Origin of the sequence: Paenibacillus sp. DCT19 (genome assembly GCF_003268635.1) — a bacterium.
Taxonomy (GTDB): domain Bacteria; phylum Bacillota; class Bacilli; order Paenibacillales; family Paenibacillaceae; genus Paenibacillus.
The window spans coordinates 875,172-932,842 of sequence record NZ_CP029639.1; the positions used below are offsets into that span (position 1 = coordinate 875,172).

A 57,671-nucleotide genomic window follows, 5' to 3' on the forward strand; every position below is an offset into this window, starting at 1 on the left:
TGCCTGAGCTACAGTGGAAATTCGGGTATGGTGCGGTGCTGTTATTGATGTTTGTGCTAGGCGGAAGCATGGTGGCGTGGTTTGTGAAGCGCGGATGGTTCAAGTGAGAACGTGGAACTCCGAACATTACATCAGAATAGGCCACAGGGCAAAATCTCAGGCAGTGTTAATGCTCAGGAGACAGGTTTCCAGGTGGCCTTTATGATTCTTCTATATAAGTTCAACTAAAGAAGGTTTACACTCCCACTCCGATGACAGAATAACCTTCCGATCGCTGTTATCCCCAGATTTTTTGATTCCCTTTCAAAGGGCAAATCCGGTGATAAAGGCGAACGCTCCGCTTCTTCATGTTATTTCTGTCCTCTCCGTTCTCGTGTAAAAAGTTTAGTTGAACTTATATATACAAGGGAAATAGAATGTATCCACATGTGAATAAGTTTTCGGCAGCAAATAAGATGTGCATAACTTTTGAGTTTGTCGCTGCAGCTATGGTTGTAGCTCTACACTTCCACTACAAAAGAAGCGGTGGCTGTCACTACCCCGTTCACAATAATGGTTAGCGTATGTAGACCGGCATAATATTTTCGCGTTGTAATCACCTTGAACGATTGCTTCGTAGCCACTCGGGTTCTTCCTGGCGAATAGACTTTGTCGGAGCATTTGAATCGTTTGGGTGCGTGTTTGCCATTGGCCTTCATATAGCCCATCTCGTATTCAACCCGCAGCATCTGTGCTTCACCGCTCTCATTCACCACATCGAACGAAAAATGAAGTTCCTCGCCAATGGCTACGGTCTCCTGTGCAAGCGTTAGATGTTCAATATGAATGGCGTCCTGTTCAAGGTAACCGAATAAACGCAGTGCTTGAGCATGTCCTTGCTTGAGTAGGGAACGGCATGCGTGACGTACAATCCAGTCGGTATGTTCATGTTGCCCATACCAAGTGGATGCGAGACCCAGAACCAGATCGGGATGATCCTTAGAGATATCATTGAGATGGTTCGCCACACTTTTACGTACATAAAGTGACTCGTCCTGTTTCAATGCATGAAGAATAGGGAGTGCTGGTGACGGATCGCTAATTAAACTTCGCAGCTTCGAGCCCCAAGGTAGACGCGGACGGCTGCCTTCGCTTGCTAATCTACGAATATGCTCGTTCGAATTGCCTGTCCATTCCATCAGGTGCTTCATCGTTTCAATGGGATAACGCTCAATAAACGGGCGTACCGCAAACTCCGAACTGGAATATGGTGTGAAGACAGTTAAGTACTTCATGGATAATTCGTAGTGCTCTGGCTCAAGTCCATTGACTTCGATGTAATCGGGTACGAATAAATATTCGACGCCGCGCATGTCCGGTGCAGCCTGCTCAATAATTTGTAACGCATCCTCATAGCGATCTGGAAGTACTTCGGTTAACGCGAGGGTAATCCGGCGGATTCTTGCTTTGAATTCTAAAGTGTCCCAGCCTTCGGCAAATACAAGAGCGCGAAAATGCTGGGTGTCCAGCGTGGGATGGAATTGTTGAAGTAGTTTACCTGTTCGTTCTATTAATTCAGGTGTGTATTTATCTTTGAAGAGTTCCATTGATCTGCCTCCTTGTTTCTTATGTAATGGCTAAGTTCGTTATTGATTAAGTCCGATATGCCCGACTAACTAAAATGTGTGCATTGGTTAGGTTAACATCTATAGTATACCTTAATTTAGCATAATAAGAACATAAGTTCTTAATAAAAAAGGTGAAAATGAAGGCACCTTCCTTCTTCAAGGAGGTGCCAGAGCGAGAGCTAACGTTTACTACTTTTGGGACGACGTTTGGTGGGAGTTGTTTTACGACGAACCGTTTTGCTGCGACGACGAGGAGTAGTAGCGGTTTTTTTGCGACGCTTACGTGGCCGCGGGGATGAATATTCCTCATAATCAGCATCTGCCTCGCTGTTATTGCTTTTCCCTTTGCCAAACGGCAGAATTCCCATCACCAGCTTCATCATAGGTGCCATTTGCTGAATACCGCCGACAACTTTTTGCATTTTACCGATGCCGCTCATGATGCCATCAATTCCACCGAAACGGTCGATCATTCCTTTTAATTCACCGATGTTGGCAAGTGAGAATCCAGAGCTACCCGAAGATGCAGGCTCTTGAACCGGAATTGGGGCACTAACGGGGCACCTCCGGCATAAAAATTGGGGGCAGGTGCGCCTTGCCCATAAGGAACCAGTCCAGATGCCTCCACCTCAGCGAAGTTTGGATAATAGGGTTCCACGCCAGGATACATGGATTGAACCGGAGCCTCATTTAACGAACGTTGGATAACCCCTGGCGGTGCATAGGCTGAAGTGTAAGCCTGCCGTTGCCGATGCGAATGGGAATACGGACGTTGTCGTGGCGTAGGCGGGCGGTGATAATAATGCTGTGGCATAAACAATCACGTTCCTTCTATGTTGGATTTCGGAATTGCGTTCCCTCAGCTTGATTTTAAAAGAACATAACAAGGCCGAGATGGAACTCCCTTTTGCTATACTGTATGTCATTCGCGGAGAGACGGCGTAGGCGGGTATCCCGGAAAACGGGATATTTGCGGATTTGGGCGCAGGGCATCAGATGGGATTCTATAACGCACTCCGTAGTTCGGACACAAAATTGTAACATTTAGGATGATTAAAACCCTACATATTTAATCGGGAATATACAGGCAAAAAACTGGATATATCGCGGGATTATCACCTGTTGTACACAGTGGGAGGACAATAGTCCTTTTGAAAACGGTAACATGTATTTTTATTCTGCACTGCGTGAAATCGTTAACGCTTGAAATACCAACTCAGGATGCGTACAATGGGGTTACACAGTAACCGCTAGGGGATGATGATAAAATGCAGCTGAAAAAGCTAAATGATAAAAGTATTGAGCAATTATTTGAAGCCATCTTAACGTTAAAAGATATTGAAGAATGTTATGTGTTCTTTGATGATCTATGCACAGTAAATGAGATTCAATCGATGTCTCAACGTTTGGAAGTTGCACGTATGCTTGGTAAAGGCAACACGTATAATCAGATTGAAGCAGAGACAGGCGCAAGCACTGCGACGATTTCCCGTGTTAAACGCTGCCTGAACTATGGTAACGATGGATATAAAATGACTCTAGAACGTCTGGGACGCTAATGATGAAGAAACCGGGTGTACTTATCATTAGTCACGGCTCTCAGGAGCAGACCTGGGTAGACTCCGTCGATGACGCGATCGCTCAGTTAAACCTACCTGAGGCTATGCCTGTTGAAGCCGGTTTTCTTGAACTTGTGGAAGGACGCCTGATCCAGGACGGTATCGACCGACTGGAAGAACAAGGTGTTACCGATCTCTTAGTTGTACCTCTATTCGTATCTTCAGGCAGTACGCATGTGGATGAGATAGAGTATGCCATTGGGGCCAAAGACGCGCCAGAACGCGAAACTGATCTTGCACCGTTCCACGTCACAGCCAAGGTGCACTTCGGATATCCGGTAGACAACGACCCTGATATTGCGGTCATGGTGTGGGATAAAGTGAAGTCTCTGTCACAAGAGCCTGAGCATGAAACGATTCTGCTCGTGGGTCATGGAAGTATTCATAATGGATTCCGTCAGCGATGGGAAGCAGGTATTGCTTCACTTGCGGAACGGGTTCGTGAGATTAGTGGTGTAGCACACACCGATTATGCTTTGCTTAACCCGGAGAGCGTGTACGATAAGGCGAAGTATTGGAGTGAAGAGCGGGGGAGCCGAGTCATTGTGGCGCCGCTGTTTTTGAGTGCTGGCTATTTCACCATGAACGTGATTCCGGAGCGCCTGAAGGATCTGAATTATGCATATAGCGGTGAGACGTTGCTACCACATTCACTCTTAGGTCAGTGGCTGGAGCGGCAGATTCGTATTTTGTTAGACCGATGTCATGCGACTGAGGTGTAAAGCTTTCTTTTGAAGATTGACTGGAACTGATCTATGAGAGCGTATCACTGGCAGTGATGGGATTGAAGGTGGAGTAAGCTCTTTGTTTCGATCCATCAAAATGATCTTAAAGAACCGTCGAACACCGGCTTTAGGTGTGTTGGCGGTTTTTTTTTGTCCAGAATAGCATAGCACAGCTCATAGTATCGTATGATGGCAATAGACAACCACAGATGAGGCTTGCTGAAAACGAGAATACAGACTACAATAATACCAATTAAATAAATTGGAATAAGGAGATATGACAATGCGAGAAGTTCCTATGCGCTATGTGAAAGCGAATCAGATTGGAATTGTGCTATTTGTTGTGCTCTCGTTTGTATTCAAGCAGCCGTTGATCCTTGGTGCATTATGGATCATTCAAGTGGTTGGGCTAGCTTCCGGTGGGAAGCTGAATTTATTTGTACAGATTGGAAAGGCCGTACTTCCTGGCAAAGGTTCAGAGACCCAGGCGGTGGAACTGCAACGGTTCAATAATATTCTCGCTGTTATTTTCCTGACCTTGGCGCTATTGTCGTTTGCTCTAAGCTGGACCGTGGCTGGTTATATATTCTCGGTAATGCTACTTCTTGCTGCTAGTGCTGCATTGCTGGGATATTGTGTAGGATGCACGATCTACTTCTGGTATAAACAGCTCCGTGCGGGTAGAAAGATCGGTTTCTAAATCTATATATGTAAGAAAGTGCGACTTCCTGAATAGGGGGTCGTTTTTTGTTGTGACATTCCAATTATTTAGATGACTTATTAAAGTATGAGGTTTGTTACGATACATCGATGTAGTAAGCATTTTGATCCAAATCATGTGAAGCAGTACGGTTTGTTAAAGCTGTCGTAGGTTAAATTTTGCTCAAGCGGGTAGAATGGTAGTTTATAAAATCTGTTTTGGAGAACATCATGTGTTATGTAAAATGAACCATTTTCATCGAGGGCTAGGTTGGTTGCATTCTATAGGCTAGGACAAGTTCACAATTGATGATATGATGTAATATAAAGGCTCAGGGAATGAGACGGAATTCCTTGAGCATAGATATAGGATAACAACATTGTTAAGGCATGATTAACGGATAGGATGAGTTGGGTAAATTTTGGATAGCGCAAGATGCTTACAATGAAAGCTAATGAGAATGAGATCGTACAGACTCATGCATAATGTGGAATAGGTGGCGTATGAGATGAAAAAAGCTCGTTTAATATACAATCCGACCTCAGGCCGGGAAGAAATGAAAAAACGTCTGGCTGATGTGCTGCAGCGTTTGGATCAAGGCGGAATTGAAGCTTCGGTACATGCAACAACGGGTGAGGGAGATGCGACTCGTGAAGCAGAACTCGCCATTGAACGTGGATACGATATGATTATTGCTGCTGGCGGCGACGGGACGCTGTATGAAGTTATCAACGGTATGGCTGAGCGTGAGAATCGTCCACCATTAGGCGTGTTCCCACTTGGAACGACGAATGATTTTGCGCGTGCACTGGGGATTCCAAGGCAATGGGAGGATTACGTGGATCTGGTTATTAACCAGCAGCTTCGACCTCTGGACCTTGGGAAGGTGAACGATAAATATTTTATCAACATCGCAGGTGGAGGTTCATTGACTGAGCTGACCTACGAAGTGCCGAGTCGTCTGAAAACGATGATTGGGCAACTGGCCTATTATATGAAGGGCATTGAGAAAATGGCGAGCCTGTCTCCGCAGGAACTAATTATCCGTGCGGCAGGTCAGGAGGATATTCATGATGAATTCATGTTATTCCTTATCGCGAATACAAACTCCGTTGGGGGCTTCGAGAAGCTTGCCCCAGGTGCAACAATTGATGATGGACTGTTCGATGTCATCGGTGTGCGCAAATGTAATCTGGCTGACATGATCCGCCTCGTAACGCTTGCACTGCGTGGTGAACACCTGAACGATAAGAAGGTTGTTCATTTCCAAACGGATTATATGGAAGTGACTTCGCCAGGCTATGTGCAATTGAATTTGGATGGAGAGCTGGGTGGTACGCTTCCGGCAACGTTCAAGAATCTACGTCACCACCTGATGCTGTATCGTTGATTCAAGCGGGAGCTGGAAGTAGAAGTGTTTGTCATATGGGGAATCAGCAACTAGAAGTGGTGTAATGCGCTGAGGTCACCACCTGAGGTGCTACAAGATCGGGAAGCGATAACCAAAAGTGGTGCAAGATGCGAAATCTGTAATCGGAAGTGCTATGAGAAGAGGAAACGGCAATCAGAGCGCTGTAAGAGACGGAAGTTGTGATTAGGGGTGCTACGAGAGCGAGGAAGCTGGCAACTGAGGCGAATGATGCAACTAGAAGTGCTACAAGACCAGAAAGATACACCGAAGGCGAATGATGCAACTAGAAGTGCTACAAGACCAGAAAGAGACATCGAAGGCGAAGTTGTAACTAAACGTGCTACGATACTTGGAAGCTCTAACCAGAAATGATGTTTGACGCGGAAGTTGCAATTTGGAAGTGGTATAAGGTTGGCAAGCGACAAACAGATTGGCGAAAATAGCGGAAGATGTAGTCGGATGTGCTACGATACTGGGGTCGCTGCAACCAAAAATGCTACAAGATGCGGAAGTGGAACATAAATCGGCAGACACTGGAGACACGTCTGGATTTGGAGAAAAGTTCTTAACACCCTTGTCATGAAGCGAGGAACCGTGTGCTGGGAGCTGCAAGTGGTGCGAAAATAGTTCTTCGTTGAGCTACATGCTACGTGGATGAGTCGATAGACTGAGTCGTTGATCGTAGAGCTTTTCCAGTTGCGGCGGTTGCCAAGATCACGTATAATCTCATGGGGTTCGTGCTAACGAACTCAGGAAGCCTTATTTTGGCGAAATGAGTAGAATTAGAATTCTAACGAATCTCAGCATCGCTATATAGACTGAAATGACCCAAAAAGATATGGAAACACGATTGTTGAATGAAATAACGTCTCTGAAGTTCGTTAGAATTTTGGAACGTTATTTTTGATGTGAATAAGGTGTCTTAGATTCGTTAGAGTTGATTATATATTAAGAAGAAAGAAGTGAATGTACGTTGTCTAATACGAACCGCAGCGGTCGTGGAAAAAACCGCCGGAATTCGGCTGCCTCTCAGGGGCAAGGGAACGCATCAGCGTCCCGTCAGTCGAGTCAATCATCTCGTCCATCTACACGTCAGCAAGGGAAAGGGGTGCGGCCACAAGGTGCATCTCTTTCTACCGTTCGTCCGCAGGGGCGTGCGCGTGAAGCCGTGTCAATCGAAGGATTACCAGTTAGCAAAAATGAAGAGACGGTCATCGACATTATTGGCATGAACCATGATGGTGAGGGTGTGGGACGTGCCAATGGATATACCCTTTTCGTACAAGGGGCACTTCCGGGTGAGACCGTACGTGTGCGCGTAATGAAAACCAAGAAACAGTATGGCTATGCCAAACTTCTGGAGATCGTAAAGGCTAGCCCGGATCGGGTATCCGCGCCTTGTCCAATCTACGATCAGTGTGGCGGCTGCCAGATCCAGCATATGAGTTATGCCGGACAGCTTGCGTGGAAACGCCAGCTTGTAGTGGATAATTTGCAGCGGATCGGTAAGCTGAATGTGATAGTGGAGGATGCAGAGACGCTGGCATCCAACTCGCAGGATGATTTTACAGTTGATGCGGCGAAGCTGGAGGGACGGTTAGAACAGGATGCGAATCAGACAACTGGACAGGCTACTTCGGATGCCAACAGCAATGAAAGCAACCGCATCCGTCTGCGGCTAGAAGGTGTCGCGAATGAAGAAGACACAGCGCAGGGGATTCGTGTACTTCCTACGATGGGCATGACCGAGCCTTGGCGTTACCGCAATAAGGCACAGGTGCCGATTGGTGTAACCGAAGGTGGACTAGTGGGTGGATTTTATGCCAAAGGTAGTCACCGTATTATCGACATGGAGACATGCCTCATCCAGCATGAGCACAACGACGAAGTGGTTGCCAAGGTGAAGGAGATCGGCAGTCATTTTGGAATTAGTGCGTATAACGAAGAGACAGGCCGTGGACTGTTGCGTCATGTCGTTGTGAAAAAAGCGTTCCGTACAGGTGAGATGATGCTCGTGCTCGTTACCAATGGTCGGGATATTCCGTACAAGGATGAGTGGATTGGCAGTATCCGTGAAGCGATCCCGCAAGTGGCGAGCATCTGCCAGAACGTGAACAAGAAACAAACGAACGTGATCTTCGGGGATGAAACCCGTGTCCTATGGGGCGTGATGTAATCTATGATTTTATAGGCGATGTGCAATTTGCCATCTCAGCTCGTTCATTCTACCAGGTAAACCCGGTTCAGACGGAAGTGCTGTATGGCAAAACGGTGGAGTATGCTGGACTCAGCGGCAAAGAAACCGTTATTGATGCCTATTGCGGCATCGGTACAATCTCTCTTTTCCTCGCACAGCATGCAGATCAGGTGTATGGCGTTGAGATTGTGCCTGAAGCTATCGAGGATGCTCGTAGCAATGCGTTGTTGAACGAAATGAAGAACGTGAAGTTCGAAGTCGGTGCATCTGAGGATGTCATTCCACGTTGGAAAGAGCAAGGTATCGAAGCCGATGTCATCGTTGTTGATCCACCGCGTAAGGGCTGTGACCCACGTTTGCTCAATACCATTCTGGAGATGAAGCCAGAGCGCGTGGTGTACGTGAGTTGTAACCCAAGTACGTTGGCACGCGACCTGCGTGTGCTGGAGGATGGCGGATATCGGACGGTAGAGGTTACGCCGGTGGACATGTTCCCACATACGGTGCATGTGGAGGTAGTAATAGGAATGCAACGCAAAGATACCTAGAAATCCTTTGTTTTCAACACTTTGCGCCGTTTACGACTTTTACGAAGGATGGCTCTGATTTCAAAAATAAGGTTCTAAAGGAAAGAATTGAGGTTTCGGTCGTGCTGGATCTTGGTTTTGACGTCGAGTGTGTAGACATGTAGTAAAGTGTGTGGAGCGTCTTTAATTAGGCGCTCTTTTTTAGTTATATGGAGTGATAATTTTTGTTTATGGACACAGCTAAAAATCATATGTAATTCTCGCAAAAGTGTGAGTTTTCTTGTTTTATAGAGGTTTTTGTCAATAAAACACGAATACTACTTTATCCAATGATTTTGTAAGAATATTCTAATGGAGGGAGAGGGGAAATGAAAAGGAGAAGGTTGCAAGAGACGTGGCATAACTGAAGATACATACTTAATTATTTAATTGTTTCCTATGGTGATGTTAACGGTAGTATAGATTCTGTATTGACAAATAGTTTATTGAAAAGTTTCTACTATAAGTGATTTTGGGGGAATACTTATGAATGCTCAGGACGAAATTTACTTTAACCAATTATCGAAGCATAGGGCGGGTCTTGCTAATGCGCTTGATGATCCTGCTCTGCGTGGAGTTAAAAACAGTGTTGTCGAGAAGTATTCTGATCAGGCCCATTTTATTTACGAGTTACTCCAAAACGCAGATGATGCAAAAGCGACATTTGCACGTTTTGTACTGTGCAGGGATAAACTAATTTTTGCTCATAACGGATCTCGGAGATTTTCTATATCTGATCCGGCAACTGAAGAAGTGGATTCAGTATATAATGCTTTAGGAGATATTAATGCAATAACGTCGATAGCTAACTCAAGTAAACGGGATCAGAGTGAAGCCTCAATTGGTAAATTCGGTGTAGGTTTCAAATCCGTGTTTCAGTATACTTCAACACCACATATTTATGACCCTAACTTCTATTTTAAAATAGAGCGCTTTATTGTTCCGAAAATAATTAGTACAGATTATTATGATAGAAAAGAAAGCGAAACATTATTTGTTTTTCCATTTGACCATTCGGAAAGAAGTGCTGAGGAGGCATATGAGGATATTTTTGATAAGCTTCGCTCACTAGAGTACCCTCTATTATTTCTATCGCATCTTAAGGATATTGAATTTGAACTTCCGAATGTTTTAGGATTATACGGAAAAAACATAATACAAACGCAACACTTTGATGACACAGTTGCGGAACGCGTTTGCCTTACACAAAATGATGGAGAAGAAATCTATGACAATAATTTGTGGCTGTTTTCACGTGAACATGATCACGGACACACCTACTCGGTTGGCTTTTTTCTTGATGAAAAAGAGAATCTGATTGCAAAACAACATCCAGCCTTTTGTTTTTTCTTGACAAAGGAATCAACAGGGTTGAACTTTATCATTAATGCTCCTTTTCTGCTTACTGATAGCCGTGAGGGAATTCGAGCAGGTGTGCAGCATAATAAAGATTTAGTTAAACTGTTGGGGGATTTAGCAGCGGATAGTTTGGTTTATCTCAAAGATGTTGTTCTGGGCAATGGTCACTCGCTTATTAATGACGAGATATTTGAGATTATTCCGTACAATGGAAATATATTTAGTGATGTAAATGATAAAAGGAAAATATCATTCCAGCCATTCTATACTGCTATTTTGGAAAAGATGAGTAGTGAGGAGCTATTGCTTTCTTCGGATGGTTTTGTATCAAAGGAAAATGCTTATTGGGCCTTTGTGCCTCAAATCGCAGAATTATTTACAAATGCTCAGTTGGCAGAATTAAGTGGAAACGAAAAGGCAAAATGGGTGTTTACATCGTTTGGCAGGCAGGATACACTCCGTAAAAATAAGGAACTTACTGAGTATATTGATTTAATAACACATAATTGGCTTGACGAAGACAACATTATTAGTGGATGGAGACATGAGAGAAGCAAAACCTTAGTTGGTGGTATTAACAATGCCTATATTGAGGCACAGTCGGTTATGTGGTTACATTTATTTTATCGATGGGTTGCTGAAACAAGTGGGCGAACGAAACTGGTAAGGACTAAGCCCATATTCCTTAATCAAGATAGAAAGGCTGTTGCTGCTTTTGATGCAACCGGACACAATGTGTTGTTTTTGCCTACAGATACAGCAGGATATAATACTGTATTTCCAGATTTATTGGAAAATGAAGATACAACTAAATTTCTAGCACATCTTGGGATAGAAAAGCCTTCTTTACGAGATGAAATTTACAATCATATTCTTCCACTGTATAGAGATAGTATTAAAGCGATTAATACAGGGCCACACTTTTTGAAATTTTTTGAATACTATCGATCTTGTACACAAAAAGAGATTAATGAATTTATTAAGCTAATTAAAGACTGCGAGTTTATTAAATATCGTTCTAGTGATAATGACACTGTTTATCGAGGAAAGGCGAGCCTTCTTTATTTTCCAAACCAATTGTTAAAAATATGGTTTCAGGCTAAGCCAAATACAAAATTCATAAAGTTTGAAGAGTATGTGCAACTTGTTGGTGAGGATAGCAAAGAAGAATTAATCAGTTTTTTAACTGACCTTGGTGTAAAGGATGAACCAAGGGTTTTAACCCGTGTATTAAGTAACCAAGAGGCTAATCAAATTCGTTCTGATTGGCCATATTCTAGTAGAGACACAAGATGGAGCGAAAAGTATATTGATGGAATGAAAGAGGTAGTAGAGTATTTAGTTCTAAACCAAGATGCTAGTTTATCAGTCATGATATGGAATCGATTATTGAAGTATGTTGAATATGGTTATTATCATAATAGTTTACGGAGTGTAATGCGTGGAAAATATGAATATTTTTACCGTACTTCGCTAATGTTAGAGTTTGATTCGAGTGAAGCCTTGAGGCTCCGTACAGAACCGTGGCTCATGAATGGAAAGGGTGAATTTGTATCAGCAGGTGAATTAACACTTCACACACTATCAGAACAATACGACAGGTCAAAAGACGAAGTAGTGGAGCTTATCCAGTACTTGGGGATTGAGAAAAATACTGTAGCAGACGAAGATAACCTAACAGATGAGCAACGAGAAAAAATTGAACGAGCCGAAGCTTTTTTTGATATTCCACTTGAAGAACTTAAACGTTTTGCTGAACAATATCGTAATAACAAAAAAAATGCACCTTTTCATCTTTCGGAAGGTGATAAGCCTCAAGCACCAGCGAAGGAGTCACCTTCTTCAAAAGATGATGTTTTGAATATGTTAGAAGATATTATTAAGAATTTCACTCCCGATTCAACAGGAGTACATGAAAAAGTCGCTTCCAATAATAATGAGGAGAAAGTAGATTCTGACGAGGATGACTACACAAAGCCATCTATAAATTACGGTGAAAAAATCAAGCAAGCAAAACTACGGAGTGCAAGTGAAATAGAAAAAATTGCAGTTCTTGATGAGCTAACACAAAAAGCAATGAATGCTAAAAAATATTCTTTTGGCTGGTTTAATGCTCTGCTTGAACTTGAATCTTTAAATAGTGGCGAGAATAATGCTAACAGTAGGGAAATTTCTATAACTTTCTCCAAGGTGGAGTTGGATGAAGGGACATCAAGAACTCTTATTTTAAAGCATCCAAACCGTTATATACCTCAATCTATGGAAGACCTTGCAGATATCCCACTTGAATTACATTTTGCTAATCTTCCGACGGTAAAAGTTGCAGTTGAGGTAGTTAGCGTTAAATCATACACGCTAAGAGCGAAATTGCGGACCAATGCGCAGATTGAAGGAGTAGATCTGAATCTCGTTAGAGAAGCAAAAATTGAAGCTAGAAATCCTGTTTTCTTAATAGAAGAGTTGCGGAAAGGGTTCACAAAACTGGATTTCAATGATGATTATGATATGCAAAGCAATCTTTGTGATAATATCGAATTTGTTTTTGGTCCACCTGGAACTGGAAAAACAACACATTTGGCTAGAGAAGTTATTCTGCCATTAATGAAAAAGCCTAATGAATTAAAGGTTCTTGTGTTGGCTCCGACCAATAAAGCAGGAGATGTTCTTACACGACGTCTTATGGATTGTATGGGATCTGATCTTAGTTATACTGACTGGTTAGTACGCTTTGGAGCTACCAACGACAGTGTTATTGAGCAGAGTGGTGTGTTTCGTGACAAGACAACTGATATTCGATCTTTCCCGAGAAATGTCACGGTTACAACAATTGCTCGTTTCCCGTATGACTACTTCTTACCCGATACAAGCACACGACTTCATTTAAATGCTCTTAAATGGGACTACATTATAATTGATGAAGCATCAATGATTTCGCTCGCCAATATCATTTTTCCACTTTACAAAAAAACACCGGAGCGATTTATTATTGCGGGAGACCCTTTTCAGATTGAGCCTATTACTACCAGTGATATTTGGAAAAATGAAAATATATATACTATGGTCCAACTTAACTCGTTTACTGAACCTAAAACCATTCCTCATACTTACCCTATTGAGCTTTTGACTACTCAATATAGAAGTATTCCTGAAATTGGAGAGGTGTTCAGTAAGTTTGCTTATGGTGGAGTACTAAAGCACAATCGAAGTTCAAAAAGTAAGCGCTCGTTGCCTGTTGAGAAATTTATTGATTTTAAGCCTTTAAACATTATTAAGTTCCCAGTCAGTAAACATGAAAGTATCTATCGACCAAAGCGATTACAGAGCAGAAGTAACTATCAGATATACTCAGCATTATTCTCTTTTGAGTTTATAAAACACTTATCTTCAGCTATCCAATCTGATGAAACATTTCGTATTGGTTTAATTGCCCCTTATCGGGCACAGTCAGATTTAATTGATAGGCTATTATCTTCAACTACACTACCAAAAAACGTAGATGTCCAAGTTGGAACGATACACGGTTTCCAAGGAGATGAATGTGATATTATTATCGCATTATTTAATCCTCCTCCATCAATTTCATCTTCCAAGGAAATGTTTCTAAACAAACTAAACATTATAAACGTATCAATCAGCCGTGCAAAGGATTATTTTTTTGTAATAATGCCAGATGATGTAACTGAAAACGTGGGTAATCTCACATTGATTAAGAAGGTTGAGAATTTAATTAAAGAACAGTCTTGCTGGCAGGAACATCACTCTTCTTCAATTGAAGAGTTGGTCTTTGGGAGCAGTACCCACATTGAGGATAACTCATTTTCAACAAGTCATCAGTTGGTAAATGTCTATGGAAAGCCAGAAAAACGTTATGAAGTAAGGAGCGAAGATAATGCTGTTGACGTTCAGATTCATGAGCAGGATTAAAGAGTAACTATTAGTTATTACCAAAGACAAAGAATTATATAAATTATCCAAGAGAGTATCCTTCATCGGATACTCTCTTTTCATATAGATATTCTTTAAAGCCGATTGCCCTGAATTTCAGCGCAGTCGGCTTTTTTACGTTGAAGGGAGGACATGAGATGACCAAGGTAGTCTCCCTGGCTAATCAAAAGGGCGGTGTGGGCAAAACAACAACGGCTGTAAATTTGGGAATCGGCTTGGCTAAGGAAGGTAAGAGGGTGCTACTAGTGGATGCAGATGCGCAAGGAAATTTAACAGATTCCTTGGGCTATCGGGAACCAGATAGCATTTCTGTTTCGTTAGCCACTCTGCTTGTCAAAACGATGATGGAGGATTCTTACGATTCACATGAAGGTATTTTACACTATCAGGAAGGCGTTGCACTCATGCCAGGCAATATTGAGCTGTCGGCGGTTGAGGTGTCCATTGTGAATACGATGAGCCGTGAAACGATTCTGCGCTCATATATCGACCAGGTAAAGTCAGATTACGATTATGTTCTTATTGATTGCATGCCAAGCCTGGGGATGCTGACAATCAATGCCTTGGCAGCGGCAGATAGTGTAATTATTCCGGTACAGGCGCATTATTTTCCAGCCAAGGGAATGGCTCAGCTTTTGCAAACCATTGCTCGTGTGCGTCGTCAAATTAATCCGAAGCTGCCGCTGGATGGCGTGCTGCTTACGATGGTGATATTACGCATGTCGGCATTTATGCCAGGCAATGGAAAGGTCGTCGATGCTTCCTCTAGCCGCGGACAGGTGGTTTCAAGTCCATTGTAATAAGAAGTTTTTAAAAAAGTTTAACTTGTATATTAGAAATAATAGTGGGAAGCATTTATAATCAAATCAACATTTTGCGAGTATGTCCTGCTCTTTGAAAACTGCAGCTAATCCTTTCATTTGAACAATTGTTTTTATAGATTAAAGTACAGAAAAAATATTCTGAAAATGCGATCAACCTAAGTGTGAGCAAGTACACAGAAATTATTTATACTTTTAATACTCTGAAAAGTCCACAATGTATAATAACGAAACAATATAACTAGCCCGGCAAAACTTGTACCGGGCTAACGATTCACAATGTGATATGTGCTAAGAATTTCATCTGAAAATAATTATTAGTAGCTTGAGGTATGGAAATTTACTTATCATTGTACTTTTTACTTAAACGAGAATACTTCAGTTTGGGTTGTGCCTATTTTTGTAGAAGATTAAGCTATAATATAAGTTTTAGCGGGAGAAATCATACCATTGTTCCATAGTGCCAGTACTACATCCATTTGGAAATTATGCGACTTTTGATTTCCTTGCATAATAGCCCTCCACAACTGAAGTGATTTGTATGAAGCGTACTCTTCATTTTCTGTGAGCAGTTGAACAGCTTCAATCGCATGATCTTTGTTAATTGTTTCTTTGAGAGGCTTTTTGATATGTATCTGATGAACACCTTTTACTAAGCCTGCTTCACAAAGCCCTAAAAAAGCACTTTTGGGACATGCCTTGGTTTTAGTTGTGAAAAATTCTGTGGTGGCTTGTTTCCATGCATCTTCCGTATAAAGAACGTCACCTGATTGAATGAGTTCCACTGCTCGAATTGCAGATTTTCCATAATTATTCAAAAAATAACCTCCATCTTCAACCATTCTATAAAAGTTAAATATCTCATTGTAATTATTCGACTTAAAGTAAAAAATACCTCCCTTAATAAATATTTCTTAGCAGATTTAGTCGAAATTTGTAGTATGATTTAGTTTAGCAAGGGTAGCTCGGAACCAAAAGTGGTGTTATAATTAATAATGCATTGCATAGAAGAGGTGATGTCAAATTAAATACTTAACAATTGTAGCTTATTTAGTAGCTATTGTTTCATCAAACGTTGTGACGGCAGGAGTAGCCCCGTTTTTTATCGGTCCCTTCATCATTCCAGCGGGGACTTTTATTATTGGGGCAACATTTATTTTCCGTGATTTTGTGCAAAATTTTGTGGGTCGGCGTAAGACTTACTTGCTTATTTTAATAGCAATGATTTTGTCAGCATTAACATCGTATCTACTTGGAGATACACTCTGGATTGTATTTGCTTCAATTATTACATTTGCGGTATCTGAGACCACAGATACAGAAATCTATTCTCGTCTTAAATTACCTTTTCATTTAAGGGTAGCGTATAGTGGAATTGTCGGTGGAGTCTTAGATAGTATTATTTTCGTTGTTATTGGTTTATCACCATTGGGCGCTAATATTCTTCCATGGAATGCTGTGTTCTTAGCTATCGTTGGTCAAATTATTGTTAAGACATTAGTTCAATTAGTTGCTGCAATTATTGTTAAACAAATTTTCTTTAAGCAAGGAAAAGTTATTTGAAAATAGGGCGTTCTCGCCCTATTTTATATTGTGTTAAAGGATGGGATGTTTTTGTCAAACCGTATTCTTGTTGTGACTTCTTGTACTGGAGAGAAGTTACATAAACCTATAAATCAGCTTGTATTTGACGATTTTCATAATAAAGAAGTATTGAGAAGAAGAGAAGAAGAATTATTGGAATTTAAAGAACGTGCTGATGAAATGTACACTGGTAGTCAACATCTTGCGCTAATGAGTGGTATTAAAGAATACCGTCAACAAGGGGGAGACATTGATCTTTGCATTATTTCAGCGGGTTACGGCCTCTTGAATGAAGATGAACAAATTGTTCCTTATGAAGTAACTTTTAATTCGATGGATTCACAGTCTATAAAAAGATGGGCGCGGGAACTCAAAATTACTCAGGCACTCCAAACAAAAATTGCAGAATATGATCTTATTTTTTTCTTGCTCGGAGATAAATACTTACAAGCTGTGGAATGGCCACTGAAGCTTGATAGCAATCAAAAAGCTATCTTTTTCGCGGGAGCATCCAGTCGTGCTAGAATTTTAAATTGGGATGGTTATCATGTACTAACTATTGGTGAAAAAGAAGCTAAAACCTTTAGATATGGATTAATCGGAATTAAAGGCTATCTTTTTGCACAATTATTAAGAAATGTTATTACAACAGATATTGATCAGAAATGGAGCACCATAATAGATCATCCAGATCAAACTAGATCATTTATTTTAGATTCCATTGCTTCAACTAAACAACTAGAGTTATTTAATGAAACATCGGATAGTGAAGATCTATTAAGGTTTTATAGTGAAATGTTCCCTGTTCCGGATGAATTGGTTGCTATAAATTGTATTGAGGAGCCAAGATTTTATCTTCCAGAGAATGATGACAGGGTAGATCCTAAATATGATTTTATGACTGATTTCTCAGAAAAAAACAGAAATCCATTGGAAAATGATGTGTATGCTCACCAGATATTCGATAGACCACAGTTTGATGGGTTACTTGTCTCTAAAGTAAACATTGATAGTGCTACCAAACAAAAAAATCAGATGATTGAAGAAATGGGTTTGCACGATTTTTATAAACTACCTAGAGAGTATCCTATAATGGGTGATTGCGGTGCTTTTAGTTATATTGATAAAGATGTACCACCGTATACAACCGAAGAAATTATGGATTACTATCATACATTAGGTTTAGATTATGGTGTATCTATTGATCATCTGATAGTTGGCCCATTTCAAAAAGATGAAAACATTCGAAATCAGCGTTATCAATTGACCCTTACGATGGCGGAAGAGTTTTTACGTATGTATAGAGAAAGAAAAGAAATAATGAATTATCAGTTTCATCCGATAGGTATAGTCCAAGGATGGGACCCGCCTTCTTTCCGAAGAGCGGTTGAGCATCTTATTGGATTAGGTTACGATTATGTTGCCTTAGGTGGTTTAGCCAGAGAACAATCAGAAAAAATATATGAAATTTTAAAAGAAATAGCACCTATTATTCCAAGTCCCACGTTTCGAATGCACTTATTTGGTGTTGCACGAGATGTGAGAACAATGGAGGCATTTCATAAGTTGGGTGTGACATCTTTTGACTCTTCTTCACCATTGAGAAGAGCATGGTTAGGAACCGGGCATAATTACCACACCTTAAATGGAAAACACTACACAGCGATAAGAATTCCGGAGGCAAAGGAAACATCTGGACGAGTGAAAAAAATGTTGCAAAATAGTGATGAAATAGGTTTTGCTGAGTATAAAAGACTCGAACAAGAGGCTCTGGGTGCTCTTAGGGAGTTCAGTGCAGGCACAAGAGAGTTAGATTCAACGCTTGAAGCCATACTGGAATATGACAAAATACTTGGTGAAAAGCGTGAAGTTCATGAGGACATGTATAGAGAGGTTCTATCTGAACGACCGTGGGAGCAATGTAATTGTAATATATGCAGGGAAATTGGAATTGATGTAATTGTATTCAGGGGCAACAATAGGAACAGACGAAGAGGCTTCCATAATACCCATGTATATTACAGTCAAATTCAGGAATTAAAGAAACGGTGGAATAAATAGTACGCAAATATGCCTTAGTGTGGTACACTAAGGCATATTTGCGTTGGGGGAAATTCCATGCTCTTTACTTTTGAAAACGTAAGCAATTTAACGAGAAAGCACAATGAGGTTTATTTTACTGTCTTGTCCCTAGGTCTAATCAAAGATTGGGGATTTCCAGTAGTTCAGTCTGATGTAGTTGGCGAAGATGTCGTTCTAGTCAACTATGATACTGTTGTAAGTTTAATTGATAACAAACTACAAGTGAAAAATCCACAATTTACATACAAACTGCCGAATGGTAGTAAGAATGATGAATATGTTGTTCTCATTGTATCTGAAGTACAACAGTTTCCGAGTTACTGTGTTCATCAACTAATGGCTTATCAACGCTTTGAAAGGTTAATAGAGAGAGGAGAAAAAATAAGTAGTAACTCCACTAAATTAATGACCATCAGATCGTTGCATGGCATTTTTGAGGATTTTTTAAACTATCGGATTGAGCGTAGTCTATATCCTCAATTAGCCAAAGATTTAATCAGGTACGTTGATTCCTTAATGAATGATTATCCTGAATTAGGATACCTCTCTGTAGTACAAAGGAAACAATTTCGAAAAAAATCTATTGGTGATTCCTCAATAGCGTGGTATTGCTATATTAGGTATTTCATTGAACAATGGATTACTGGTTCTCAAATTTTGCCGCGGCCATTGTTATTAAATGAATTTCAATATGAAAATTGGACTGGAAACTTCTTTGACAGAGATAATCCTGTCTTACATGTAAATAATGGTCGATTTAAATTTAATGATGAACAACGCGGATTAATATATGAAATATGGAGACAATGGATAAAAGAAGCCTGAGGGCTTCTTTTTTTTATATTTTTAGAGTAGTTATACGAAGAAAAATATGCTAAAATCCTAATTATCACGTATAATCACGTATAAGAGGAGGGCGAGATGTGGATTTTTATATTGGTTGGTCACATAGTGATGCAATTTTTTGTGACTACTTTCCTACGTGTCCGGTGTTAATAAGTGCAATTCCAGACAATAGAGGAGGAGTAAAGAAGTATAGAAACAAACCCCAAAAGTTAATAATAGATTGTGGATCAGTTTTCTATGTTAAACAAAAAAGTAGGCCGCCGCTAAAAGATGTTTTTAATATTCAACAATCAATCTTGGAAGATTGTGATTCAACGGCGAATATTCAATTGGTTCATTTTGACGAACCTCTGCTGAATAAGAGTTCTTTATCTGAACGTTATATGGCTATTGAAAGAACGCTATTTAATGCCTACGAATATTTAAATCTCTTTAATAGGTATAAGGTTCCTAAATTTGTGGAACCAATGGGAGTAATACAAGGTTATGACCAAGCTAGTATAGAGTTTTCAGCCTATGAGTTAATTAAGATGGGATATACAAATTTCGGGATCGGGTCCTTGTTATTTAAACATCAGACTGAACAGATTGAAATGATTAGGAGAGCTGTAGATGTTGTTGGAGCTGCCAACCTTCACGTCTTTGGAGTAACGGGGATTCCTCAACTTCATGCGATGGTTGATATTGGAGTAAAGTCATTTGATTCAACTCGACCAACAATGGCCGCTGCATTCTTTCAGGTATTTTACAGTAGACCATTTAGAACTTTTTTTCTGCCTGAATCCAGAGCAAAACCCACAAGCCCTCGATTGGAAAATCCACTTCATTGTGAGTGTCCTGTATGTGAAATTAATGCAAAACAGATTTTTATTCCTTCACCAAGAGAATATATGAAGTTAAGATCAGTCCATAATTATTATCATTTATCCAGAACATTTAAAGATATTTTAGAAAATAAGCAGAGGAGGTACAAAAATGTTGTTCCAGATGTGTTACGGACCAGAAATTGAAGTAATTTATGAGGAACTAAGATCTAAGCCTGGAATGGATACAAATGAACTGAAAACAAAATTCCAGTATAGGGAAGAGGGGGATATTACCTCTTTAATCGAGTGTGCCTTGACGATATTAGAAGATTTGCAATTTATATATAAAGACAAAACACAATTTTATGTGTCACAAAATCAAGTTTGGACTAACAAAGAAGTTTTTCTAAGGTTAAGGGAAATCTCAAATTCTACTAATATACCTAGCGATGCTCTTGATCATATATTTGCGTCTATTTTTGAACAGTTGTTTGTAAAGCCAGATAGACTATTTGTAAGCAATATTCATTACCAAGTTAATAGTCAGTTAATGAAGACAGTAGTTGGTCATGAAAAAATAAATGCATGGAAGCGAATGATGGAATGTTGGGGATTGGGAAGACGTGTCTACTCTGGTTTTTACGCCCTTCCACAACTCTCATTAATGAAAAGTATCATTGAAAGAAGTGAGACATGGGAAGGTGGGTTACATCTATTTTGTGAAAAATTTGTTCATCCAGTTATTCCGTGCTTGACATCAGAAGGGAAAATATACAAGGGAATTATTTTTTCATTAATGGGATTAGCTGAGGCAGGGGAAATAGAATTGAGTTATGTGCAAGATCTTCCCTATAAATCTTATGGGCCAAAAAATACACTGAACTGGATTAAAGTCGAGGGGAGATGTGACACTAATGCTTCCTTGTCTCAACAAAAATTCGCTTAAACTTTTAGCAGGTACTGCAGATGAACGATATGACCAATCACCTGAATACTTCAGAAAAACGCACTTTCCGCAAGTAATGCATAGGTATAATGATAGTCAGTTAGTCGCTGAAGTTACAGAAGATGAACTGCTGGATGAACTTCAAGAAACTGATGCTAGCGGTAACAGAGTTTATTTAGTTTTTGGTTCCACAGGATCGGGAAAATCGGAACTGCTTCGTTGGTTAAAAGATAAGTGGTTAGTGGAAGTACCAGGTAGACCCGTGATACGAATTTCACGAACAGAGCTAAATCCTCAGATCTTAATTAAAAAATGTTTAGACACACTGAATTTATCCTTGGATGTTTGTATTGATGAAGACAGGTGGGGGATTTTGCTTAAAAAGCCTATAACGCTTGTTAACCAAATGATTTGGACAACATTAGCAGAAGCTATGGAGTCCGATGAGGAGATCGTTCCAAGCGCACTATTATTAAGGCCAGTGATTGAGCAAAATATTATTGATTTTACATCACAAGTCAAACGAGGAAAAATTAAAAATCCACTAGAGGTACTGCATCGGGAACAGTTTGAAACCTTGCTCGCCAATACAACCCTTCATATCCCATTAGAATACGCAGCATTTCGACAAAATCTCTCGCGGCAGTTAGACCATTTTCTTTTTGAAGGACAAGATATCGGAACCCTTTTTAAACAAATATCTTTGCAGATAAAAAACAGAGGAATCCGTCCTTTGTTATTGATTGATGATTTAGTTCAATCAGTAAATATTTACGCAACCAGTATCCTTGATCAACTTATTACATTGGAAGAAGGAAACTGGGATGTGGTCATTGGCTTAACACCTGGTGCAGTTCAGGATACAGAGAAGGGGTTTAGTCTCACACAAAGAATACAGAATCTTGATACGATTAATGATCGTGTAAAAAAGTTATGGCTATCGGATGAGTCGGGGAAAGACTTTTTCAATCTTGATCGTAAGCAGGTAGTACCATATATGGCAAATTATCTTACCCAACTGAAAGCGACACAGGGGTTCAGTTGCTCTCTCCAATGTCCGCATTTCAAACAATGCTCTGCTTTTCTGCCAGAGGAAAGCAACAATGTTAATTGTCTTGAAGTTCAGTTACTCCCATTCAATAGTCATATGCTAAGACGCACATTCGATGCTATCCCTGTAGGAAAAGGTAAATTACGTTACATGATATTGAATAGCAAGGAAATCCTACGTTTCTTTCTAAAAGGTAAAAAGCATATTAGTAGAGTTCTTCCACTTATACGCAGGGAAATGTTTGCGGATCATGAAGATATGTTTATTAAAACACTATCTGAGTGGTATGCGTCTGAAGATGCAAGTCAAGTGATAATTTCTGAACCTTTGTTAAAGCACTTTGGTTATAGCGAAAACCAAATATCTATTAAGTTAAACAAGATAGCAGCAGGTAATACAAGGGAAGAACAACCGCTTCATATAGAGAATAAAAATGATAATGCTGTCTTCAATGAAAAAGAGGTAGTCAGAGATTGGGTAGAAGGAAAAGAAGTAAACGATGAACTATTATTACCTGTTAGATCAGGAGTGGCCGCTCTGGTACATGATGTGATAAAGGGGGTACATATGAACCGCTCATTCACCTCTCGAACCTCCTCAGTTATTCAATGGAATGAAGTTGTAAATCGAACGCGATATCCTATTAAACTAGACAAAAATGATGATGAGTTCTTTATAAATGTAAATCGTGATTATGTTGGCATTCAAATATCCAACTTTCAAACGATGAAGTATTCAGAAAAATCAAATATATTTCAAAAAATCTCAAATGAGTATGAAATCTCAAAGTGGATATATCAGGGAGAAAGTATTCATAAATTATGGATTGAATCTCTTGAACAGGCTCTTGGGTTGAAGTTACCTGTATTTGTGTATGGAATGAGGAATTGGGCGCAACAAGCTAGAATATATAGTGAATCTTTATGGATTTTCGATGCGAAAGAAAAATCTCCCTTCAATAAAGACTTAATGTCATTACTTGATGAGTGTTATTCAGATTGGTATTTGTTACGTGAAAATTTTTATGAGACACCAAATGATGAGGTATTAACGGATGAAGAATTCGATCAATGGTTATTAAATTTTGTACCTTCTAAAAAGTTGGAAAGCTATATAATAGGCAATCTAACCTTGAAGGATTTCCTATCAAATTTAAAACAAAGCTATAGTGGTTATCTTGAGTTGCTTCATCAAAGCTTTAGGCAATCGATTGAAAAAAGACTAATGATGATACCATTTCTAATAGGTTCTAGTAGAGCAGAATGGATTAAACTTGCAGACCAAATCTATATTTTTAACGAAAAGAAATCTCTTCGACAACAAGATCTTGTGAACTATACGCTGCTTGAACAACAATTAGAACAACCAGAGTTAGTCATCCAATTTAATAGGTTCTTTGCTTTAAACAATGAAGTTGATCAGTTATTAAAACAATTTGACCATGATTTAATGGATGTAGTTGACTTCCTTATTGAGTGTGGTATGCATATGAATCATGAAGAAGTCGGAGAAGAAATTGTTGATAATAGTAAGTTCTCTTTGCCTGAATTAGAGGAGAGAAAAAGGATAATTCTAGCTAATATGCAAAAGGTATCAGATCTAAAAAACTGTCTTGCTTTAACTCCACGTACTATAGTTAATTATTTGTTCAATATTCAAGTCCAATTAGAAATTCTAAAGCCAATTAAGGAACTTCAGTTGAAAATGATTGCATGTGTTGAACTATTATTGGAGGGTTCACAGATTGAATCTAAACTCAATTCCGTAATTGATGAGTGGCAGTCGATGGACTTTTATGAATTAAAAGAACTGGTTGAAAGAAAACTTCAACATGAGCAAATCCAGATAAACCTTCTTGAAGTCATTCGAAATGATCTTGAATATGAAGACGTTGGGAATATCTATCATCTGCTAGAAATAATAAATCACAATTCTCAAATCAGGCCTTCTATAAAAAGACATATTAGATTGCTCATTGAGAATGGTTATAGTACCCTTCCACCAGTTCAGGGTAAGCGTTTATTAGAAGAGATTAAAGAGAAGTTTCCTAATCTGTTTGAAGTTGTAGAGATAAGATTAGTTGTGGGCAACGATAAATAGTCAACTTTCGATAAAATAGTACATCTGTTATCATTAAGGGAGAATGGTGAGAAAGTGGGTAAGATTATGAAACAAAAAAACAGAAAAGCCGTTGTAGTTTTTAGTGGCGGTCAAGATAGTACAACTTGTTTGTTTTGGGCAATGAAGCACTTTGACGAAGTTGAAGCAATCACCTTTAGTTATGGACAAAGGCATGCTTTAGAAATTGAATGTGCTAAACAAATCGCTGATGAACTGGGAGTAAAGTGGACGCTACTTGATATGAGCCTGCTCGGTCAACTAACTCAGAATGCTCTGACGCGGAATGATCTCGAGATTGTTCATAATGATGGTGAACTTCCGAGCACATTTGTGGAAGGGCGAAATCATTTGTTTTTAAGTTTCGCCGCCGTGTTTGCTAAAGGAGTAGATGCTAGACATATTGTAACGGGCGTCTGCGAGACAGATTTTAGTGGGTACCCTGACTGCCGGGATGATTTTGTCAAATCCCTAAATGTGACGTTAAATTTAGCGATGGATCATAATTTTATCATCCATACTCCGTTAATGTGGATTGATAAAGCAGAGACGTGGGAAATGGCAGATCAATTAGGGGCGTTTGAATTTGTACGCCAAAAGACTTTGACTTGTTACAACGGTATTATCGGTGATGGATGTGGTACTTGTCCTGCTTGCCAGTTGAGAAAAGCGGGTTTGGATAAAATTTTGCAAGGAAAAAATTCGGAGCAAAAGTTATGAATAAAATACCAGGGCAATTCGTCATTGTAGATGCATTGCAAAAGTTTAAAGAGGATATTACTCATGAACAGTTGAAATATCATCAGCGCAGAGTATTAGTCAGTAAAGAATTTACTTTTGACGCGGCGCATCACTTACATGCATATGAGGGTAAATGTAAAAATCTACATGGTCACACCTATAAAGTTGTATTTGGAGTGAGTGGATATACAAATGAAATTGGAATGACGATAGATTTTGGAATGATAAAAACAATTTGGCGTGAGCAAATAGAGCCATATTTAGACCACAGATATCTAAATGAGACGTTGCCGTTAATGAATACGACTGCTGAAAATATGGTCGTTTGGCTTTATGAGCAGATGGAAGCAGCCCTAAGTACTGATAAATACTCATCAAAAGACGTGGATGCAAGAACTGAATTTGTCCGGTTATTCGAAACTCCAACCAGCTATGCCGAAGCAAGACGGGAGTGGATGGCAGATTGACTCACATGGAAAAGCCCATCCCGGTTCTAGAAATATTTGGTCCAACTGTTCAGGGAGAAGGTCTGGTTATTGGACAAAAAACAATGTTTGTTCGAACGGCCGGCTGTGACTATTCCTGTTCATGGTGTGATTCCTCCTTTACATGGGACGGTTCTGCAAAGAATGAAATTAAACAATTATCTGCCCAAATGATTTGGGATGAATTAATCAATCTTGGTGGAAATACTTTCGAGCATGTAACCATCTCTGGTGGTAATCCAGCACTCTTAAAGAATATTGGATACCTAGTGGATTTGCTTCACGATCAAGGAATTCGAGTTGGGTTGGAAACGCAAGGAAGCAGATGGCAAGAGTGGATGGCAGATATTGATGACTTGACGATATCTCCGAAACCACCAAGTTCAGGAATGATAACTGATTGGGATAAATTAGACGAGGTTATGGAGAACTTAAAAAATAGTTCAAATGAAATATGTATTAAAGTAGTTGTTTTTGATGAAGATGATCTTCAGTATGCAGTACGTGTTCATAAACGATACCCTCACATGAGGTTGGTTTTGCAGGTAGGTAATAGCGATGTAACAACAGCAGATAGAGAAGGATTGGCGTCTGCTTTATTAGAGAAGTATGAATGGTTGATTAATCAAGTCATGGCTTCCTCAGATTTGAGACAAGTTAAAGTTCTCCCGCAATTACACACTTTGTTGTGGGGTAATAAGCGTGGGGTTTAAAGAGAAGATAAAGAACATTCCTAATGGGAGTGTTCTTTTTTTTCTCAAAAAAGTTTTCAGGGTGACGCTAAAAGAGTAGTTCTATCTTCCTATGAGCGTAAATTATGGTAATATGTAAAAAAGATGAAGCTTGCAAAAATTTAAAGAGTAGGAGGGCTTTAATGCCTTACTTATGTACGTATGAAAATTCTCGACCATCTGATGCATTAATTAAACAAGAGTTGATTGCGGGTAGATCCTATTTATATGTCACTGCAACAAAAGCACTAGCTTATGAACGTAGAGGTCTAATTAAGGATACACAAATCTGGGACGATAAAAGGTGTGTCTTGTTTAATGATTTTCTTAAAGGATCTTTGAAACAAGAAGGTATTAAGTTTGCGACACGCGGAGAGGAAAAAACCTTTTTAAAAAGAGCTTTAGAAGAAGTAGCTGCTGACAATACGTTGTTACTTGATTTGTTTCTTAAGGACACAAGTTCTTTTTTGCGTGTTTTTTATGATTTAGCAGCCCAAGGGATTGATCTGCGTTACAAATCTCTTCCGCAGGAAAAAATAGATTTGCTTGTAAATCCAGAATTGGGTAGGCATTTGATCGCAATACATAATTCATTTCATAATGAAATGGAAGCAAAAAATCGAGAGCTATTTGAAACTGCTGCTAGGAAGTTTCTGCTTAATACTTTTGCTCCAGAATCAGTTGTGATAATGGAGGGATTTACATTTTTTACTGAGCTACAGAAGCTTTTTGTTCAAACTTGTTTGAACAAAGAAATTCAACTATATTTTGTTGCTCCCTTAAATCCTAATCAACCTAAAGGGTTTGAAATAATAAGCAACACCTATAGTTCTGTTCCGAATATTACAAATAAGGTTCTGGAGACTGAACCTAATAGTAAAAAAGAAGATTTAAACTTTTTGCAGTTAAATCTATTTTCTGATAATACATTGAAATACACAGGGGATACTTCAAATATTATCATAAAAAAATATCCAAATCGTGACAGAGAAATGTTAGCTTGTATTGACCAACTGCAAGTTTGGTTCGCAGACAAAACGTACAAACCTGATGATGTAGTAATTGTTATGAGAAGATCTAAAGAATTTATTGATCGTTTTAGAGACCACTTAGCGATGAACCCTCTATTAATTTATCCGGACAGTTCTTCAGAACCAATTCCGGTTACATTATCAATTCAACCTCGATTGTTGTTACTCACACCAGTTGGCCGTTTTGTGTTGACTTTGTACCGTATATGGGAAGATGGAAATTTAAAGTTGACAATGGACGAACTGGAGACAATTTTGGCTTCGGGTTGGCTTGGGCCGCGGTTGCAAGATTCAGCATCGTTGTTTCGCTCTGTAAAACATCAATATTTTAGTAATTGTGAAACTCAGGAACAGTGGAATTCGGTCTTGGAGCAACTTATTCTGAAACATAAAACACAATATAAAAGATTACCTTTACATTTAATTGAACTTGATCATCATACATTAGCAAGGTGGAAGGAAGTTGTTTCACTTCTAGAAAGCGCATGTGTTCGGTTGTTTGTTAGAGGGCAAAAAACAATTGCATCTCATATTGAGTTGTTGCAAGCTGAAATGAAAAAATTATTACCAAAACGGCTTCGTCGTGAAGAACAAGAAGTTCTAGAACAAATTCAAAAAGTATTCGAAGAACTTGGGAGCTATTATTCTATAGATATTACATCAAGTGAATTTGGAGAGGCAATCCACGCTCTAACTCGGGGTACTACTGAGCAGGAGGAGGAGGAAGATGAGGATAACAACAACGATAACGACAATCATGGCAAAGAAGATTACCGATTAAGCATTGTAACTCCAGAAATATTGGATGGAATCAACAAGCCAGTAGTTATGTATGTATCTGTTGACAGTCAGCACTCTCCAGTATTGTACTCTGAATCATGGCCTTTTTATGAAGACAATCGAGAGAATCATATGATGAAAGAACGTTATATGTTCTTAACCGTAATTCGTTCTGCCAGTGAAAAGCTTTGGTTATCATACTCTAGCAAGGATGGGGAACGTGCATTTCAAAAAAGTGTTTATTTTGGCGAGATTGAAAGGTTAATGAATAAGCCCATTGAAGTTAGTAGTATTTTTGATCAAATAGATGCCTCACTTGCTAAAGTTTCACCTGTCTTTCCCCCTCCGCCTGCAGCACGAAGAAAAAGATATGAATTAAATGAGCTTGCCCATTACGGATTATGTCCGCTGCGATATCGTTTAGAACTATTGCATCCAGAAGCAATGGTTTACCGTACTGAATGGCAACTTAATATTGTGGCACAAGGAATTTGGTTAGATAAAATTTATGCAAGTCTAGCACAATATACAGGTGAATGGCCAAATCCGAGAAGGCTAAGATTAGACGGTGAGAAGATAGCAGGATTGTACCGCTTTCTTTTGGAAGCCAAAAAGCGTGTTAAGGATCAAGTAACAGAGTTGTTCCCAACTTTCGATCCTAAGACATGGGTAGCCGTTGAACGTCAAGTTGAAGACGAACTTCAATTTCATGCAAGTAAGCGTGGACTGTACCCAGTAAGAATAATTGATGGAGAGAGTGAAGAATTTGATGTCACACTTCCTAGTGATGATAACAAAATTATTTCGTTCAATGTGCCTAACTATTTGAATTCTGGAATCCTGACTATTCCGTTATTAGATTATGAACTAAGCCATGAATGGCTTCTGAGTTCCACAAAAAAACAAGATGAAACCCGTGCTGAATCAATTATGATGAAAGATATTGATGGTGTAGATGTATTTGAAACATTATTTGATGCTGTTTCTTGGTGGAGGTTAGCTATCCAAGCCCATGTAATCGAAAAATTCCAATACAAAGACAATGATTACACTAGAAAAATACTTTTGCACAAAGATCCATCGGAAGAACAACTAGCAAACTGGATAGTTTCTATAGAGGATAATAAGTTTCCAAAACATGCTGGTGAACATTGCACTACTTGTCCAGTTCGTATGGAATGTTTGGGAATTGGAGGAGGAGAATAAGATGAGTGGAGAAATTTCTATTATATTTGAGAACAATAAACGTGGAGGGATCGAACTTTCAGCAGAGCAGCAGTGTATAGTTGATAGTGTAATTGGTTCAGATAAGATAACAGTTGTTTCTGCCGGAGCCGGTTCTGGTAAGACGAGGGTGATGGTAGCTACTGTATTACATTTGATAGATACTTTTCGAGGTGAAACATCTATAGATGATTTTGCCCTCATCACGTTTACTAATAAAGCTACTGATGAGATGCGTGAACGCCTTGAAGAAGGTGTTGAAAATTTGTTAAAGAAGTCGGAACTAGAGGGTAACGAACAAGAGCGTAAATTTTGGCTCGCACAGAAAGAAAGATTATCATCTACTTTTATTGGAACTATTCATGGTTTCTGTTCCATGATGCTTAAAACGTTTGGTTACCAGGAATACGTTCCGCACGAAACAGAAATTTTGATTGCCCGCAGACATTTTCTTGGAGCCTTAGATGATACAATGAACTATGCTTTAGAAAATGCAGAGATGTCAGTATTGTTTCAATCTAATAAAATACCTTGGGCTATACATGAAATGCGTTCAAAATTAGAAGAATGGTATGAACGGGTACGTGGAAATGGTAGGAAAATTGAAGATCTCTACAATGAAACAGTAAATCAACCAAATGATGATGGGAAAGAATATCGTGTGGCAATTGCTGCCTTTTTAAATAATTTAGACAAGAGATATAAGAATATTAAAGAGTCTTTAGGCGGGGTTGATTCCAATGATTTACTTCATAAGACTGCAACTATGATGCAGCAAAATGGAAGTACTATTGCCCCCCTTTTAGGGCGCAGATTCCAATACCTCTTTGTGGATGAATTTCAAGACACAGATCGCTTACAAAAAACAATAATTGATCAATTAATTCAAGAACTAAGACATGTCCTAGTTGTAGGAGATCGTAAACAGGCTATTTATGGGTTCCGCGGCGCAGATGATTCAATTATTAAACAGATGGCTGAGGAAAATGGTGTGCCTATGTTGTCATTAAATGCTTCTCGTCGCCCAACAAAGCCGTTAAACGAGGCTCAATCAGCACTATTCGACAGTATGGGGGAACGATACAGTGTGATGAAAGATGTACTAGTTACCCCAAATGAAGCACATGTACCAAAGGATAGTATGGTTCCATTTCAGTATTATCATGTTTACAGTCGTAATAAAAACGAATGGGTGGAGGAATCCATAAAGCGAATTGAAATGTTTTTAAGTCAAGAGATAGATGTCCCTCGAAAGGGTCTGTGCAATGTGCAATATAAAGACATTTGCGTTCTATTTCGTTCGAATAATCAGATGCTTGATTATGAGCAACAATTCGCGAAACTTGCGCCAGATATTCCAGTTGTAACAGATATTAGCGGAGGTTTTTTTCAAAGAGATGAGATAGTAAATTGCTACTATATGTTGCAAGCAATGATGAAATATCGTGATGATGTTTCCTTAGACCTTGCATTAGGGACACCATTTTTACCTTTTAAGGCGCCGGTTCATATTTATCGCCAAACTGACTCAGTAACTCCTTTATGTGATTGGTTTGAGGGAACACCTGAATGTTTGGATTGGTATAAAGGAATAAAGGAATTCAGGAAACGGATTAAAATTGAACTTGTTCCGCAATTATTGATTCGTTTATATGAATTCACAAAAATTAGAGAATATTATAAATCAAAAGGGAATGCTCAAGCTGTAGCAAATCTTGAGAAACTCGTGATGTGGTCAAGAGAACAGATGAATGCTGAAGCCTTGACGATGCAGCAGTTCTTAGAACGGTTCCAAAATGCATTTTTAACAGGGCTAGCAATGGATGATGCTGAAGTGGACGAAGAAAACCAACAAGTGAAAAATGCAGTAAGGTTTTCAACGGTTCATGCGGCAAAAGGCTTAGAATATCCTATAGTTATTATTCCTAATATCGAGAGACCTTTGTTAAATGATGAACAGAAGCCCGAATTTTTTGATATTGATGAAGAGAATTGGGGATTGGATTTATGTCTTCGAGGAGAAAAGGGAATGTCATCTCGTTATCAAGAATGGATTGAAAAATATAATCAAAATCATTTGGAGGAAGAAGCCCGAATATTTTATGTAGCTGTTACTCGGGCTCAACATGTAGTGTGCATGATCAGTGGCGGAGACTATTTGAAGCAGAATAAAATGGGTTCGATTAAATGGTGGTCTTGGAAAGACGAAGTGTTATCGGCGTATAGTAAACTTACAGCATTAGGGTCAGAAAAGGTTTTACTCCCTAGTATTAAATAGAGTAAAGTGTTCAAATGCTAGTTTTTATATTGGCCGTGCGACAATTATAACCTTTTCCAATGGTAACTATATTCCTTTTGATCGTTTGTCCGGGTATAATCGAAGTCAACAAAAGGCTAAACAATCTGTTGAGTTGTTCTGCAGGACTTAAATATTTTATTCTATGATGGCTACTACAATATATAACTGTGGTAGTCATTTTTCACTTTATATTTTTTGTTTTAAAAGGTTACATATTCAAAAAAGAGCATAAAATTAACTTGAAAGAATGGTGGAAGGTTATGCCGAAATATAATTTGGGGCAAAACGAAAGAACAAAATGTTTGCTAACGATGAATGAGCTGTGTAAAGAAATAGCAGATGAGAACGAAAATGAAAACATGGAATCAAATTCTGTAGAAGCAATAAGAAATAAGTTTAAGAATTCTGATCAAAGTGGAATTGTTGATAAATTAGAAAAATTGTTGTGTTTTCATATTGAAGAATTTACGGATAAATATAGTCGTCTGAAACTTTTGAAATACTTATATAATATAGAGAAAAGAGGAATTAGTAAATCGAAGAGTAAATTATACAATAAAACGAGGGTTAGGATAATAGATATATTAAATAAACCTAGATTAGATAATATAAAAACAGATATAACGACTAAAAGTGCTTATGGTAGTATTACTGCAATGATGAAAAAAAATATTGCAATAGAACTTTCAGAAGATATCCAAAAATCAAAACAAGTCTATTTTGAGTACTTAAATTCGTACTGGGATCAAATAGTCACAAAATTATTTGATTATGTTATAACTGATAGGGCATTATGTGATCCCACTACTGCATTGAAGGAATTAGAGAGAATTAGAGTCTTTCTAGAAGCCAGAGTGTTAAGTAGGCTTCCAAATGAAAATCTAAAACTTCCTTACAAAGAGTCCCTTTTTGAAATATTTTATAATATACTTTTGTCTCATGAAGTACTCTGTAATGATGCAGATCGTGTAAATATTAATTATAAAATATCATTGGATGATCCACCAACAAAACAGTACTGTGAGATTTTTAAAAAACACGAAGATAAGTTTGTTGTAAAAAGTGATAAAATACCCGAAATACTTAAAAAGATTTGTATTAAGGGAGATATTGAAGATAGCGATATTGACATAATAAAAAAAATGCTGACAGGAAAAACGTTATTAGATACAGTTGATGTGAAAAACCTGAGATTTGCATTTAAATACGTTGAGACCCTACTAGGGTGGTTTGAAAATGTCAAGAAAGTTGATTTTACAGAGGGATACAATTTTTCTATTTTTACCACTGCAATACAAGAATTAATATCTGTTAATACAAACAAAGAAATATTTGTGAATGATTTTTACGGCAATAAGTATACAGCAAAATCAATGATATCTGCATTGAAAAATGGAGAGGAAGTAGACGCGGTAATTAAGCAAGCTTGGATTACTAAATTAGAAAACAGATATGCAGCTAATTTAGGTGTTCTTGAACTTATTAAAGCAAAACGATTAGTTGAGAATGTTATTTTTGAAATAAAGAAAAAGCTGTTTATTTATAAAAATATGGAGGATTTAAAAGTTGCTAATGAAATGATTATTTATTTTATATCTAGAAGTTTAATAAGTAGAGATGTGGCTATGGGCATAGGTGGAGAATTTGGAGAACTTATCAATAAAAGTTGCAGTGAGTATAGATTTATTATTTGTGATAGAGGAATTAATGTTTTAAATATGTTTCGAGAATTTTTACTTTATGAGAAGACTATGGAAGAAGTTGTTGATGATATTAGCGATATGATTCGCGATTTTGAGTCTGAACAAGACCACAATGATTACAGTTATATTGTTGCAAGAGAAATGGTTTACACATTCGGAATACAATTAAGTAATACTCATGAAAAAAGATTTCTTTTTAATTTTATTGTTAATCGAAAAGACAAGGTACTAGAGGGATTGAATTTTATGGAAGTGATCAGTGATGAAGAATCACAGAAAACAATAGAGATAGGTCTTGGAAAGTTCATGCTTGGTTGAAGTTTTGGAAGGACTCTCAGAAGTCAAATGAGAGCTCTTTTTTTTTTATACGTGTTACTTACATACGATTAGCCACTCAAATGATATTTTAATACTACGCCTGCTAATCAAACTATAAAAACGAGAGCGAGGAAGTAATAATGGGAAAATTAAAACGAAACAAAGAAATAATAGCACAGGTTAATCAAAGACTGAAGGATTTTCAAATTGATGATCAGTTGTTGTTTGAACCTATTGAGAATACTTTCAAAAGCCGACCGAAGTATGGAGTATATAAGGATGGAACAAGGAGATTTTCTGCTTTTTTATGGCAACTAAATACGCTAGATAGAAGTGTTTTAGCTGTTGAAATTGACTCAATAATCAATAAAGCGAGAAAACACTTCAAGATATAAATAATGACCTATAAATTGTCACAAATAATACTGATTTTCTGATTACAGGCTGAAGAGAGTTATAATAAATATTATGTCTTTCTATGTCAACTGAATAAATAGTCGTGGATTAGTACTTGATAAGTAAGTATCTCTATTGTATTCAACGTTCATATTAGTTGTATAAAGAGAGAGAAGACCGGAAAATTCGGTCTTCCTTTCTGTTATATATTGATATAGCAGACTTTGTATTTGTAAGAAGGACCGTGGACACTAATACATGCATTGTTATTTACGAAATATATGTATCTTAATTATAATTAAATTGTTAGTAATTTTGGGACAAAGAAGGTTTATAGTAACTTTTTTAAGTCAGTGATTCACGTATCTTGTAACATCGAAAATTTGTATAATATATTAAAAGAGTTTTAAAAGGAACTAAAATGAATCCCTCAATAATCTTAAAATATTAAGAAGAAGGAAAGGTAACTATGAAAGCCATAAGCCTAAGCTCATATGCTGATGCATACAAGTCATTAAAAGAAGATCAGTTTAACAGATACCTTAACTATTTTGGAATTACTGTTAAGAAACAAGAAAGCATTGATATTCAAGACATGATTTTGGAAATTCTTGATTGCGATATTCGAACTGTTCAAATGAGCGAATTCTATATTGGCTACACCATTCCCCAAATTTCCAAAGAGTTTGATCTCTTGCGGTTTGGGACTAACTTCACGCTTAACATTGAAGTGAAAAACAACAGCCAACCGAATCGGGTTCAGAAGCAACTATCTCAAAACAAATACTACTTACGTGCCTTAGGTTATGAAGTGAAATCATTTGCATATATTGCAAAGACGAATGAGTTTTATAGATTAGATGATTCTGAAAATCTCATAAAGTCTACTATAGATGACTTGGTTGATATCATCAAAAATCAAAAGTCAAAAGTCATAACTGAGATAGATGCACTATTCAAGCCAAGTGAATATCTTGTTTCCCCACTTAACTCGACGGCGAAATTTATTGGTGGAAATTACTTTCTCAACGGTAACCAACTAACCGTTAGGGATGAAATCATCAAGATAATTAATCAAAATAAATTACCGTTTGTTGCGATTGAAGGGAAACCTGGTACAGGCAAATCACTCTTGACTTATGACATAGCTAAATATTACATAGAATCTGGATGGAACGTTGCCATTTTTCATTGTGGAATGTTATCAGAAGGACATGAGGTACTTAGTAGAAAAAATGGATGGAATATATTCGCTGCAAAGGAGATAGATGCTGCAATAGCGAGTCAGAACTTCGACTTGATAGTTGTTGACGAAACCCAACGTATATATTCCAACCAATTAAAAAACATCATCAATACTGTCACAACCAATAAAATTAACTGTATTTTTGCGTATGACCGAGAGCAGATTTTCACTTCAGATGAAATGCATCGGGATACAGCAGGAGTTATTGAGCAATTAAATCATAAGAAATATAAACTTACTGATAAGATAAGAACTAACAAGGAAGTTGCATCATTTATCAGTAATTTATTTAATAAGAGAAATGTTAGTCCTGGTATTGATTATAAAAATATACATCTATGTTACTTTGATTCTGCCTATGCTTTAAAAGATTACTTAAAACAGTTAAGAAAGAATGATTGGGAGGTAATTAATTATACTTCTTCAAATAGGTATGTTCTTTCGTATGATAAATATCAGGTTGGACAACAAAATGCACATAAAGTAATTGGGCAAGAGTTCGATCGTGTAGCAGCCGTTATAAATCAGCATTTTAGCTATAACAGCGAAGGGAGATTGATTTCAAGTCGTGAAAATGGTGCACCAAAATACCGTTTAGATAAAATGCTATACCAAATGCTTACTCGAGCAAGACAGGAGATAACGATCATAATATATAAAAACCCTGTAATGCTGGAAGCATGTTTACAAATTTTAAATAGATGAACCTTTAAGCCCCTTTAGGGGCTCTTTTAATTATATGTTCTATTTTAATTTTCTGGCTGTAAGTATTCACTCTAATGTGTGGAGTGTGAATAATATTTTTTAGCAAATTAAAAAGTATTTAAAGGGTCCGAATTAGTATGAAAAATGAATTGATCTATAAGAAGACAATAATTATCTTCTAAACAGTTCATTGACAAATAAATACTTAACTTTTCCAGTACGTTGACCGTGTGTCCTAATTGGAAAGCCGTGCTATATGTACGCCTAGACGATATATGTTTATTTTCTTAATGGACATATAATAAGAGCGATTTTGACATGTCGCAAATAAATGATGGTTCCATTTAAGGCGATGATCCATACGGAGGAATAATGATACTTCTGTCCAGCCACAGCTTATCGCAATGGGGGCAGCTCGCAGAGAACCTGGGAGAGGTTAGATACCTATGAGAATGACTAACCATCGTTCGCTGGATAAGTGAATTGTCAAACCAAAACAGAGGAGAAGGGGCATTCGCATGCCCCTTTCATTAAACTTGTAGCAAACTATGTGTTTATCGTGAACAAAACCCTTTAATAATGATTTTCTTAATCTGCTTTATTGGGAGGTATTGTATGAAGCACAATCTGATCCGATACAGCATGCAAATTGCTATGCTCAAGCAGTTATTATCCATATCTCTAATTACCGAACAGGAGTTTCGTGCACTCAAAAGCAAAATCATGAAGGACTACGGTGTGATTTCTGACCTGACAACCTGATTCGCACAATTGTTGATTACACCCAGTCTTATTATACTAATTCCGAGATAATAAGCGCTGAGGGAGGAATAACAATGGCATATGAAGTAGAAGTGATTAAGGCCAGCCGAAAAATATCTGACCGAAAGGCTGGGGGAGCTTCCGATATTTTAAGAGTAGCTCCATATGCAAGAGTAAGTACAGATACTGAGGAGCAGCTAAGCAGTTATAAATCACAGGTTGCCTATTACACTGAGCTTGTGAACAAACGAGGGGATTGGCAGCTTGTTGATATTTATGCAGATGAAGCAGTCACGGGGACACAGGTCAACAAGCGTGAGAACTTCCAGCGAATGATTGATGATTGCATGAATGGAAAAATTGATATGGTCATTACCAAATCAATTTCCCGATTCGCTAGAAATACGCTAGATACACTCAAATATGTGCGAATGCTCAAGGAGCAGAATGTAGCTGTTTTTTTTGAGGATGAGAATATCAATACGATGACGATGGATGGCGAATTGTTATTAGTTATTTTAAGCTCAGTGGCACAGCAAGAGGTTGAAAATATATCCTCAAACGTTAAAAAGGGTTTGAAGATGAAAATGAAGCGTGGTGAGCTTGTTGGATTCCAAAGCTGCCTGGGTTATGATTATGATGTTCAAACGAAGAAAATATCTGTAAATGAGAAGGAATCGGAAATCGTTCGTTATATATTTGAGCGTTACATAGCTGGCTATGGCGCTCATATGATTGCTAAGGAATTAACTGCCGCGGGTCATAAAACACGGGCAGGTCGAAGTGTTTGGCAGGATGGTGCGATTCTTGGCATTGTTAAAAATGAAAAATATAAAGGTGATTTGCTTCAAGGAAAGACCTTTACAGTTGATCCGATTTCAAAAAGAAGGCTGGAGAATTACGGCGAGGAAGACCAATTTTATATAAGAAACCACCACGAGGCAATAGTCAGTGAAGAGATTTTTGAAAAGGCTCAGGCTATCCTGCATCGAAGAGGAGCAAGATTAAGAGGTGTTGAAAAGGGAAAACGTAATAAATATAGCCGACAGTTTGCTTTTAGCAGTAGGAATGCGCGTTTTGTGGGAGTAACTTATCCAGGCGAAACTGGCATAGTGGAACGAACCATACAAAGGTAATCTGGCAATGCGTGACCTCAACGAAAAAGGGCAGGAAGTATTGTACTCATAGCAAGGCTCTATTTGAAAATGTAATCGAAGGTGCTTTTCTTGAATCTTATCGGAGATTGTGCAGTAATCATACAGATGTATTAGATGAGCTGGTGGGAAATATGGAAACTGATCTTAATAATCAGAACCATATTCGACAACTAAATAAAGTGAAAAATGAAATCAAGCTATTGGAGCAAAAGCGCTGTAAGCTTATTGACCTTTGCTTGGATGAAAAAATAGATAGAGCTACGTATGAGAGGCGGTATGGGGAAATGGAGGTCCAACTCAATAAGCTTTTAGCTGAGCAGACTCAGCTAGAGAGAGGCTCGCGGCAGGAAATTGATTTGGAAAAGAGATTGGAGCATTTGAGAAAGGTGCTGCAAAAGCATGAAGTGCTTTCTGCCTTTGATCGTAATGTTTTCGAAAGCATTGTTGAGAAGGTTATTGTAGGAGATCTTGCTGATCCTACACAGCCAGAACCACACAAGCTGAGGTTCATTTATAAAACGGGCTTCACAAATACCGTCGAAAGTAAGATGTTCAAGCAAAAAAAATCCTGCGTAAATGAAAGGGGGGAATCGCCTTCCCTTGCTGTAAACGACACATGTGGAGTCGGTGGCTTTGTTAGAATGGAAGGGGCAGGATTAGTTCCGTTACGTCCCTTTTAACTTCGATTTTATGAATAAGTCTTTGAAGTACCTGCTTCACGACTTGTTTATCGTTAACGTCAATTTCGGTGAAGCGAGGTATTTGTTTTCTAAAGGCACGGAGTTGTTCTTCCGTGTCTTTTTTTTGCTTAAAGAAGGTTTTTAATCTCCGCCTTATTTATCTTCTCCAATACGTCTAAGTACTCAACCATTACAATAATGGGAGAATGTGTTTTTTTAAGTAACTATTATTTCATGGTCATCAACTCCTTACGATCAATGGTCGCTCAATGTATGCAATAAGGGACGAACATAAATACGAAGGCTGTAAAGAGGATTTTGGAAAGTTTTGTCGAATAGTTCGATATACCTACAAAACGGCATCAGGAGGGAGTCAAAAGAAGTGCAAAGTACTACAAGATCAACTGCCAATCAACCCAACAGGACAACGTCCGCCCAAGCCAACAGGGCCATCGAAAGCCAGGCAGGGGGAGCAGGGAGGCAATCGAACACAGCAAATAAAGCTGTTGCATGTCGCAAATGCAAGTCACAGCAAGTCGTAGCTAACAAAAGAGGGTACAGTTTCGCAAACATGTTTAAAACATTGGGGTGGATGGGGTTATTTCCTCTCCTATTAGTGTTGATTGGTATGATTGTAGCTTTTTATGTTCAAACGAATATAAACGTCTCAAGTAGTGGAAGTAGTACTGGAGATGGACCATTTGGAGCTATAGTAGCGATCATCGGAGTTATCTGCGGGATATCCATCTTTATATCCTTACCTGTAAGTATCCTAGTCGGGTTCGCTGGAAGAAGTGAAATTGTTAACGGCTGTATGAACTGTGGCTTTAAATGGAGACCTGCTAAGAGGAAGTAAACTATTGATGGTGAGCCTCGGTCAATGTTGAGCTATAAGAGAGTTATATAATCTTACATTTACATATTCGATTCGACCCAAGCATCTAATGCTTGGGTCTTTTAACGATTCTATATTAATTAATTTTTTTCTAATTATGCTATCAATAATGATGTAGTGTGCTACAATTTCCTGAGATTGGGTATTATGCATTCGAAAAGCAAGTTGCTGGGCTTATCAGTCCTTGTTGAGAACAATAGCTTTGTGTAAGTCAAAGGTGGGTTTTGTTATGTCCAAAAATGATAATATGCTAACCATGCTATGGATGTTGAATTCGGGAGAGAAATGGACTGCTAAGCAAATATCGGAAAAGTTAGAGATAAGCATAAGAACCGTTTATCGGTATATTGATGCATTATGTGCCAGTGGGGTTCCGATCATATCTGACTCAGGCCATAATGGCGGGTATAGCTTACTGCACAATTTTATCAAATCTCCCCTTCTTTTTAGCATGGATGAAAAAAAGACATTGCTTCACGCTGCCCTATTTGCAAAAGAAGCCGGATATCCGTTGAGTGATGCATTAGAGAATGCAACATCCAAGTTGAAATTGTATTCGAATCAGTAGCAGGAAAGGTTACTAAGCCATCAATTAGCCGGGTTTGAAGTGATAAACCGGAAGGGCTACCCTGCTGTTCAGCCGGTATTGCAAGAACTAGAGTATGCTGTAGGAAATGAAGAGTCTGTAGAAATTTGTTATCGCAAAAAACATGAAGAGCAGTCTCTCAATAGGTTAATAGACCCCTATGGCGTGGTGAATTGGAACAATAAGTGGTACACCATTGCATTTTGCCACCTTCGGAATGAGATCCGAAGCTTTCGGGTAGAACGAATTCTGAACATCACACGTACGCCATTCACATTTAGTCGTCCCAATGATTTTTCAGCGCGTACTTTTTTTATGGGAAATCTGTTGCCAGATGTAGTAGATAAATCCGGATTAATTCCTTTAATTGTTGGTGGTAGGGCAGAGACGTTGGATGATTTATGCTTACATTGGTTTTTGGAGCATCATTTACAGGAACGAACAGCAACGCAAGCAACCTTTTTACTTGAAGAAGATTTACTGTATACACATGTTCCGTATATCATTTTTCCTTATGGGAAATCCATTCAAGTTATAGAGCCACAGAATCTCAAGAATAAACTCGTGGCGGTAGCATCAGAGTTAATGGAATATTATCAAGTTTAATAACTTCACTGACAGCAGTTGTCAGTGAAGTTATTTTATTATAATGAGAACCACTCATTAGAGATGATTGGTTGCAGTTACCTAATAAACTTTACGAGGAGCATTTCGAAATGAATAATACTGTATATCTTTATGTGTTTGATTCGATGTCCGATTGGGAGATCGGTTATTTAACCGCTGAACTGAACTCTGGGAGGTACTTCAGACAGGGGATGGCTCCAGTAAAAATAGTCACTGTTGGAATAGCAAAGACGCCAGTAACAACCATGGGCGGATTGAAAATAATACCTGAAGTTACAGTGGATGAATGCAGTATCAAAGACATAGATGCATTTATTTTACCTGGTGGAAATACATGGACAGAAGCTGTTCACGAGCCCATATTAAAAATTGCCGAGATGTGTTTAAAGGAAGGGATCGTCGTTGGAGCCATTTGCGGTGCTACCTTAGGACTTGCTCAAGCAGGATTGTTAGATTCCCGTCGGCACACAAGCAATGATTTGGCCTACCTTAAAATGATATGCCCGTCTTACACAGGCGAAGAATATTACAATATGGAATCGGCTGTCACCGATGGGAAATTGATCACTGCATCCGGAGTAGCTCCATTAGAATTTTCCGTTCATGTTTTAAAAGAGCTAGATGTATTTTCTCCAAAAACGTTGGATGCTTGGTATCGTCTTAATAAAACTCATGAAGCTACATATTTCTATGAGTTAATGAATTCAATCCAATGACCGTATAGGGATATAAGCCTAAAAAATTCGTATAAGGATTATGAACCACGCTAACTATTGTTGGCGTGGTTTTTGCCATGAGCGTCTATCACTAAGCGATGTTTATTGATGTCTATTCTCAACCCCTCCTAGAAATTTGCAGGGTACATTCTGCTGTAATGATGATATTATTTGGATGATCAACTTACTTATTGCGCTCTTGTAGATTGGGGTTGAGTACATAATGAGAGAGAGTCTTAGAATAGGTTCTCGTACGATCTGGCTTTATATCATTGCGGCCATTGTTGCTGGCTCAGTTGGGGGTTACTTTGTTCTCTCTGCGTCGGACTCTTCTAGGTTCCAAAGTGAAAAAGGTGTTCTGGATTTAACGCAGGTTCAGGTCAGTGCGAATCCACAAAAGTTAACAGGGGAGTGGGCGTTTTACTGGAAAGAGCTGCTGTCGCCTGAGGACATACGAGATCGTTCCGATAGGGGGAGAAATCAAAATCACTGGATCAGTATCCCGAGTTCCTGGCTAGGCTACCCATTAGAGGGTGAACGGCTGAGTGGTACAGGTTATGCAACCTTTCGACTGGTCATCCAACTAAGCGAGCAGGATCGAAACGATAGGCTTGCTTTGCGGTTGCCTAGCATTTTTAATGCGTACAAATTATGGGTGAACGGAGAACTGTTGACAGAAGTTGGTGAGGTAGGTCAGGACAAGAGTAGCATGACACCGCATCTGGAAACGAAGCTGCTGTTTTTTCAACCTGAAAGTGACACAGTAGAACTGGTTATGCAAGTATCCAACTTTCAACATAATCGAGGTGGCATGACCAAGTATATTGAGCTGGGTGGCAGTGACGTACTAACGACCAAGACCAATTTAAATCTGGCTAGGGATATGTTTGTCACGGCAAGTTTGTTAGTGATTGGCTTGTATAATCTACTGTTGTTCATGCTGAGACGCAAGGATAGAGCTCCGTTATATTTTGGACTGTTTACTGTACTGCTTGGCATTCGATCCTTGTTCAACGGCGAGGTTATCTTTACACAATGGCTGCCTCATTTCCCTTGGGAATTGCAGTTCAAGATGGAGTATCTGATTCTTTGCGTCAGCGGTTATATCATCACCATGTATTTTGATTGTATTTTTCCGCATTATGTATCGCGATGGTTTCGTCTGAGTACCCGGATCGCGACTGGCGCATTCTGTATCCTTGTTGTGATTACCCCTGCACTTATATATACAAAATTATTGCTGGCGATCGGTGTAATGGTTGTTCTACATATGGTTTATCTAATGGTCGGGCTGGTTCAAGTAGCTATGCGGCGTATCGAGGGAGCGCTGCTCTTCCTGCTGGTGTCGGTGATTTCTTTGGTTACGGTTGTGAACGATTTTTTATATTTCAACGGATGGTCAGTGATTGGAAATACATCCCCGCTGGGTCTATTAATCTTCACATTTGCACAGATGATTCTGCTATCATCGAGATTTACGAAGACAGCAACGAATGAGGAGAGAATTGCGCGTGAGTTGCAGCATGTTAACGACAAGCTAGTTGAAATGAATATGAATTTGGAACGAACCGTGCAGGAGCGCACTCAGGCTCTTTCTGCAGCTCATGATGATCTTCGCACTTCGTATGACAAGTTGCTTCACTCCGAGCAGGGAAGAAAGAAGCTTCTTGCCTATATTACGCATGATCTACGTATGCCGTTGTCCAGTATGCTTGGGTACGTAGAAGCTGTACAGGACAGGGTCAAGCCGGAACGTAATGAACAATATCTGAAGTATATCCGGGAGAACACGATAAGGATTAACCGCATGATCGAGGAGCTGTCTTTTTTATCTCATTTGGAGACTGGACAAGTCTCGTATCGAATGGAGCCGGTTCAGATCATTCCTTACTTGCGTAATTTTTATGAACAATACGAGCTGGTCGTGCGTGATGCAGGATTAGATTTTATAATAGACATCGGAGATGAAGAAGATCAACGAACTAACTTGCCTGTTGTCGAAATGGATGCAAAAAGAGTAGAGCAGGCCTTATTTAATCTAGTATCGAACGCCATGAAGTTCACGTCCAGAGGAGGGTTGGTTCGTATTGCGCTAGCTGTGAACGAGGTGAATCATGCTCCACAGGCGATTATTAGCATACAGGATTCCGGCATTGGTATTCCTCCAGATCAGCTTGAGCAGATCTTCGAACGTAATTACAGATACGATCAGCCAGGCCTAACTAAGGAACCAGAGGGTAGTGGACTAGGGCTAGCCATTTGCAGAGAAATCATACTTGCACAAGGAGGAACGGTTCGAGCCGAGAGTGACGGTAAGATGGGAGCGACATTCTATGTAACGCTTCCTTGTATCAAGAATGAGGGAAGGGGATGATAGGATGAATACCTACAAAATAATGATCGTCGATGATGATCCCCATATATGCGAGATTGTTCAGGTATATTGCGATAGGGAGGGTTTTATCTCCACCTTCAGTCATAGCGGTACGGAAGCAATGAAGCTGCTTACAACGTTTGAGCCGGATTTGATTGTGCTGGATATATTGCTGGCCAATGAGAACGGTATTGATTGGTGCAGGAATGCACGTAACCTTACCAGTGCGCCGATCGTGTTTCTGAGCAGCCAAGAGGAAGATGAAGTGAAAATTAGCGCATTAACCTATGGTGGCGACGATTATGTGACCAAGCCGTTCAGTCCAGGAGTGCTCATGGCCAAGATCAAGGCGCACCTTCGTAGAGTGTCTTCGGGCAGAAGGGAGCAACTGCTGGAATTACCGGGTCTGACACTGGATTTCTATACACAGTCTGTCAACACCGGTGGTAAAGCTATCTTTTTATCCAAAAAAGAGTTTAGTCTACTGTCCTATATGGCACAAAACGTGAATCGAGTCGTCAGTGTCGATACATTGTTTCAAATCATCTGGGGTATGGAAAGCCTAGAGGATACAAGAACAGTCGCTGTACACATTAGTAATTTACGCAAAAAAATCGAGCATGACCCTGCCGACCCTGAGCGAATCATTACGGTTCGGGGAGTGGATATATGCTGGTTGCTAATAGTGCGTCATAAGCGTGAAATTAGTGATAAGGTTCGTAAAGAAAAATAGCAAAGATGGATTTATTTGGAAAATAGCGGCGTAAGGGAGGTGAATCTCTACGTCGCTATTTTTTTATATCTAGGACGTGTCTTATAGCTCCGAAGAGGAGGAGACTTTGGCCTAATTTTCGTTTACTATTCTCCTTTACTAGAAGGAACGAAATCCCCTCGCCACAACGATTCAACAGTTCTGCTACTTCTACGTTTCGTTGATCCATGATCGAACTTAAAGTTTTCTTTGTAATTCACTAGCGCTCCCATCTTGCATGATAAAATACGGATGAAAAAACGACATGATTTGACTACATTGGTGACACGATTCGACAGATACGAAAGGTGGGTGAACGATTTCAATCTGTAGAGTTAGCAGCTTCTTGGAAACCATGCTGACTTGTTTAGAGGCACTCAGTTCACGCTATATTCAAGAATCTCCGTCGTTCCTCCGGTTTCAAGTAAAGAAAGAGAGATTTCGAACCTTGAAACAGACGGGAGCTCTTCAGCCCAGATGTCTGAACAGATGTTGATGTCCCGAACGCGAGGGACGTAGCAGCTTCGACAACATCATTCTATGTGAAAGTTTTTCTTCCTCGCTTGATCTCCACACGTCGAGCAGCTCTCACTCGCAGAAAACCAGTGCTCCGATCTCGGTCACCGGTTCCGCTGCCATTGTGCTTGATCAACATGGTTAGGAAACTCCATGAGACAGCACAGCATATAGAAAGATGCCATTTTGCGTTTTATAGCCTGCCTTCGAAATCTAGTGAATTCGAGTTAATCATGTTTGTTATTGATGAAGCCTTTGTCTAATTAAAGAGGCTAAGAGTTTATGCAAAAGCCTGCTTTTGATGACGAAGGATGTTTGGGAGCATCTCGTCGTTTTAAATTTTGCCAGTCGTTTTTTAGTCTGATCTATACATAGAGGGGATGAATGAAAGTGAAGAAAGCAATAAGACAGGGGTGGAAGGTGAGCCGACAGATCCTGATGTGGATGATGGTTATCAGCTTACTAGTGTCTGCTGTGCCCCTATTTCCGGCGCAGTCTGCAGCAGCGGCTGAACTGCCGATGCAGCAGACAACAGTAACCAAATCCAGTGGATTCCAGGATGTGAATCCGACAGACTGGTTCTATGATGCAGTCGTCCATGTGCAGGAGAAGGGCATATTTAGCGGGACAGACGCAAGCACCTTCTCGCCTAAAGGGACAATGACGCGTGCCATGTATGTGACGGCACTCGGAAGGATGGCCGGGGTAGACACAGGGGCATATTCTACTTCTAGCTTTGCCGATGTACAGGTGGGCAGTTGGTATGCGCCGTATGTCGAGTGGGCAGTTAAGCAAGGAATTACCGACGGTACAGGCGGAGGTAAATACTCGCCAAATGCCACCGTATCTCGGGAGCAGATGGCAACGATGACGTTGCGGTATTTCGAAAGTGAACAGATTCCTTATCAGACCGAGAATGTTGTCACAACAAAACCGGGCGATCTTGCAGATGTTTCGCCTTGGGCGACTGATGCGGTCGTCATGCTGTGGCAAGCCGTGGTGTTCACTGGAGACCAAAAGGGGAACTTCAACCCTCGTGCACAAGCAACTCGTGCGGAAGCTGCGGTTCTTTTTATGCGCAACAATGCGGTTGTAGAGGCGTGGAAACAGCACAATCCAACGCCGGTGACGCCAGCACCCGAACCAACGCCGCCGGTGACACCAACACCGACGCCAGCACCAGGAACAACGCCAACAGTGACACCAACGCCGACACCTGGCGGCGGTAATAATGGTGGCGAAACGCCTGGAGATAACGGAGGTAACCCGGGCACGGGTTCCACTGCATATACGCTCACGTTTGAGAGCAACGGAGGCACGGCGATTGCTGCGCAGACGGTACGAAAAGGCCAGGTGCTAAATAACCTGCCTGCTCCAACAAAAGAGGGATATATATTCCAAGGGTGGTTTACAGATAGCGATTTCTCGCTCATCTTTGCAGAGGGTAGTACGCTAACTGAGGATATGAAGTTGTATGCAAAGTATACGGATAGTGTGAATAATGCCGTACAAAGTACCCCTAGCTACGCCGTGCTGGATGTGGCGCCAAACTTCACCGTCACAGTGCAGGATGCGTCGAGCAGCCTGACAGTATCCGAGGTCAAAGCGGGTATGACGTTCACGGACACGGCGGATCCCGACTTTGCGGGAGTTGAGGTCACCGGCGGGAACGGAGTCTTCACCGTAGCATCTGCAGCCGAAGACGGTAAGTTCGTCGAAGGCAACACATACCAACTGGAGTTGACGAATGACAAGCTGTCGTTCCAAGGACAAGATGAGACGACAAGCATTTACGTGTTTAGTGTTGCCAAGCAAGAGGTTATTGATATTCCGCTTAATCCGGATATGATCTATCTTCCATTCACGGATGTCACGGATATGATATTGAATGGCGAAGCTGTTGGTTCACCATCGATTCCGGTAGTTAGCACGACAGTGGGCGGTAGCGAAAATGCGCTCGCTGAAGCGAATGCGAGCAGCGGAACGTTCGTGTATTCCGGCAACACCGTGATTCAAGTCGGCGATACCGTCGCCATTTATCAAGGGGTTCGTCCCGATCTACGCACGTTAGAAACCACCGGCGCTGAAGACGGCGATGTGGCCTACGTCCAGATCACAGAGGTAGACGGAAGCACCTATACCTATGACCATGCAGATACCAAGCAAGTGTTGCTCAAGCCGGATGTTCTGCCGGTGAGTGTACAAGCGGATACAGATGGAGATCCGAATAACAACTCCATCACAGTTGAGCATACCCAGATGAACTACAGCGACAGCCTGTATGAGCCGTTCGGCCTGGATGAGTTAACCACAGTCGATGTGGGCGACTTTATCGGTTTTTATGAAGGCAACTTCGCTGAAGAAGGTTCTCAAGTTGTCAGTTATGGACGTATCACTTCGATTACGCCTGTAGCAGAGATGGATGTTATCACATATACCGATGCTACAATTGAAGATATTGAGAATGTCTTCAACATCTATCAGAAGCAAGCAATTGACGGCGAAGATCTGTTATCGGAAGAGCAGATCGCGGAGCTTGAAGAGCAGATCGAGCAGCAAGCGATCGCTAGTGGATTCGTCAATCAGGCAGCAGATTATCTATCTGATCTAGCGATGGAAACAAAGGATATCAGGGATTTGAAAGAAATCCAGCAGATCAAGGCTCAGTCTTCCCTGGCTTCGGGTAAAAGTAGCCGGGTCAGCGTGGAGAATCTGACTGTCGTTGCTTCACTCGGGACGAATCTGAAGAATATTAACGGCCGAAGTTCCGGTGTCAGCGCCACACTGCAAGTCGGCGCCGATATCGTCGTGAATATTAATGAAGACAGCGATCTGGTTATCCATATGACCAGTACATTTGTTCAAGAAATGAGCCTGGATCTCGGCATTAATGGTGATATGCAAGGGCATTGGCTGAAAAAGTGGGGGATTCCTTACTGGTACAGCATTGATGATTATGTAATTACGGCGAATCTGGATGCTTATAGCTATACCGGAATGAACATCACGGCAGAGATAGCTCTTGTTGAACACGATAAGCTAAATGATGCACTGAATGACTGGCTGGGCGAGAAGAACGCTGGCAGGTTGGGAAAGGTTCAGGACATTGCGACACAGATTAAAGCGGTAATGGCGGGTGTGCAGGATACTGCCGTAGATGCGGAATCGTTGAAGGAAAAGTATCAAGAGATGTTGGAGCAAGACACGGAGTGGGTTCCGTTAATCAAGAAAGAACTCTTTGAAAAGAGCGTACGCGTGGCTTTAGGTATTGTGGAAGTCAAATTTGAAGCGGAGTTTGTGGTCAGCGCCCAGGTGAACCTGACGGTGGGGGCAGATTTCTACTATAAGATGGCCAAGCGCTACTCGGTTAGCTTGCGCGTATTGAGTTTCAGTGGTTCGAGCAATACGGTCAGCTTGCCGGGAGACGGAGATTACCAATTTACCTTCTATGTGATGGGGACGATCGGTTTACGAGCTGGTATTCATATGGAGGTCAAAGCGGGGATTGGAAGCGTCAAGTTGAATAGTATCGGGCTTGCTGTAGAACCCGGTGTGTATGTGAATCTGTGGGGCTACTTCTATTATCAACTGAAGAATATTAGCGGGGTGAAGACCACCAAGTCTTTAGGCGCCTTATTCGTGGAGATCGGCATCTATCTGGAGGTCGAACTCGGTGCTCAATTAGGTGATGGAGCGCTCTCGGGCGGCGTGGAGCTGGTCGATGAAGAGTGGCCATTGTATACGATTGGGGAACCGGAAAACGTCTATGACTTCGCCTATCCGCAGGATAAGTCGCTCAGATTAAACTTGGCCGGTTCCGCGTCATCCATCGCTGTACCGGAGTTGTGGCTTACGATGAGTACGCTTGATTTGACTACAGGCGATACCGATACCCAAGCGTATGATGCCGCGAAGTTCGATATTCAATTGGACAATGCGAATTTCAAATATAACGAGGCTGACGGGAAGATCGAAGTGGTGGACAAGAACATTCAGGTGAGTGATGGCAATCTGATCATCACTTGGAAGGGGGCACCGCTGTCGTTCACATCCGATCCGCTCAAACGCACAATCCCGTTGAGCTGGCTCGCCAGAGTGGGTGACTATATCCTTCAACTTGATCCGCAGAATGGTGGAGTAACCGATATTGTCGCGGCTCGTTATAACGCGCCGATCAGCGTGGTCACCCCGGTATATCCGGGATATACCTTTGATGGCTGGTATACGGCTGCTTCCGGCGGCACGAAGGTGACGATTCCGAGCCGTATGGCTGCAGAGGATCGGAAACTGTACGCACACTGGACTGCGAACACGGACACGCCATATACGGTTGAACATTATGTGTTAGATCCGAACAGCAGGACAGCGGCCCCGCCTGTAGATACGGAGAATTTGACCGGAACAACGGACACGGAGATTCGAATCAGCTCCGATAGGTTTAAGGAACAAGGCTATGAGAACGGAACGGTAAGCGGCGTATTGATCAAGGGCGACGGCTCGACGGTCGTCAGGGTTAATTACTCTCCGGCGAATCGAAAGATGACGTTCGCTGGGGGTTATGCGGGTGCGCCCAGCGTCTCGCTAACGGGAGCAGCCGGCAAGAACATCGCTGCTCGTATACCGGTGCCGACAAGATCAGGATATACGTTTGCCGGTTGGTCGCCAGATATTCCAAGCACAATGCCGATTGAGGATACCACCTATACAGCGAAGTGGACAGGGAGAGAGGATACGCCTTATCAGGTCGCATACTTGTTGCAAAACATTGGCAGTGACACCTATACGGTTGCGAATACGGAATCGTATCGTGGAGCTACCAATACGGAGGTAACGCTGGAGAATGTAATTCCAAGATCCTATCCAGGGTTTGAATTCGATGAGACTATTCCGGGAACGGTGTTGAAGAGCGAAATCACAAGCAACGGTAAAACGGTGCTGAAGCTGTACTACAAGCGCGATGTCCACACCTTGACGGTTGATTACAACGGCTCCGGCCAGGAGACCAAAGTTGTTGAAGTCCCGTTAGGAGCTACGACGCAGCTCTACCTGGGTACACCGACATGGCAGGGAAATACCTTTACGGGTTGGTCGCCAACGCCTCCGACTACAATGCCTGCGGAAGATGTTCAGTTTACCGCTCAGTGGACGACGAATGCTTACACGGTGAACTTCAACAGCAATGGCGGATCGGAAGAAGTACCTAGCCAGACAGTAGGATATGGCAGTATGGTCAACGCCCCGATTGAACCAACGAAGGAAGGCTATGTATTCGGAGGTTGGTACAATGGCAGCGATCTGACGAACCTCTACGACTTCGCGGTACCTGTTACGGGTGACCTTATGTTGTATGCGAAGTGGCTGATCCCTTACACAATAAGCTTCGAGAGTAATGAAGGGTCGGTAGTAGATGCCCAAACAGTGAATGAAGGAACCAAGGCTATGGCACCTGTCGCCCCAGAGCGGGAAGGCTATGTGTTTAGCGGCTGGTACAGCGAAAGCGAATTAATGAATGCCTACGATTTCACTTCTATGGTGGTAACGGGAGACCTGACTTTGTACGCGAAGTGGACGGTTTATGTACCGAATACGTACACTGTAATTTTTGAGAGTAACGGCGGATCGGCGGTCACAGAACAGACGGTGAATGAAGGTGCCGTGGCTACTGCTCCTGGTGCTCCGATGCTGGAAGGATATACGTTCAATGGCTGGTACAGCGATAGCGAATTGACGAGTCCTTATGGTTTCACGGAAGGTGTAATGGCGAATGTGATGCTGTACGCGAAGTGGACGAAGAACAGCTACACAGTGAGCTTCAACAGTAACAACGGATCCTCGGTGAGCAGTCAGTCCGTGAGTGAGGGAGACACGGCAATAGTTCCTGACGCGCCGACGCGTGCAGGGCATGTATTTAACGGTTGGTATAGCGAAGCTAGTCTGAATGAAGCCTACAGCTTCACGACACCCGTGATGACTAACCTCACATTGTATGCGAAGTGGACGGCGATCTACACGGTGAGCTTCAACAGTAACGGCGGAACGCCGGTGGCTGACCAGACGATGGAAAGTGGCGGCAATGCTACGACGCCTGCCGTACCGACGAGGGACGGATACACATTCAACGGTTGGTACAGCGATACTGGATTGAATGAAGCCTACAGCTTCACGACATCGGTGATGGGTAATCTCACGCTGTACGCAAAATGGACATTTAACAGCCACACGGTGAGCTTCGACAGTAACGGTGGGGCAGCCGTCGCCAGTCAAGTGGTCGTTCCTAACGGCAAAGCTGTGGCACCTGCTGCACTGAAATGGGCGGGCTACCGATTTGATGGTTGGTACAGCGATCGTGATCTGGAGAACGTCTATGACTTCGAGGCGCCAGTGACGGCAGACATCGAGCTGTTCGCGAAGTGGACAATGACATCTTGGCTGCAAGTGGGCGACGAGCTGGAATTGAATAGTAAGTCCAATATCGTCTTCGACAGTCAAGGGACGCCTTACATGGCTTATATAAAGGACAGTAACGAAGTATTTGTGGTGCAATATAAGGGAGGCACGTGGCAGCCCGTTGGCAATCAAAGCGATCTTGATAAAGCGGGAGGATTGGGGAGCTCAGCTATATCGCTCGGAATAGACAGCAAGGACAAGATTTATGTTGCCTATAAGGATAGCTCAGGTAAAGTAAGCTTTAAAAATTACAATGATGAACATAAGTGGTGGAGACCAGTATATACTATCACTGATTTCAGTTGGAATGATGGAAAGAGCAGCAGAAAAGTGGATAAAGTTAATGATAGCTTTTTCATTACCTTCGATAAGGATGATAATCCTCTTCTGATGTTTAGAGGTGTTTTGGACGGTAATGCTGCAGAACCATCAATGCTCATGTCATGGAGGTTTTATAAAGATAGGGGACGGGTACAAGAAGCGAGGGTACAGGCATTCGCAGGTCTAAGAGCATTCCTCGCACCGTTACCAAACAACGGTATGTATTTGTTTGCTCCATCTCGTGTATCCTCTACTAATCTGGCATTAGGATATAGCTTACCAGATAGCTCATCTGGACAGGATAAATTTTGGAAATTATTAGATCCGAAACAATATCCATATCCAACATCTGCAAATATGGATGCTGCATCCGCGCTTGATCCGTCTGGTGTACCTTATATGATCTATCTCAGCAGCTCCAACGTTGTTGAGATGTGGAAATATCCGCACACCATTCCTTCAGAAGATGCAGCATGGGAGAAGGTGAGTGCTACTCCCGAATTCTCGGTCGGTTCGTCTAAAGAAGGAAGCATAGATATGGCCTTTGACAGCGAAGGCACGCCTTACGTTGCTTATCGAGATGCTGCAAATGGCAACAGGGTGACTGTGATGAAATACGAGAATATGGGTTGGAGACCAGTAGGGTCTGCCGGATTCTCCAATGATGACGCTCTTGGGCTAGATATTTTCATAGACAGCACCGACCACATTTATGTGAATTATAAGAAACAAGGTAAAATGACTATGATGAAGTATGATCCAAATTTGTAATAATATTAATAGAGCAGACTAGCTAGCAGAACAGCCTACTCCCTATTGGGAGCAGGCTGTTCTTTGCATGCGCTCAGCATGGGCGATAACTTGGCGTATGAGATTGAGCGCAAGCTTACGGAACGCTCGCCGAAAGAGCGCTGTGACGAAAAGCAGAAACAAAGTGTTTCTGCACAGCTAACATAAATATACTGAAGCATAAGATCAAATAGTGTAGATATTTAATAACAAAATAGCAGAAGAAGGAGCTGTCCCAAAAGCCATAGACATGGCTGGGACAGCTCTTTTTTTGCATTAGCAAGATAAGGGATCTAGCATCAAATATGAGTCGAATCTATATTCTCTCTAGAGCGACTTGTTACCTACTCTGGATTACTGCGTATAAGAGGAGAACTTTATTTTTTCAAATGCAGGAGGTGTCCCGTGGCATTTATTCAACTGAAATGTCCGAATTGCAATGGTAAGATAGAACCAAAAGGGGAAAGGTTGTTCAAATGTCCATTCTGTGAAACGGAACTGCTACTCCAAGAGAATAACGTATACCATGTAGATCAATCGGTTCACCATTATCACGGGACAGCTGTTCCAACCAGACCTGTCAGGTCAAAACCAAAACGGAACGGCTTGCTAGCGGGTTTGTTGGTTCTTGCTCTTTCCGTCTATTTTATATGGATTTTCGCCAATCAGGGAAGTGGAGGAGGGGTAAGCCAATCTCATGTTGTACGAACAGAGCCTGAAAGCGAGGTGCTGCAACTCTTCTTGAGAGACATCTTTGATAAGACGGAGACTGCGCCGTCGTCAGAGGAACTTGCTAGCATTCGGTTTTTATCCGTGGATAAAGTGGATGACCGATGGCGGTTCAGGTACAGCTTCGACGATCCCTTCACAAACGAGCAGCCAGAATGGAAAGAATATGTCGTGACAGATAAAGTGCTGAATACCCAGCGAATGGAGCAGAAGGACTTCGAAGCGTTTTCGGGTCTGACGGGGCTGGACTTAAATGGGGAGTATGAAATAACCCAGACGAGAGACATGAGCTTCAGTCATATGAAGAATTTGAAAAGTTATTCGTCTGGCTTCAACGAATCGTTCCATGTATTCGCCTCTTATTTCGGTGACAAGAGCCGCATTCAGCAATTAACGACTCAGATACGCAGCAATGAAGAAATGGCGCAATTGCTTGAATTTTCTAATCTGCAGAATTTAAGCATTACATACGTTGATGAATCGGTTACCGATTTTCAATTACTGCAGCAGCTACCGCTACATTCACTTGCGATTACAACAATAGACGATCTGGGCTGGTTGTCCACGCTTCCTTCTCTGGAATCATTAAGCATTGGCACCAGTGAAGCGACTGACTTCAGCAGTCTGTATGCACTCAGCCAGATGCGAGAGTTAACGTTTGACAACGTGCGGAATTTGAGGACGCTCGATTTTGTAGCCAGCATGCCTAAGCTTCATACTCTGGATGTAAATCAGGTCAGCCTTGTTAGTCTGGAGCCATTGCGGAATAAAGCGTCACTCAGCAAGCTGAGGCTTGCGGATGCAGGAGCACAGGAGACACTGCAAGTAATCAACAGCCTGAGTTCGTTGTCTTCGCTTGCGGTTTCTGGTTACTACAGCACGGCGCCAGAGCTTAATCTTCCCCGCGTAACGGAATTGGTGCTGCCTTCCTCATTCGTGCCGCTCCTTCATGCACCCGCGGTTCGTCAATTAACCGTTAATCTGAACAGCGGGGGAATCAGCGGCAGTGATGTGATACGGTTCCCGCAGCTGTCGGAGCTTTCATTGCTGGAATCAGGAAGCTTTACTCAGGTGAAGGCGTTGAATCGGCTGCCGAAGCTGCGAATATTGAAAGCTAACGAGACATCCTTTTACGGGGAAACGCGGGAACTGTTTCAACTATCGAATCTTACAGCACTTGAATGTTTGGAGTGTACGTTCCAGCTGGAGGGGGAGGCTCCTTTCAATAACCGCGTACTGGAGCAATTGAATCTAACTAACTCGTATTTCTCACTCGATAACAATCATGTTGAGGATTTGGAACGGATAACGCCCTACCTGACAGGTTTAACAGGAATACGTTCCTTTACTCTACAGGACAGTTCCATCCAAACGCTTGATTTCGTAAAACGCTGGAAACAACTGGAGATTCTGCACGTAGAGAATAATGCGATATCCAATCTCAGCCCGCTAAGCGCGCTTACCTCGTTAAGAAAGGTCTACATCACGGGTAATCCAGTTCAGAACAAGACGATCTTGGGGGACAGAATTGCTGTCTATTAGGCTATATTAGGCTGTGCAAGTCACTGGAAGTTTAGTTTTATGCGTTTATGTAGAAACCCGGACTGGCATGGGAGCCTGATCCGGGTTTTTGTCTGTTAGCAAGATTCTCTGTCCCATCAATCCATTGCAAAATGTACAACGGCACTATATAACATCTTGTTGAGAATTGGGTGGTACGTCACTTGATGCTGAACGTGTTTCACTCGCAGCATCAGCGCTTTGTTGATTCCGATTCGGTCTTCAATCGTACGCTCCAGTTCATTGAAGTCGTAAGCCTGCAACCATTCGACTTTGTCTTTGATCATATCCAGTGAAATTTCCATATATCTTCAGGCGCCTCCTCCAAATTTTAATTTGCAGGTTAAGAGCCTGCCGAGCTTCATTGTAGAGCAGCTTCTGCAGTTCGACAAGAGTAATGATACAAAAAGTGAACGACAGAAACTAGCAGTGTGAGAATCACGTTATCGCTGAAAATGAAAAGAATCTAATGAGACAAAGCCACCAGCCCGATAAATATATAAATCATCATCAAATGTGAACATCCATATTCGCAAAGGTAATCAGGGTGTCTCTGCTGAACCAAATATTGGACGAAGAGAATATACATGAGAAGCATTACAATCAGATGAACGAGATGTACGTGTTCAGCTTGGAACAGAATTAGAGGAGGAAACTATGTTACTAGTTCAACAAACGATGGAAAGACAGAGTGCACATCCCAATGAGTCGTAAAATCATTGCGACGCTTATTACAATAGCGATGCTGTTCGCCACTTACGGGTTATTGCTGACATATTTCACAGTGAATAAAAAAACGATGCCCATTGCAACGAATGGAACGATGGACTTGACTAATTGGGCATTTGAAGAGAACGGTGTCGTTCGGTTGGATGGACAATGGGAGTTTTATCCCCATCGGCTTCTCTTCAGCCGCCCACTGGATTCAGAGAGTATAGGAGATCAGGAACCTTCATTGATTCAAGTACCTGGTTATTGGGCCAAACAGATGGACACGTTGGGCGTGGCAACATACCGGCTGAGAGTTCTAATAGATGATGACAGTGTCGTCTATGGGATCAAAACGGCAGCCGTTCTAATCTCTAACAGGCTTATCGTTAATGGTCAAGTCGTAGGCTCCAGCGGAGATCCTAATCTGGCAGAGGATTATCGGGCGCTTAATAAGCCTTATGTTAGCTACTTCACATTAAAACAGGGTTGGAACGACATTCTCGTCGAGGTCGCCAATCATGAATTTCGCGTTGCAAGTGGAATTGGTGAATCAATTCATTTTGGTAAGGCTGATCAGATTTCAAGAATTCGGGATCTTGCGACTGCACATGACTGGGTGGTATTGACCGCTTTTCTGATCATGGGACTTTATTTTATCGGGTTATTCTCTCAGCGGAGGAATGATCTTTCTCTTGTCGTATTTGGACTTGTCTGTCTTTTTATCGCAGCGTTTACAAGTGTCAGTGGCGAGAGGGTGCTGTTTGATGTGATTGGGCCGTTCCCATTCTGGCTCTATTTCCGGATTCAAATGGTGGTGACAGTCGGAGTCGGAATAGGCTTTTTCCTGTATGTGTATACTGCATTCCGCCCTTACAGTCACAAATGGCTTACGAAAGGAGGCTTGGTTACAGGGACATGTCTACTCCTCCTGCATCTAGGCTTTGCTACGCAGCTTACAACAGGACTGTTACGTCTTGTGACGTCACTATATGTCACGTTAGCTTTGCTGTACGCAACATATGTGTTTGTTCACGCAGTTCTACATAAGGTAGCCGGTAGTTGGTATCTTGCCGTGGCGGCTATGGCGTTGAACGCAATGATCCTGAACCAGAACTTGAACGTATATTTTGGAGTACCCATCTATTCGTTGGCACCCGTTGAGCCATTTCTTGTGCTCCTCATGCTTGCGCTATTGATGTCGCTTCGCTTTTCCAATGCTTTTCAGCGGATTGAAGAGCTTTCCGAGCAACTGCTGGAGACAGACAAACACAAGGATGATTTTCTTGCGCGTACCTCGCATGAATTCAAGACGCCTCTGCACGGCGTGATAAACATATCCCGATCCATGCTTGATGATGTTGCTAATCCGGTTACAGCTGGGCAGCGAGAAAAGCTTCAGTTAATGATTGAGGTCACCCGAAAGCTGTCTCAGCTCGTCTATGACATTCTGGACTTGTCCAAACTGAAACAGGGAGAATTCAGGATCGTGCTTGCACCAGTGGATGTGCGTTCTGTCGTGGAGATTCAGATCCGTTTCTACGCCTATCTCTGCACAGAGAAGGATATTCAACTCATCAACCAGATTCCGGCGGACTTACCTCTCGCGCAAGCTGATGAAAATCGGATAAGCCAAGTCATCAGTAATTTGCTTGATAACGCGATCAAGCACACGGAGCATGGAACGATTGTTGTCACTGGAAAAGAACACGGAGGGTTGCTCCAATTCGAAGTTAGGGACACAGGTGCAGGCATTGACCCGGAGAATCTGCCGCATATTTACGAGCCGTTCAAATCCACGGAGGAAACACGGAAACGCGGCTTCGGGCTTGGGCTGCCAATTGCGAAGCAACTGATTGATCTGCAAGGAGGTGAGCTTGCTGTAATGTCTACGTTGGGAGTTGGCACAACCTTTACATTTACACTGCCGATGGCATTACAACATAGCGACCCATGGGTTCCTTCATCCACATCCTATGCTCATCCTTTGGAAAAGGAATATTCATTCTCG

Annotated in this window: 33 protein-coding genes and 4 pseudogenes (2 of these 37 cut by a window edge); 32 read left to right on the plus strand and 5 right to left on the minus strand. The window is 40.9% G+C overall.

Annotated elements, in window-relative coordinates:
* Positions 1 to 107, plus strand: partial view of a magnesium/cobalt transporter CorA gene (gene corA / locus DMB88_RS03970; protein ID WP_128100293.1) — the 3' portion only. 853 nt of this gene lie to the left of the window's left edge; 107 of the gene's 960 nt are visible here — the last part of the coding sequence; the start codon falls outside the window, past its left edge; the stop codon is at positions 105 to 107.
* Between the two features lie 393 nt (positions 108 to 500).
* Here the strand turns inward: corA and DMB88_RS03975 are convergent, their stop codons facing one another.
* From DMB88_RS03975 to DMB88_RS03985, 3 genes are all read right to left on the minus strand, one after another.
* Positions 501 to 1,586 (minus strand): DNA alkylation repair protein, encoded by a 1,086-nt coding sequence (locus DMB88_RS03975; protein ID WP_128100294.1) that lies wholly within the window; start codon positions 1,584 to 1,586, stop codon positions 501 to 503.
* A gap of 200 nt (positions 1,587 to 1,786) precedes the next feature.
* Complete coding sequence (locus DMB88_RS03980; RefSeq protein WP_128100295.1) at positions 1,787 to 2,080, minus strand: hypothetical protein; 294 nt, start codon at positions 2,078 to 2,080, stop codon at positions 1,787 to 1,789.
* Between the two features lie 5 nt (positions 2,081 to 2,085).
* On the minus strand, positions 2,086 to 2,427 hold the full coding sequence (locus tag DMB88_RS03985; protein WP_128100296.1) for a hypothetical protein: 342 nt from the start codon (positions 2,425 to 2,427) through the stop codon (positions 2,086 to 2,088).
* Between the two features lie 448 nt (positions 2,428 to 2,875).
* On the opposite strand from DMB88_RS03985, the gene DMB88_RS03990 reads away from it, so the two are divergent.
* From DMB88_RS03990 to DMB88_RS04020, 7 genes and pseudogenes are all read left to right on the plus strand, one after another.
* Complete coding sequence (locus tag DMB88_RS03990) at positions 2,876 to 3,166, plus strand: YerC/YecD family TrpR-related protein (RefSeq protein ID WP_017690665.1); 291 nt, start codon at positions 2,876 to 2,878, stop codon at positions 3,164 to 3,166.
* Positions 3,167 to 3,168: 2 nt separating this feature from the next.
* The gene (locus DMB88_RS03995) at positions 3,169 to 3,948 is read left to right on the plus strand and encodes a sirohydrochlorin chelatase (protein ID WP_128104298.1); all 780 of its coding nucleotides are present in this window, start codon (positions 3,169 to 3,171) and stop codon (positions 3,946 to 3,948) included.
* A gap of 286 nt (positions 3,949 to 4,234) precedes the next feature.
* Positions 4,235 to 4,651 (plus strand): DUF4395 domain-containing protein, encoded by a 417-nt coding sequence (locus DMB88_RS04000; RefSeq protein WP_128100297.1) that lies wholly within the window; start codon positions 4,235 to 4,237, stop codon positions 4,649 to 4,651.
* A 508-nt stretch (positions 4,652 to 5,159) separates the two neighbouring features.
* The gene (locus DMB88_RS04005; RefSeq protein WP_128100298.1) at positions 5,160 to 6,041 is read left to right on the plus strand and encodes a diacylglycerol kinase; all 882 of its coding nucleotides are present in this window, start codon (positions 5,160 to 5,162) and stop codon (positions 6,039 to 6,041) included.
* Between the two features lie 994 nt (positions 6,042 to 7,035).
* Positions 7,036 to 8,807 (plus strand): annotated as a pseudogene (gene rlmD, locus DMB88_RS04010) (23S rRNA (uracil(1939)-C(5))-methyltransferase RlmD).
* Positions 8,808 to 9,311: 504 nt separating this feature from the next.
* Positions 9,312 to 14,108, plus strand: coding sequence for a DEAD/DEAH box helicase (locus DMB88_RS04015; protein ID WP_128100299.1), 4,797 nt, complete (start codon positions 9,312 to 9,314; stop codon positions 14,106 to 14,108).
* 158 nt (positions 14,109 to 14,266) lie between these two features.
* Positions 14,267 to 14,839: pseudogene (locus DMB88_RS04020) on the plus strand (ParA family protein); the annotation flags it as partial.
* A gap of 521 nt (positions 14,840 to 15,360) precedes the next feature.
* Here the strand turns inward: DMB88_RS04020 and DMB88_RS04025 are convergent.
* Positions 15,361 to 15,768: a DUF6979 family protein gene (locus DMB88_RS04025; protein ID WP_128100301.1), complete on the minus strand. Its 408-nt coding sequence runs from the start codon at positions 15,766 to 15,768 to the stop codon at positions 15,361 to 15,363.
* Between the two features lie 259 nt (positions 15,769 to 16,027).
* On the opposite strand from DMB88_RS04025, the gene DMB88_RS04030 reads away from it, so the two are divergent.
* The 23 genes and pseudogenes from DMB88_RS04030 to DMB88_RS04145 all read left to right on the plus strand — a co-directional run bounded on the left by DMB88_RS04030 (position 16,028) and on the right by DMB88_RS04145 (position 54,934).
* Positions 16,028 to 16,513 (plus strand): VUT family protein, encoded by a 486-nt coding sequence (locus tag DMB88_RS04030; RefSeq protein ID WP_233901819.1) that lies wholly within the window; start codon positions 16,028 to 16,030, stop codon positions 16,511 to 16,513.
* A 45-nt stretch (positions 16,514 to 16,558) separates the two neighbouring features.
* The gene (dpdA, locus tag DMB88_RS04035; protein ID WP_254438437.1) at positions 16,559 to 18,595 is read left to right on the plus strand and encodes a tRNA-guanine transglycosylase DpdA; all 2,037 of its coding nucleotides are present in this window, start codon (positions 16,559 to 16,561) and stop codon (positions 18,593 to 18,595) included.
* 57 nt (positions 18,596 to 18,652) lie between these two features.
* On the plus strand, positions 18,653 to 19,441 hold the full coding sequence (locus DMB88_RS04040) for a hypothetical protein (protein ID WP_128100304.1): 789 nt from the start codon (positions 18,653 to 18,655) through the stop codon (positions 19,439 to 19,441).
* Positions 19,442 to 19,539: 98 nt separating this feature from the next.
* Complete coding sequence (locus DMB88_RS04045; RefSeq protein ID WP_128100305.1) at positions 19,540 to 20,472, plus strand: tRNA guanosine transglycosylase family protein; 933 nt, start codon at positions 19,540 to 19,542, stop codon at positions 20,470 to 20,472.
* Positions 20,438 to 21,214, plus strand: coding sequence for a hypothetical protein (locus DMB88_RS04050; RefSeq protein ID WP_128100306.1), 777 nt, complete (start codon positions 20,438 to 20,440; stop codon positions 21,212 to 21,214). The genes DMB88_RS04045 and DMB88_RS04050 overlap by 35 nt, the downstream gene beginning before the upstream one ends.
* Entirely contained in the window at positions 21,183 to 24,365 is a 3,183-nt protein-coding gene (locus DMB88_RS04055; RefSeq protein WP_128104299.1) for a hypothetical protein, read from the plus strand. Before DMB88_RS04050 ends, DMB88_RS04055 begins: the two co-directional genes overlap by 32 nt.
* Positions 24,366 to 24,431: 66 nt before the next feature.
* A complete protein-coding gene (queC, locus tag DMB88_RS04060; protein WP_128104300.1) occupies positions 24,432 to 25,103 on the plus strand; it encodes a 7-cyano-7-deazaguanine synthase QueC in 672 nt (223 codons plus the stop codon).
* Positions 25,100 to 25,591: a 6-carboxytetrahydropterin synthase QueD gene (gene queD, locus DMB88_RS04065; RefSeq protein WP_128100307.1), complete on the plus strand. Its 492-nt coding sequence runs from the start codon at positions 25,100 to 25,102 to the stop codon at positions 25,589 to 25,591. Before queC ends, queD begins: the two co-directional genes overlap by 4 nt.
* Before the next feature lie 5 nt (positions 25,592 to 25,596).
* A complete protein-coding gene (queE, locus tag DMB88_RS04070) occupies positions 25,597 to 26,322 on the plus strand; it encodes a 7-carboxy-7-deazaguanine synthase QueE (protein WP_128100308.1) in 726 nt (241 codons plus the stop codon).
* A gap of 161 nt (positions 26,323 to 26,483) precedes the next feature.
* The gene (locus tag DMB88_RS04075) at positions 26,484 to 29,357 is read left to right on the plus strand and encodes a PD-(D/E)XK nuclease family protein (RefSeq protein WP_128100309.1); all 2,874 of its coding nucleotides are present in this window, start codon (positions 26,484 to 26,486) and stop codon (positions 29,355 to 29,357) included.
* A gap of 1 nt (position 29,358) precedes the next feature.
* On the plus strand, positions 29,359 to 31,653 hold the full coding sequence (locus tag DMB88_RS04080) for a UvrD-helicase domain-containing protein (protein WP_128100310.1): 2,295 nt from the start codon (positions 29,359 to 29,361) through the stop codon (positions 31,651 to 31,653).
* Between the two features lie 260 nt (positions 31,654 to 31,913).
* Complete coding sequence (locus tag DMB88_RS04085) at positions 31,914 to 33,695, plus strand: hypothetical protein (protein ID WP_128100311.1); 1,782 nt, start codon at positions 31,914 to 31,916, stop codon at positions 33,693 to 33,695.
* A 140-nt stretch (positions 33,696 to 33,835) separates the two neighbouring features.
* Positions 33,836 to 34,090 carry a hypothetical protein gene (locus DMB88_RS04090; RefSeq protein ID WP_128100312.1) on the plus strand — a complete coding sequence of 85 codons (255 nt, stop codon included), beginning with the start codon at positions 33,836 to 33,838 and terminating at the stop codon, positions 34,088 to 34,090.
* Positions 34,091 to 34,560: 470 nt separating this feature from the next.
* Positions 34,561 to 36,042, plus strand: a complete 1,482-nt coding sequence (locus tag DMB88_RS04095; protein WP_128100313.1) for a DNA/RNA helicase domain-containing protein — start codon at positions 34,561 to 34,563, stop codon at positions 36,040 to 36,042.
* Between the two features lie 615 nt (positions 36,043 to 36,657).
* A complete protein-coding gene (locus DMB88_RS04100) occupies positions 36,658 to 36,804 on the plus strand; it encodes an SHOCT domain-containing protein (RefSeq protein ID WP_074093518.1) in 147 nt (48 codons plus the stop codon).
* A 74-nt stretch (positions 36,805 to 36,878) separates the two neighbouring features.
* Positions 36,879 to 37,940 (plus strand): recombinase family protein, encoded by a 1,062-nt coding sequence (locus DMB88_RS30720; protein ID WP_254438438.1) that lies wholly within the window; start codon positions 36,879 to 36,881, stop codon positions 37,938 to 37,940.
* Positions 37,934 to 38,641, plus strand: a pseudogene (locus DMB88_RS30725) (recombinase family protein); the annotation flags it as partial. The gene DMB88_RS30720 and the pseudogene DMB88_RS30725, both read left to right, overlap by 7 nt.
* A gap of 1,124 nt (positions 38,642 to 39,765) precedes the next feature.
* Positions 39,766 to 40,728, plus strand: a pseudogene (locus DMB88_RS04120) (helix-turn-helix transcriptional regulator).
* A gap of 110 nt (positions 40,729 to 40,838) precedes the next feature.
* Positions 40,839 to 41,465, plus strand: coding sequence for a type 1 glutamine amidotransferase family protein (locus tag DMB88_RS04125; protein ID WP_128100314.1), 627 nt, complete (start codon positions 40,839 to 40,841; stop codon positions 41,463 to 41,465).
* Between the two features lie 223 nt (positions 41,466 to 41,688).
* Positions 41,689 to 43,839, plus strand: a complete 2,151-nt coding sequence (locus tag DMB88_RS04130) for an ATP-binding protein (protein WP_128100315.1) — start codon at positions 41,689 to 41,691, stop codon at positions 43,837 to 43,839.
* 4 nt (positions 43,840 to 43,843) lie between these two features.
* Positions 43,844 to 44,572 (plus strand): response regulator transcription factor, encoded by a 729-nt coding sequence (locus tag DMB88_RS04135; protein WP_128100316.1) that lies wholly within the window; start codon positions 43,844 to 43,846, stop codon positions 44,570 to 44,572.
* Positions 44,573 to 45,496: 924 nt separating this feature from the next.
* On the plus strand, positions 45,497 to 52,645 hold the full coding sequence (locus DMB88_RS04140) for an InlB B-repeat-containing protein (protein ID WP_164848607.1): 7,149 nt from the start codon (positions 45,497 to 45,499) through the stop codon (positions 52,643 to 52,645).
* Positions 52,646 to 53,068: 423 nt separating this feature from the next.
* Positions 53,069 to 54,934, plus strand: a complete 1,866-nt coding sequence (locus tag DMB88_RS04145) for a leucine-rich repeat domain-containing protein (protein WP_128100318.1) — start codon at positions 53,069 to 53,071, stop codon at positions 54,932 to 54,934.
* Positions 54,935 to 55,050: 116 nt separating this feature from the next.
* Here the strand turns inward: DMB88_RS04145 and DMB88_RS04150 are convergent, their stop codons facing one another.
* Positions 55,051 to 55,257, minus strand: a complete 207-nt coding sequence (locus DMB88_RS04150; protein WP_128100319.1) for a DUF2536 family protein — start codon at positions 55,255 to 55,257, stop codon at positions 55,051 to 55,053.
* Between the two features lie 398 nt (positions 55,258 to 55,655).
* Between DMB88_RS04150 and DMB88_RS04155 the strand changes: the two genes are divergently transcribed.
* On the plus strand, positions 55,656 to 57,671 hold the 5' portion of the coding sequence (locus DMB88_RS04155; protein ID WP_128100320.1) for an ATP-binding protein. Its footprint extends 1,029 nt past the window's final position; only the first 2,016 of its 3,045 coding nucleotides appear in the window; the start codon lies at positions 55,656 to 55,658; its stop codon lies off the right edge, out of view.

Coding starts and splice junctions, on each gene's coding strand:
- DMB88_RS03980 (WP_128100295.1), bottom strand. CDS start 2,080: ATGATCGACCGTTTCGGTGGAATTGATGGCATCATGAGCGGCATCGGT.
- DMB88_RS04055 (WP_128104299.1), top strand. CDS start 21,183: ATGCTTCCTTGTCTCAACAAAAATTCGCTTAAACTTTTAGCAGGTACT.
- dpdA (WP_254438437.1), top strand. CDS start 16,559: ATGTTTTTGTCAAACCGTATTCTTGTTGTGACTTCTTGTACTGGAGAG.
- DMB88_RS04075 (WP_128100309.1), top strand. CDS start 26,484: ATGCCTTACTTATGTACGTATGAAAATTCTCGACCATCTGATGCATTA.
- queE (WP_128100308.1), top strand. CDS start 25,597: ATGGAAAAGCCCATCCCGGTTCTAGAAATATTTGGTCCAACTGTTCAG.
- DMB88_RS04100 (WP_074093518.1), top strand. CDS start 36,658: ATGAAGCACAATCTGATCCGATACAGCATGCAAATTGCTATGCTCAAG.
- DMB88_RS04005 (WP_128100298.1), top strand. CDS start 5,160: ATGAAAAAAGCTCGTTTAATATACAATCCGACCTCAGGCCGGGAAGAA.
- DMB88_RS03995 (WP_128104298.1), top strand. CDS start 3,169: ATGAAGAAACCGGGTGTACTTATCATTAGTCACGGCTCTCAGGAGCAG.
- DMB88_RS04130 (WP_128100315.1), top strand. CDS start 41,689: ATGAGAGAGAGTCTTAGAATAGGTTCTCGTACGATCTGGCTTTATATC.
- DMB88_RS04135 (WP_128100316.1), top strand. CDS start 43,844: ATGAATACCTACAAAATAATGATCGTCGATGATGATCCCCATATATGC.
- DMB88_RS04095 (WP_128100313.1), top strand. CDS start 34,561: ATGAAAGCCATAAGCCTAAGCTCATATGCTGATGCATACAAGTCATTA.
- DMB88_RS04080 (WP_128100310.1), top strand. CDS start 29,359: ATGAGTGGAGAAATTTCTATTATATTTGAGAACAATAAACGTGGAGGG.
- DMB88_RS04050 (WP_128100306.1), top strand. CDS start 20,438: ATGTTGTTCCAGATGTGTTACGGACCAGAAATTGAAGTAATTTATGAG.
- queD (WP_128100307.1), top strand. CDS start 25,100: ATGAATAAAATACCAGGGCAATTCGTCATTGTAGATGCATTGCAAAAG.
- DMB88_RS04090 (WP_128100312.1), top strand. CDS start 33,836: ATGGGAAAATTAAAACGAAACAAAGAAATAATAGCACAGGTTAATCAA.
- DMB88_RS30720 (WP_254438438.1), top strand. CDS start 36,879: ATGGCATATGAAGTAGAAGTGATTAAGGCCAGCCGAAAAATATCTGAC.
- DMB88_RS04000 (WP_128100297.1), top strand. CDS start 4,235: ATGCGAGAAGTTCCTATGCGCTATGTGAAAGCGAATCAGATTGGAATT.
- queC (WP_128104300.1), top strand. CDS start 24,432: ATGAAACAAAAAAACAGAAAAGCCGTTGTAGTTTTTAGTGGCGGTCAA.
- DMB88_RS04150 (WP_128100319.1), bottom strand. CDS start 55,257: ATGGAAATTTCACTGGATATGATCAAAGACAAAGTCGAATGGTTGCAG.
- DMB88_RS04015 (WP_128100299.1), top strand. CDS start 9,312: ATGAATGCTCAGGACGAAATTTACTTTAACCAATTATCGAAGCATAGG.
- DMB88_RS04040 (WP_128100304.1), top strand. CDS start 18,653: ATGCTCTTTACTTTTGAAAACGTAAGCAATTTAACGAGAAAGCACAAT.
- DMB88_RS03990 (WP_017690665.1), top strand. CDS start 2,876: ATGCAGCTGAAAAAGCTAAATGATAAAAGTATTGAGCAATTATTTGAA.
- DMB88_RS03975 (WP_128100294.1), bottom strand. CDS start 1,586: ATGGAACTCTTCAAAGATAAATACACACCTGAATTAATAGAACGAACA.
- DMB88_RS04125 (WP_128100314.1), top strand. CDS start 40,839: ATGAATAATACTGTATATCTTTATGTGTTTGATTCGATGTCCGATTGG.